The organism is Rathayibacter sp. RFBD1 (assembly GCF_002932915.1).
Taxonomy (GTDB): Bacteria; Actinomycetota; Actinomycetes; order Actinomycetales; family Microbacteriaceae; genus Rathayibacter.
On sequence record NZ_PSWQ01000015.1, the window covers coordinates 1 to 57,178 of the forward strand.

The following is a 57,178-nucleotide window of genomic DNA, read 5'->3' on the forward strand; positions in this document are numbered from 1 at the left end:
GGCCGAGGGCTACGGAGCCCGGGTGGTCGAGGGCGAGGCGGTCCGCGCCTCCGCGGGTGCCGAGGGCGTGACCGCGACCCTCGCCGACGGCACGGTCCTCCGCGCGCGCCGCCTCCTGCTCGCGACCGGCGTCCGCGACCTGCTGCCGGAGATCCCCGGGCTCGGCGCCCGCTGGGGACGGGACGTCCTGCACTGCCCCTACTGCCACGGCTTCGAGGTGCGCGGCCGGCGGATCGGCGTGCTCGGCAGCTCGTTCGCCGGGCACCAGGCGCAGATGTTCCGTCAGCTCAGCGACCGGACGTCGATCCTGCTCCACGGCGCACCCGTGCCCGCCGGCGACGAGGCGGCGGCGCTGGCCGCCCGCGGGATCGCTCTCGTGCCGGGCCGCGTCGAGAGGGTCCTCGTCGAGGACGACCGCCTGGTCGGCGTGGTGATCGACGGTCGGCGGCACGAGCTCGACGCGCTCGTCGTCGGCCCGCGGGTCGAGGGGCGGCTCCCCGAGGGGCTCGGCCTCGAGCTCGCCGACCACCCGTCGGGAGTCGCGCGGCACCTCGCCGTCGATCCGATGGGCCGGGCCGGCGTCGCCGGGGTCTTCGCCGCGGGCTCGCTGGTCGAGCCGATGGCGCAGGTCGTCGCCTCGTCCGCCGACGGGCTGCGCGTGGGCGCGGCGATCAACTACGACCTGATCGAGGAGGAGATCGCCGCAGCGCTGCGGGCCGCCTGACGCGCGCTCAGCGGCGGCGGTACTCCAGCTCCGGGCGGCCGGGGGAGCCGTAGCGGGGCGCGCGGTCCGCGACTCCGGAGTCGGCGAGGTGCTCGAGGTAGCGGCGGGCCGTCACCCGCGAGATGTCGAGGCGGGTGGCGAGCTCGGCCGCCGAGAGGCCGACGGGGCCCAGCAGCGCGGTGACGGCCTCGAGGGTCTGCGCCGAGAGCCCCTTGGCCAGACCCGGGGCGTTGGAGGTGCGGAGCGCCGCGAAGGCCCCGTCCACCTCGTGCTGGCTGGCGACGTCGGCGCCGTGCATCCGCTCGCGGTACGACCGGTAGCTGGCGAGCTTGGCGGCGAACGCGCTGAAGACGAACGGCTTGATCAGGTACTGCACGATGCCGGCGGCGACGGAGGCGCGCACGTTCGCGGCGTCGCGGACGGCGGTGATCGCGATGACGTCGACGTCCAGGCCCGCCGCCCGGACGGCCCGGCAGAGGTCGAGGCCGCCCATGTCCGGCAGGTTCATGTCGAGCAGGATCAGCGCGATGCCCGGGTCCGCGCGCAGGGCCCGGATCGCCTCCGCCCCGCTGCCGGCGACCGCGGCCACCTCGAAGCCGTCGACCCGTCGAACGTAGTCGGCGTGGGCGCTCGCGGTCAGCGGCTCGTCCTCGACGACGAGCACCCGGATCACGACGCCACCCGCGCGGGCAGCGGCAGCTGCACCGTGAACACCGCGCCGACGTGGCGCGAGACCTCGATCGAGCCGCCGAGGCGCTCCACCACCTGCTGCACCAGCGCCAGGCCGATGCCGCGGCCGAAGCCGTCCGACTCCTTCGTCGAGTAGCCGCGCGCGAAGACGTCGGCGGCGCTCGCGACTCCGGGGCCGCTGTCCGACACCTGCACCACCAGCTCGCCCTCCGCGAGGCCGAGGTAGACCTCCACCCACGGCTCGCGGTCCGGAGCGGACGAGGCGGCCGCGTCGAGGGCGTTGTCGATCAGGTTGCCCAGCACCGTCACGAGGTCCCCGGGCTCCAGCCCCTGCGTGCCGGGCTCGAGGTGCGTCTCGAAGTGCAGCTCGACGCCGCGCTCGCGGGCCTGTGCGGCCTTGCCCAGCAGCAGGGCGGCGATCACCGGCTCCTGCACGGAGCCGAGGACCCGGTCGGCCAGGCGCTGGCTGAGGTTCAGCTCGCCGGCGGCGAACGCGAGCGCCTCGTCGGGGCGGCCGAGCTCGATCAGCGACGCGATGGTGTGCAGGCGGTTCGAGAACTCGTGGGTCTGCGAGCGCAGCGCGTCCGAGAGGGTGCGCAGCGACTCCAGCTCGCCGCTCACCCGCTGCAGCTCGGTGCGGTCCCGGAGCGTGACGACCGTGCCCAGGGGGCGGGCTCCGGGGGAGGCGGCGGGCCGCTCGTTCACCACGAGGATCCGCTCGCGGGCCACGACCAGGCGGTCCGAGACGGGCTCGTCGTCCTGCAGCAGCTCGCGCAGGGCGACGGGGAGGTCGAGCTCGGCGACCGGCACCGGCGTCCGCACGCCCTCGAGCCCGAGCAGCTCCAGCGCGTGGTCGTTGGCGAGCACCAGTCGGCCGCGGTCGTCGACCAGCAGCAGCCCCTCCCGCACCGAGTGCAGGACGGACTCGTAGTAGGCGAAGACCTGGCTCATCTGCTCCGGGCCCCGCCCGCCCGTGACCCGCCGCAGGTAGCGGGCGAGGAGCCACGAGCCGAGCGCGCCGAGCGCGACCGCACCGAGCGCGCCCCACGCGACGACCTGCACGCGGGCGGCGAAGGAGGCGTCCACGGCCGAGAGCGTGACGCCCGCCGACACGAGCGCGACGACCGCGCCGTCGGCGTCCTCGATCGGTGCGACGGCGCGGACGGAGGGCCCGAGCGTGCCGGTGTACGTCTCGGTGAAGGTCCGCCCCTCCAGCGCGGGCTCGATCGTGCCCTGGAACGGCAGGCCGATCCGGTCGCGGTCGCGGTGGGTGTACCGGGTGCGGTCGGGGGCCATGATCGTGAGGAAGTCGACGCCGGTGTCCCGCATGACCTCCTCGGCGTACGGCTGCAGGCTCGCGGAGGGATCCGCGCCGGCCGTCGACTCGAGGACGAACGGATTGTCGGCCACCGTCCGCGCCACGACGAGGCTCCGCTGGGCGGCCTCGTCGCCCGCCCGGCTCCGGGCGTCGAGGGCCAGCACCGCGACGGCCGCCGCGGCGATCAGCAGGATGCTCAGCAGCTGCACGGCGAACAGGCGCGCGGCGATGCTGCCGCGCGGTCCGCGTGCGCTCGGCGTCCTGACCATGCCACTCCCTCGTGAGCGAGCGCTCGGGGCGCCCCGCCGTGAACAGTATGAACGCAACCGTGCCGGGCTCCGGAGGCGGGGCCACCATCGTCCTACCCCCTCACCTCGACGAAGAGAAGGACACCCCCATGGCGAAGACGCCTCAGACGCCGTCCGACCGGCTGATCCCCGCGGTCACCCCTCCGAAGACCCGGCGGCGCATCGACCGGAACCACTGGCTCTACATCGCCGTCATCATCGCCGTGGTCGCCGGCGTCGTGGTCGGACTCGTCGCTCCCGCCTTCGCGGCGACGCTCGAGCCCGTCGGCAAGGCCTTCGTCGGACTGATCAAGATGATGATCGCGCCGATCATCTTCTGCACCATCGTCATCGGCATCGGCTCCATCGCGAAGGCCGCCACGGTCGGCAAGGTCGGCGGACTCGCGCTGGGCTACTTCATCGTGATGTCGACCTTCGCCCTGGCGATCGGCCTCGTCGTCGGCAACATCCTGCACCCGGGCGAGGGCCTCGACATCTCGAGCGCCACCTACGACACCAGCGACCTCAAGGCCGAGAGCACCAGCGACTTCGTCCTCGGGATCATCCCCGTCTCGCTGTTCTCCTCGCTCGTGGACGGCAGCATCCTGCAGACCCTCTTCGTCGCGCTGCTCGTCGGCTTCGCGCTGCAGAAGATGGGCGCCAAGGGCCAGCCGATCCTCGGAGCGATCAAGCAGCTCCAGGTCCTGGTCTTCCGCATCCTCTCGATGGTGCTCTGGGTCGCCCCGATCGGCGCGTTCGGCGCCATCGCCGCGGTCGTCGGCAAGACCGGCTGGGGAGCGGTCGTCGCTCTCGCCACCCTGATGATCGGCTTCTACATCACCTGCGCGATCTTCGTGGTCGTCGTCCTCGGCCTGCTGCTGCGCCTGGTGACCGGCGTCAGCATCTTCTCGCTGATGAAGTACCTGGCCCGCGAGTACCTGCTGATCGTCGGCACCTCCTCCTCGGAGGCGGCGCTGCCCCGCCTGATCGCGAAGATGGAGCACCTCGGCGTCTCCAAGCCCGTCGTCGGCATCACCGTGCCCACCGGCTACTCCTTCAACCTCGACGGCACGGCGATCTACCTCACGATGGCGTCGCTGTTCATCGCCTCGGCCACCGGAGCGCCGATGTCGATCCCGGAGCAGATCGGCCTCCTCCTCTTCATGATGATCGCCTCGAAGGGCGCCGCGGGCGTCACCGGAGCGGGCCTGGCCACGCTGGCCGGCGGCCTCCAGTCCTTCCGTCCCGACCTGGTCAACGGCGTCGGCGTGATCGTCGGCATCGACCGCTTCATGTCCGAGGCCCGCGCGGTCACCAACTTCACCGGCAACGCGGTCGCCACCCTTCTCGTGGGCACCTGGACCAAGCAGATCGACATGGTGCAGGTCCGCGAGGTCCTCGGCGGGCGCTCGCCCTTCGACGAGACCACGCTCGGAGCGGACGAGCACGAGGCCCCCGCGTCGGGCACCTCGATCACCGAGGGGATCGCCTCGATCCAGGACTCCGACGAGGCGTCGCGGATGCGTGCGGAGATCGCGGCCAAGCGCTAGCCGATCCGATCGCGAAGGCCCCGCCTCCCGGAACCGGTCCGGGAGGCGGGGCCTCCGTCGTGCGCGGGTCAGTGCCTCCGCACCCCGAGCAGAGGCAGGGTCACCGAGCAGAGCGGCCCGATCAGCACCGCGAAGAGGAGGGTGCCGAGGCCGGCGTCGCCGCCGAGGGCCCAGCCGATGAGCAGCACCGTGAGCTCGACGCCCGAGCGCGCCACCCAGATCGGCAGGCCCGTGCGGGTGTGCAGGCCCAGCATCAGTCCGTCGCGGGGCCCCGGACCGAGGTGGGCGCCGATGTAGATCCCGCTCGCGACCGCCAGAAGCACGAGGCCTCCGGCGAAGAGCAGGCCGCGGGCCCACCACTCGTCCGGCGTCGCCAGCACGCGCAGCCCGACATCGATCATCGTGCCGACCACGAGCACGTTCAGCACGGTGCCGAGACCGGGCCGCTGTCGGAGGGGGATCCACAGCAGCAGGACGAGCAGGCCGATCACGTTCGTGAGCAGTCCGATCCCGAGCCCGGTCTGGTGCGCGACCCCCTGGGCGAAGACGGTCCACGGGTCCACGCCGATCGCCGCGCGGATCATCATCGCGTCGGCGAATCCGTAGAGGATCAGGCCCACCAGCAGGCGCGGCACGGGTCGGAGGCGCCACTGGCCCGCTGGGGGAGCGGCGGCGGCAACGGGAGCGGTGAGGGTCATGGACTCATCACAGCGCGACATTGGCCTTCTTCGCGCGGTCCAATCCGGCTACCTTGGACGCATGGCTGATGTCCACTTCGGCGCGCGCGCCCTGCAGACCCTCCTCGGCGACTGGCGCGAGCAGCGCGGCACCCGGCCCGCCTACCTCGCGCTGGCCGATCGGATCCGCCTCCTCGGGATCGACGGCCGCATTCCCGCGGGCAGCCGCCTGCCCGCCGAGCGCGAGCTCTCGGCCCGCCTCGGCGTCAGCCGCACGACCGTGGCCGCCGCGTACCGCGAGCTGCGCGACAGCGGCTACCTCGTCAGCGTGCGCGGCTCCGGCAGCGTCACCCGCCTGCCGGGAGCGGCCGTGCACGCGGTGCCCTCGCTCGCGCCGGACTTCCTCGACTTCACCAGGGCGGCCCTGCCCGCCGTCCCCGAGCTGGCCGAGGCGTACACCCGCGCGGCGCAGGCGGCCCCCGAGCACTTCGACTCCGGCTCCTACGACACGGTCGGCCTGCCGGTGCTGCGCCGCGCGATCGCCGAGCGCTACACCGCGCGGGGTCTGCGCACCGAGCCCGGCCAGATCATGGTGACCATCGGCGCGCAGCACGCGATCGCGCTCGTCGCCCGCACCCTGCTCGCGAGGGGCGACCGGGCGCTGATCGAGGCCCCGACCTACCCGCACGCCTACGAGGCCCTCCGGCTGGCCGGCGCGCGGCTCGTGCCGGTGAACGTCGACGGGGCGGACGGCTGGGACGGAGAGGGCCTGATCGCTGCGCTGCGCGGCACGAGCCCGAGTCTGGCCTACCTGATGCCCGACTTCCACAACCCGACCGGCCGCTCCATGGCCCCCGAGCTGCGGGAGCGGGCGATCGCCGCCGCGGCCCGGCAGGGCACGCTGATCATCGCCGACGAGACGACGGCCGAGCTCGACATCGACCGGCGGATGACGCCGCTGCCGTTCGCCGCCTACGGGCCCGAGGGGACGGTGCTCTCGATCGGCTCCGTCGGCAAGACGCTGTGGGGCGGCATCCGGATCGGCTGGATCCGCGCTGAGCGGGCGGTGATCCGCAAGCTGGCGCTGGCGCGCTCGGCGAGCGACCTCGGCACGCCGATCCTGGAGCAGCTCCTGGTCGCGGACATGCTCGGCCGGATGGACGGCGTGCTGGAGCTGCGGCGCTCGCAGCTGCGCGCGGGCCGCGACCACCTCGAGGCGGCCCTGGCGCGCGCGATCCCGGAGTGGAGCGTGCCGCGGGTCTCGGGCGGCCTCTCCACCTGGGTGGGCCTGGGCCGGCCGGCGAGCTCGCAGCTGGCGCTCGCCGCCCGGACGGCGGGCCTGCTGATCACCGCGGGCCCGCGCTTCGGGATCGACGGCGCCTTCGAGCGCTTCCTCCGCATCCCGATCGGCTACTCGCCCGAGGCGACCGACCGGGCCGTGGAGGCGCTCGCGACGGCGTGGGCGCAGGTCGCCCGGCACCCGGCGGCCGACCCGGGGTACCTCGCCGACGTGGTCTGAGGTGGAGTGCCCGCCGGGCGTGTGAGATCGTTCTCTCATGAGCGACGGGTACGGCTACCTGCTGGTCCACTTCGTGGAGGACCGGACCGGCCACAGCGAGAAGATCTTCCTCTCGCTCAGCCGGGGCGACGATCCGCTGCGCTGGCGAGCGCTCGGGCCGGTGCTGGAGTGGACCGGCGGCGCGGGCGGCGTCCGCGACCCCCACATCGTCCGCGGGCCGCGGGGCTTCCACCTCGTCGCCACCGACCTCCGCGTCTGGCGGCCCGAGGGCCCGGACTGGGACCTCTACCGGCACCGGGGGAGCCGCGACCTCGTGGTCTGGGACTCCCCGGACCTCCTCGAGTGGTCCGAGCCGCGCGCGGTCGCCGTCGCTCCCGAGGGCGCGGGCATGGCCTGGGCGCCGGAGTCGGTCTACGACCCGGTCTCGGGCGACTTCCTCGTGCACTGGTCCTCCGGCCTGGCCGAGGACGGCGACCCCGCCACCGGCGAGACGGGCGACAGCCGCATCCTGATGTCCCGCACGCGCGACTTCCGCACGTTCGCCGAGCCCGAGACCTACCTGCGGCTGCCCGGCGGAGTGATCGACATGACGCTGCTGATCGAGCGCACGGCCGTCCACCGCTTCGCCAAGCAGCACGACGAGGCCCCCGACACGATGCAGGTGTTCCAGCAGGTCGGCTCCTCCCTCCTCGCGGACGACTTCGCCACCGTCGCCCGGGGGATCGGGCAGGAGCTCGGCCCGAGCATCGAGGGGCCGCTGGTCTTCCGGCACCACCGCGAGGAGCGCTGGTCGCTCTGGGTCGACCAGTACGCCCTCCGCCCCTACGGCTACCGCGCCTACACGAGCACCGATCCGGCCTCGGGCCGCTGGGAGCTCGTGGAGGAGTTCGACCTGCCCGAGGACACCAAGCACGGAGCGGTCCTCCCGCTCACCCGATCCGAGTACACGGCGCTCGACGAGCGCCACCCCGCCTGAGAGGCCCCGCATGACCGACTTCAGCCCCCGTCTCGCCGACGCCCTCGTCACCGTCCTCGGTGCCGACGGCGCTCCGCTCGCCCACGCCGACGTGACGGTCGAGCAGCGCCGCCACGCCTTCGGCTTCGGCTGCACCCCTCCGAGCACCGACCCCGCGCGCGCTGAGGAGCGCCGGCTCTGGCTCGACCTGTTCGACACGGCGACGCTCCCCGTCTACTGGGGCCGCTTCGAGCCGGAGCGCGGCCGCACCGCGACGGAGGAGGTGCTCGCCGAGGCGCGCGCGCTCGCCGCGGACGGCGTCCGGCTGAAGGGGCACCCGCTGGTCTGGCACTACGTGAAGCCGGAGTGGCTCGACGCGCTGCCGCTGGACGAGGCCGAGCAGCTCCTCCGCGCGCGCATCCGCCGGGAGGTGGGCGCCTTCGCCGAGCTGATCGACACCTGGGACGCGATCAACGAGGTCGTCATCATGCCGCGCTTCGCGAACGAGCCGGACGGCGTGACGAACGCCGTCACCCGCCTCGCCCGCGAGAAGGGACGCGTCGGCATGGTCGAGCTGGCCTTCTCGGAGGCGCGCAGCCTCGGCACCGGACCGGTGCTCGTGCTGAACGACTTCGACCTCGGGCCCGAGTACGAGCGGCTGATCGAGGACGTGCTCGAGGCCGGGATCCGGCCCGACGCGATCGGCCTGCAGTCGCACATGCACCAGGGGTTCCGCGGGGAGGAGCAGATCACGGCGATCTGCGACAGGTTCGCGCGCTTCGGCCTGCCGCTGCACTGGACCGAGACCACCCTCGTCTCGGGCGAGCTGATGCCCGCCGAGATCGAGGACCTCAACGACCACGTGGTCGAGGACTGGCCGACCACTCCGGAGGGGGAGGCGCGGCAGGCGGACGAGATGGTGCGGCACTACGAGACGCTGGTCGCGCATCCGGCGGTCGAGGCGATCACCTACTGGGGCTTCGACGACGCCGGAGCCTGGCTCGGAGCGCCGGGCGGGTTCCTCCGCCGCGACGGGAGCCCGAAGCCGGCCTACGAGGCGCTGCGCTCGCGGATCCGCGGGGACTGGTGGCTCGAGCCGACGGTGCTCCGGACAGACGCCGAGGGGCGCGTCGGCGTCCGGGCCTTCGCCGGGGACTTCGCGCTCTCGAGCGCGGGGGCGGGCGCTGCAGTGAGCCTCCCTGTCGGGTCGTCGACGGCGGAGGTCCGCCTGGGCTGAGGGCGTCCGGGCCGGCCGGTGGCGCGGGTCGCCCCGTCGCGCGCCCCGGAACGCCGCGTCCCTCCCAACACTCAGTCGGCTGATGGAAGACTCGGAGGGTGCATCTCCTCGCGGTCCTCAGCATGAAGAACCGGGCGCTCATCGCGCTCGTCACCGTCGTCATCGCCGTCTTCGGCGGAGTCGCCCTGACCGGGCTCAAGCAGGAGCTCGCGCCGTCGATCTCCTTCCCGCAGCTCGCCGTCGTCACGTCCTACCCGGGCGCCGCTCCGGAGGTGGTCAACGACGACGTCTCGACGCCGATCGAGACCGCCGTCCAGGGGGTGCCGGGGCTCGAGACGACCAGCGCGACGTCCTCCACGGACTCCTCCCTCATCTCGGCGTCCTTCACCTACGGCACCGACCTCGCCACCGCCGAGCAGAAGATCCTGCAGGCGATCAACCGGATCAAGAGCACGCTCCCGGACGGCGTCGACCCGCAGGTGGTCACCGGCTCCCTCGACGACCTGCCGGTGCTGCAGCTCGCCGTGTCGAGCGACGGCGACGCGGACGCGCTGGCCGAGCGCCTGCGCACCACGGTCATCCCGGACCTGGAGAAGGTCGAGGGCGTGCGCGAGGCGGCGCTCGTCGGCGAGACCGCCCAGCGCGTCACGATCACCCCGGACGACGCGGCGCTCGCCGCGGCCGGCCTCTCGACCGGCGACATCCGCTCGGCCCTGCAGCAGAACGGCGTGCTCGTCGCGGGCGGACAGATCACCCAGGACGGCTCGACCTTCTCGGTGCAGTCGGGCGTCAAGCTCGACTCGACCGACGCGATCGCGGCGCTGCCCCTGCTGCCGTCCGCAGGTGCCTCCGCGGGTGCGGGCGGCGCCGGTACGTCAGCGGGCGCGGGTGCCTCCGCGGGTGCCGGGGCTTCCGCCGGCGGCTCCGACGCCGGAGCGGCGGCGGGAGGCGCGGCCGTGACCGCGGAGCCGACGGTCACCACCCTCGGCTCCGTCGCGACCGTCGCCGTCACCGACGCCCCCGTCACCTCGATCTCGCGCGTCAACGGCCAGCCCGCCCTGACCCTCTCGATCACGAAGCTCCCGGCCGCGAACACCGTCGATGTGTCGACCGGCGTGGCCGCGCTGCTCCCGGACCTCGAGGAGTCGATCGGCGACAACGCCGCCTTCACCCCGGTCTTCGACCAGGCGCCCTACATCCAGGAGTCGATCGCGTCGCTCGCGCAGGAGGGGGCGCTCGGCCTCGTCTTCGCCGTGCTGGTGATCCTGCTGTTCCTGCTGTCGGTGCGCTCGACCCTGGTCACGGCCATCTCGATCCCGACCTCGGTGCTGATCACCTTCATCGGCCTGCAGACGGCCGGCTACACCCTCAACATCCTGACCCTCGGCGCGCTCACCATCGCGATCGGGCGTGTGGTCGACGACTCCATCGTCGTGATCGAGAACATCAAGCGGCACCTCGACGCGGGCGAGGACCGGGCCCGGACCATCGCGGTCGCCGTCCGCGAGGTCGCCGGCGCGATCACCGCCTCCACGATCACCACGGTCGCGGTGTTCCTGCCGATCTCGTTCGTCGGCGGCACCACGGGCGAGCTGTTCCGGCCCTTCGCGCTGACCGTGTCGATCGCCCTGCTCGCCTCCCTCGTGGTGGCGCTGACGATCGTGCCGGTGCTCGCCTACTGGTTCCTCCGCCCCTCGAAGCGGCCGGCGGTGCGCCAGGCCGCGCAGGCGGCGCTCGCGGAGGAGCGCGCGGCGGCCGGAGGGGCACCCGCCTCGGCCGTCCCGGCCGACACCGCTGCGCCGGTCGAGGAGGTCCCGCACCACGGCGCCCACGCCGCTCCCCGGCGGGCGCGCGGGCTGCAGTCGGTGTACGGCCCGATCATCCACTGGACGCTGAAGCACTCGGTCGTCACCGTCCTCCTCGCGCTGCTCGTGCTCGTCGGGACCGGTGCGCTGTACCCGCTGATGAAGACGAACTTCCTCGGCTCCAGCGGGCAGGACACCTTCACCGTCACCCAGACGGTCCCCGTCGGCCAGAGCCTCGACGCGCAGGACGCGACGGCGCAGCAGGCGAGCACGGCGATCCTCGGCGTCGACGGCGTCGAGACCGTCCAGCTCACCGTCGGCTCCTCCGGCGGCCTGCAGAGCGCGTTCGGCGGGGGAGGCGGCGGCGGCACCTCGATCCGCTACTCCGTCACCACCGACGAATCGGCCGACCAGGAGGCCGTGCAGGCGGACGTCCGCGACGCGCTGGCGGGCGTCGCCTCAGCCGAGGACATCAGCGTCGCCGCCTCCTCCGGCTTCGGCGCCTCCTCGGACATCGAGGTCGACCTCTCGACCGCCTCGCAGAGCGACCTCCAGAGCGCGAGCGACCAGCTCCTCGAGGCCCTGCGCGGGACCGACGGGATCAGCCAGGCCGAGAGCAACCTCTCCTCCTCGCTGCCCTACATCGCGGTGCGGGTCGACCGCGACGCCGCGGCCCGGGCGGGTCTCAGCGAGGTCGCCGTGGGCACGATCGTCAGCCAGGCGCTCCAGCCCAGCCAGGTCGGCAGCGTCGTGATCGACGATCGCACCCTCTCGATCTACCTGGCCGACGGGCAGCCGCCGGCCACCGTGGACGAGCTGCGGAACCTCGAGGTGCCGACCCTCACCGGCGCCGTCGCGCTCTCCACCCTTGCGGCGGTCGAGCAGACGGACGGTCCGGCGAGCATCACCACCGAGCGCGGGCAGCGCACCGCGACCATCACCGTCACCCCCGAGGGCGACGACCTCGCCTCGGCCAACGTCGCCGTGCAGAACGCGATCGACGCGACGGCGCTTCCGGCCGGTGTCGACGCCTCCCTCGGCGGAGTGACCGCCGACCAGGCCGACGCGTTCTCGCAGCTGGGCATCGCGCTGCTGGTCGCGATCCTGATCGTCTACGTCGTGATGGTGGCGACGTTCCGCTCGCTCCTGCAGCCGCTGCTCCTGCTCGTGTCGGTGCCGTTCGCGGCGACCGGCGCGATCCTCCTGCAGGTGATCACCGGCGTGCCGCTGGGCGTGCCGTCCCTGATCGGAGTGCTGATGCTGATCGGCATCGTCGTCACGAACGCGATCGTGCTCGTGGACCTGGTGAACCAGTACCGCGACCGCGGGATGCCGGTGCGGGAGGCGTTGCTGCACGGCACCGAGCGGCGGCTCCGGCCCATCCTGATGACCGCCCTCGCGACGATCTTCGCCCTGCTGCCGATGGCGCTGGGGATCACGGGCCACGGCGGCTTCATCTCGCAGCCGCTGGCGATCGTCGTGATCGGCGGCCTGGTGTCCTCGACGGTGCTGACCCTCGTGGTCCTGCCCGTCGTCTACAACCTGGTCGAGGGGTATCGTGAGCGGCGGCGTGCCGCCCGCGCCGGGAAGGCGTCGGCATGACGGACATCAGGGATGCGGCCGAGACGGTCGGCTCGCGCTGGCGCAGCGGCCCGGAGCGCGCCACCGCGGTCCTCGACGAGATCGGTCCGGAGCGCTTCGTCGCCCGCGACTTCCGCCCGGGCACGCTCCGGCACCTCGTGCTGATCCGCTTCCGCCCGACAGCGCTGGTCGCCGAGGCGGACGAGGTCACCCGCCGCTTCCTCGCCCTGGCCGACGAGTGCGTCCGCGACGGACGGCCCTACATCGAGTCGATCGAGACGGGGCCGCAGCTGAGCATCGAGGGCGCGGGCGAGGGCTTCGACCGCGCGTTCCTGCTGACCTTCTCCTCCGAGGGCGACCTGCACTACTACCTGGGCCGGCCGGCCGTCGAGGACCCCGCGCACTGGGATCCGGCGCACGACGCGTTCAAGGAGTTCGTCGGGCCATTCGTCGACACGGCCGGCATCGTCGCGTTCGACTTCCGACCCGAAGAGCACTGATGGCGACTCCCGACTTCGTGCTGCGACTGCGCGAGCGGATCGGGACCGAGCTGCTCTGGCTCACCGGCGTGACCGCGGTGATCCTCCGCGAGGAGCCGGCGCTCGAGGTCCTGCTCGTCCGGCGCGCCGACACCGGAGCCTGGACGGCCGTCACCGGGATCATCGACCCGGGCGAGACCGTCGCCGGCACCGCCCGCCGCGAGGCGCAGGAGGAGGCGGGCGTCGAGATCGAGGTCGAGCGCCTCGTGCAGGTGCACACCCTCCCGCCGATGCAGTACCCCAACGGGGACCGCTCGCAGTACCTCGACCACGTGGTGCGCTGCCGCTGGATCTCGGGGGAGGCCCACGTCGCGGACGACGAGTCGACCGAGGTCGGCTGGTTCGCGCCCGACGCGCTGCCGCCGATGTCGGACGAGCACCGCGCCCGGATCCAGCGGGCGCTGTCGGACGAGCCGGGCTGCTCGATCGACTGACGGCGGGGGGGCGCGCCGGACGAGGGCGGGGCCTCCTCCTGGGAGCGGCACTCGGATCGGAGCGGGCGTCCTGCCGTGTCGGCCTCCGACCGGACGGGCCCTCGGGCCGGGCTCCTCGGACCAGGCTCGTCTCGGAGCGGGCGCTGCTCAGACCGGACGCGCGAAGCAGAGCACCGCGTCGTCGCCGACGTGGGCTCCGAAGCCGTCGATCGCCGTGAAGCCGAGCGCCCCGGCCGCTGGGGCGAGCTCCGGCGCGGCGGCCAGGCGCAGCGTGCGGATCCGCTGCACCCGCGCCCACGACTCCGCCGCCGCGACGAGCCGTCGGGCGACTCCCGTGCGCCGGTGGACGGAGGCGACCACGAGCTCCAGCACCTCGGCGAAGTCGTCCGGGCCGGGAGCGAGCACCAGCACGCCGGCCGCCGCCCCGTCGATCCGGGCGACCAGGACGCGGGCGTGCGGGGGTGGGACCGCGGCGAGGAGGCCCTCCGCTGCGGCTGCGTCCTCGAGGCGGACGACGACTCCGCTCACGAGCCCAGGTGGGCGCGGAGGAACTCGACGACCCGAGCACGCAGAGCGTCGTCGAGGAGTGCGATCGAGTGCAGCGAGCCGGGGAGGACGAGGAGGTCGACGCTCGAGCCCGCTCCGCGCAGCGCCTCGGCGAAGCGGGTCGACTGGCTGAGCGCGACCCGTTCGTGCGCCGCGTGCGCGATGAGGAACGGCGGCTCGGAGCCGTCCACCTGCGCGAGGGGCGAGGCGGCGGTCGCGGCCGGGCAGGAGGCGAGGTCCGCGCAGTCGAGGTAGCTGCGCACGGCGGCCGCGACTCCGACCACCGGGTCGTCGTCGGCGAGGCCGGCGGCGCTGAGATCGGAGGGGCCGCTCAGGTCGACCACGGCGGCCAGGCGCGACGAGGTCGCCGGCAGCGTGCCGAGCAGAGCAGCGAGGTTGCCGCCGGCCGAGCCGCCGAAGGCCGCCACCTGCTCCGGATCGATGCCGAAGCGCGCGGTCTGCTCCGGCTCGAGCAGCCAGTCGAGGGCGGCCGTCACGTCGTCGAGCTGCGCGGGGAACACGGCGGCGGGCGCGAGGCGGTAGTCGACCGAGACGGCGACGAACCCCTCCGATCCGAGCCACTGGCAGATCGGGCGCCAGTTCGCGTCGGCCTTGCCTCCACGGGCCCAGCTGCCGCCGTGCACGACGAGGACGGCGGGCCGCGGCTCCGCCGACGGGGCAGGGGAGGAGCAGACGTCGACGCTCTGCCCGGTGCTCGCGTCGTAGACGACGTCGGCCGTCACGCTCACGCCGGTCCAGTCGGGTGCAGGTGCCGCTCCGAGCGCCTGCGCCACCGGCTCCGAGACGGGAGTGGTGCTCGCGCAGCCCGAGAGGAGGAGTGCGAGGGCGGCCAGGACCGCGGCGACGCGTCGCGGGGATCGGGTGGGCTCGCGCATGAGTGCGATCAGCGTACGGGGTGCCCGGCGCCCCGGATGCGGCACCCCCGCGATCAGGGGGTGCCGGGCTCGCGCTGCAGACGGACCAGGACGACCCCCGCGAGGATCAGCGCGCCGCCGCCGAACTGGATCGGCGCGGGCAGCTCGCCGAGGATCAGCCACGCGGCCGCGATCGAGAACAGCACCTCCGTCAGGCCGACGAAGGAGGCGATCCGCGTGCCGAGACGGCGTCCGCCCTCGATCCCGAGCAGATACGCCAGCACCGTCGACATGCCGAGGATCACGCCCGCGGGGAGGAGCCAGCTGACCTCCGCTCCGACGAACACCACCTCTCCGAAGGTCGCGCGCAGCGGTGTGACGCCGAGCGCCCCGAGTGCCAGCAGGATCGCGGCGCCGACCGTCATCGCCCCCGCCGTGAGCGCGATCGGCGGCAGCTCCGGATCCACCCGGCCGGCGATGACGTAGTAGACGCACAGGCCGAGCGAGGCGGTCAGCGCCCAGGCGATGCCGACCAGCTCGGGGGTCGACTCGCCGGACAGGTCGAGCACGAGCACCAGGCCGCCGAGCGCGAGCGCGGAGCCGGCGAGGGTGAAGCGGCCGGGGTGCCGGCGCGTGCGCGCCCAGGCGAAGAGGACGAGGAACACCGGCGCGAGGTACTCGATCAGCAGGGCGACGCCGACCGACATGTGCTCGATCGCGCTGTAGAAGCAGAGCTGCGCGGCGATCACGGCGAAGACTCCGTAGAGGGCGATCGTGCCGAGGTTGCGGCGGAGCACGGGCCAGCGGCCGCGGAGGGACAGGACCGCCGGGATCGCGAGGATCAGTGCGGCGCCGCCCGCGCGCCAGAGGACCGCGGACGCCGGCGTCCAGCCCGCCTCGAGGAGCGGCTTCACGAACGGCCCGCCCAGACCGAACGCCGCCGACGCGGCCAGCGCCGCGACGAGGCCGGAGCCGAGGCGCCGTGCAGGCGCGGGCGCGCTCGCGGCGGGGAGGGTGACGGCAGCAGTGCTCTCGGCGGTCATGGCCGGCTCCTTCAGGAGTCAAAAGGATTACACTCGTGACAGCGAGCTGATCGCACACTACTGAGCCGCACTGTCAGGAGTCAACATGGTGTTCGCCTATGACGTCGAGGCGTCGCTCACCTCCACCGCCACCCTCGTCAACACGCTCCCCGAGCTGTCGCCGTCCGGCGAGGACGAGATGGCGACGATCGAGCAGCTGGACGACTTCCTCCTCGAGAACCGCTACACGGGCAGCCGCGACGGATCGGCCGAGGAGCTGGAGGCCGTGCGGGCGATCCGCTCCTCCCTCCGCACCCTCTGGCTCACGCGCGCCGAGGAGGACCTCGTCCCCGTCGTCAACGGGATGCTCGACTCCGGCCGCGCGCTCCCGCAGCTGGTCCGGCACGGACCCTACGGCTGGCACCTCCACGCGACGCGCGACGAGAGCCCGCTCGCCACCCGCATCCTGGTCGAGGCCGCCATGGCGTTCGTCGACGTGATCCGCGGCGACGAGCGCGAGCGGATCCGCGTCTGCGCGGCGGAGGACTGCGAGGCGGTGCTCGTGGACTTCTCCCGCAACCGCTCGAAGCGCTACTGCGACACGGGCAACTGCGGCAATCGCGCGAACGTGGCCGCGTACCGCGCTCGGCGGGCGTCGCAGTAGCGGACGGGTGGTCGTTGCGCGCGGGCGCGCGTCGATCGTGCTGCGGCTCGGGGCCGCGGGGCTGTATGCGGGGCGATTCCGCGGGGGACCGGTTGCGGAGGTGCGCGACTCCCGGGCTTCGCGGCTCGCGACCTGAGCGGCTCCTGGCCGCACGTCTCCCCGCCCTAGCCAGGCTCCGGGGCCGCGTGTAGACTCACTCGGTCGGCTCTTGACACCGTGCGTTCTCGTGCGGATGGGTTTGTTAGTCAAGTGGGCCGAGTCTCCGACAGTCGTCGTGAGACGAATCACATGTGTGAATCGGCCCCGGTCAATGACTCGCCCGGGTTCTCCCCCTGCTGCCCCGCAGCAGTCCAGCGCACGGACGCCCCTCACGACGGGGCTCCTCCGGCGTCGCCTCCTCGCGCACGACCTGAACCCAGGAAGAACTGCCATGCCCAAGAACAAGAAGCCCGCCGGCGGACGTCCGGCCAAGAACTTCGAGCCCAACCGCTTCGGCGCCTCGAGCGGCAAGTCCCAGCTCGGCGGCCGCTCGCGCTTCCCCGGCGCCAAGCCGGGCTCGCGCAGCGAGGGCCACCGCGGCTTCCGCGCCGTCGACGAGAACGCCCCCAAGAAGGCGCGCTGGAACGCCGACGAGCGCGCCGAGCGGGCCACCGAGCGCGCCGATCGGCCCGCCCGCGGGAACGACCGCGACGAGCGGCCCTCGCGCGGCTACGACCGCGACGCGCGTCCGGCCCGCTCGAACGACCGTGACGAGCGTCCGGCCCGCGGGTACGACCGCGACGCACGCCCGGCCCGCTCGAACGATCGCGACGAGCGTCCGGCGCGATCCTTCGATCGCAGTGACCGTCCGGCCCGTTCCTTCGACCGTGACGCGCGTCCGGCCCGCTCGAACGACCGCGACGACCGTCCGGCGCGTTCCTACGGGCGCGATGAGCGTCCTGCGCGTTCCTTCGACCGGAGCGACCGCCCGGCCCGTTCCTTCGACCGTGACGCGCGTCCGGCCCGCTCGAACGATCGCGACGATCGTCCGGCCCGTTCCTACGGGCGCGATGACCGTCCTGCGCGTTCCTTCGACCGGAGCGACCGCCCGGCCCGTTCCTTCGACCGTGACGCGCGTCCGGCCCGCTCGAACGACCGCGACGATCGTCCGGCCCGCTCCTACGGACGCGATGACCGTCCGGTCCGCACCGGCGACCGCGACGAGCGCCCCTCGCGCGGCTACGACCGCACCGAGCGTCCCGCCCGCTCGTTCGACCGCAGCGACCGCCCGGCCCGCTCCTTCGACCGGGATGCGCGTCCCTCGCGCGGCCACGACCGCGGCGACCGCCCGACCCGCTCGTTCGACCGCGACTCCCGGCCCTCGCGCCGCGACTCCGGCTCGGACTTCTACCCCAGCCGCGACGCCCGTGCGCCGCACCAGGCCGACGACGTCGTGCTCGAGCGCCTCGAGGCGACGGCCACTCTCGCCGTCGACGTCGAGGGCGTCACCTTCGGCGACCTCGGCCTGGGCGGGAACATCGTCCGGATGCTGACCGAGCTCGGAGCGGCCGCGCCGTTCCCGATCCAGGCCGCGACCATCCCCGAGGTGCTCGCCGGCAAGGACGTCCTCGGACGCGGCAAGACCGGCTCCGGCAAGACCATCGCCTTCGGCGCCCCCGTCGTCGAGCGGCTGATGGAGAACAACGGAGCGAAGGGCCGCAAGCCGGGCCGCGCTCCGCGGGCGCTCATCCTCGCGCCGACCCGCGAGCTCGCCATGCAGATCGACCGGACGATCCAGCCGATCGCCCGCTCCGTCGGCCTGTTCACGACGACCATCTACGGCGGCGTCCCCCAGTACAAGCAGGTCGGAGCCCTCCAGCGCGGAGTCGACATCGTCATCGCGACGCCGGGCCGCCTCGAGGACCTCGTCGAGCAGGGCCGCCTCGACCTCTCGAACATCACCATCACGGTCCTCGACGAGGCCGACCACATGTGCGACCTCGGCTTCCTCGAGCCCGTGCAGCGCATCCTCCGCCAGACCGCCGACGGCGGCCAGCGGCTGCTGTTCTCGGCCACGCTCGACAAGGGCGTCGCGACGCTCGTCGACGAGTTCCTGGTCGAGCCGAGCGTCCACGAGGTCGCCGGCGAGGATCAGGCGTCCTCGACCATCGACCACCGCGTGCTCCTGATCGAGCACCGCGACAAGGCCGAGATCATCGAGCAGCTCGCCGCCCGCCAGGGCAAGACGCTGATCTTCGCCCGGACCCGCGCGTTCGCGGAGCAGCTCGCGGAGCAGCTCGACCACGCGGACATCCCCGCGACGAGCCTCCACGGCGACCTCAACCAGTCGCGCCGCACCCGCAACCTCGCACTGCTCACCAGTGGACGCGTGGACGTGCTGGTCGCGACCGACGTGGCCGCGCGCGGCATCCACGTCGACGACATCGACCTGGTGATCCAGGCCGACGCTCCCGACGAGTACAAGACGTACCTCCACCGCTCCGGCCGCACCGGCCGCGCGGGCAAGACGGGCACGGTCGTGACGCTCATCACGCGCAACCGCCGCCGCCGCATGGAGGAGCTGCTCGACCGGGCCGAGATCGAGGCCGAGATGATCGAGGCCCGCCCCGGCGACCGCGTCCTGCGCGAGATCAGCGCCCCGGCCGAGTAGCCGCCGACCGCACGACGACGAGGCGCGGACCCCCTGCATCGGGGTCCGCGCCTCGTCGTCTTTCGTGGTGGGTGCTGTGGTGCGGCGTGACGGCGAGTGCCGGGTCGTGGTGACCCTCCGACTCCGCACTGCGCAGGGCTCCGCGTTGTGCGGCTTCCCGTGGGGCGGCGCTGCGTTGCGCGACTCTGTGCTGGACGGCTCTGTGCTGGACGACTCTGCAGTGCCCGGCTTCGCGGAGGGCTTCTGCACGCACGAACGCCGAAGGGCGGACACCGCGAGGTGCCCGCCCTTCGGCGTGTTCACCGGCCGGAGCCGGTGAGGGGAATTAGCTGGCCGGGGGGGTCAGCACGGTGTCGATGAGGTAGACGGTCGCGTTGGCGGTCTGGACGCCACCGCAGATGACGGACGCGTCGTTGACCTTCAGGTCGTCGCCGGAACCGGTGACGGTGAGGTTGCCACCCTGGACGGTGGCGTGGTCGCCGGCGATCGCGTCAGGGGCGATCTGGCCGGGGACGACGTGGTAGGTCAGGATCGAGGACAGCGTGGCGGCGCCCTCGGGGGTCTTGAGGGAGTCGACGGTCGCGGCGTCGAGCTTGGCGAACGCGTCGTCGACCGGGGCGAAGACGGTGAACTCGCCGCTGTTCAGCGTGTCGACGAGGTTGACGTCGGGGTTGAGGCCACCGGAGACCGCAGCGGTCAGGGTGGTGAGCAGCGGGTTGTTCGACGCGGCGGTCGCGACGGGGTCGAGCGACATGCCCTCGACCGAGCCGGCGCCGTCCGGGACCTGCTCGGCGTAGGCGGCACAGCCGGGACCGACGAGGTTCGCGGCCGGGTCCATGGTCGCCATGGGGGTCGAGGAGGCGGAAGCCGACGAGGTGGCCATCGGGGTCGACATCTCGGTCGCCGCGTCGCTGGCGGCGGTGGTCGAGCCGCTTCCGCTCGAGCAGGCGGTGAGGCCGAGGGCGGCGGTGCCCAGCAGGGCGAATGCGGCGAGGGCGGAACGCTTGGTGGATCGCATGGGATTACTCCTTCGTGAGACGGCCCCCACGTGATGCGGAGGACCTGTTCTGTGTGGACCGTTTCGCGGCCGTTGACATGTGTTCGGAGCCCTCCCTGCGGGGGTTTGGATTTCTTTCGGTGATCTAGGTAACGGCTTCGTAACGGCAGGGAACCGGGACGGCGGGGAGCTGCTCCGCCGCGTCGATTACCCTGGAGACGTCGCGCGCACGCGTCGACGCGACGACGAGAGGACGGGCGAGTGCAGACCCGAGGTGCACGAGTGGCTCGCGGCGTCGCCGCCGCTCTCGCCGCGACCGCCACGGCCGCCGCCTCCCACACGCTCGCGGGCGCCGAGACCCCCGCTCCTGCCGTGCTCGCCCTCGCCGCGGCGTTCGCCGTCGTCGTCTGCGTCCTCCTCTCGGGGCGCCGTCCGTCCCTTCCCCGGCTGACGCTCTCCGTGCTCCTCAGCCAGATCGCGTACCACGGCCTCTTCCTCATCACGGGCAGCGGTGGGGAGGTGAGCGTGGTCGGGACGACGGGCACCGGCGCGCACTTCCACGACGGGTCGACCATCGAGCTGATCGCCGGCGGAGGCGGACACGCGGCCCACGCTCCGCTGATGCTCGTCGCCCACCTCGCTGCGGCTGCCTTCACGATCGCGGCGTTCCGGTACGGCGAGCGCCTCTTCTGGACGCTGGGAGCAGGCCTCCAGCGCGTCGTCGTACGGATCGTCGCCCGCGCGTCCGCGGTCGCGCTCCCGTCGGTCCCCGGCGTCTCGATGACGGGTACCCACGAGCCGCGGGCGACTCGATCCCTCGACGCGGTCCTTTCGATCCTCCGGCACCGCGGGCCGCCGCTGCGGGTCCTCCGCGCCGCCTGACGCCCCTCCCGTGCGGGAGCGGCTCCGGTCGGCGCCCCGCACGCACCGCGAACCCGCGCTGCGTCCAGAACTCCCGGCCCCGCGCCGGATCTCCCCCGAGGACACGACCGTCATGACCCGTTCTTCTTCTTCTTCCTTCTCGCGGCTCCGCCTCGTCGGCAGCGGCGCACTCGTCGCCGCCGGATCGATCGCGCTCGCTGTCGCCGCGCCCACGGCGGCCAGCGCCCACGTGACCGCGGCGGCGAGCAGCACCGCCGCCGGCTCGTACACGGTGGTGACGTTCTCGCTGGCCCACGGCTGCGAGGGCTCGCCGACGACGGGACTCACGATCACGATGCCCGACGGCATCAACTCGGTCAGCCCGACGATCAACCCGAACTGGGACGTCGTGAAGAACGAGGTCGCGATCGCCGACCCGGTCACCGACTCCCACGGGAACACCGCGACCAAGCGGGTCTCGGACGTGGTCTACACGGCGAAGACGCCCCTCGCCGACGGCTACCGCGACACCGTCGCCCTCCAGCTGCAGCTCCCCGAGGACGCGGCGGGCTCCACGCTGGAGTTCCCCGTGCTGCAGACGTGCGAGACCGGCAGCACCGCCTGGGACCAGCCGACCGTCGACGGCCAGGACGAGCCCGAGCTGCCCGCTCCCACCGTCGCGGTGACCGCGGCGGAAGCGGGTTCCGGCCACGGGGGCGGACACGACGACGACGGCGACGGTGACGACGCGGTCGCGACCACCGCCTCGGCGACGACGGCCACGAGCGGCGACGACGTGCTCGCCCGCATCCTCGGAGTCGGCGGGCTCGTCGTCGGCGCGGTCGGCGTGGCCGTCGGGCTCGCCTCCCGCCGCCGCGGACCCCGGGCGTCGGCGTGACCCGTCGGAAGGCCCTCGTCGCCGCTACCGCGATCGGGCTGCTCGGTTCGATCGCGGTGGCGGCGCCCGCGAGCGCGCACAACTACCTCGTCTCGACGACTCCCGCTGCGGACTCGACCGTGACGGAGCAGCCGGGAACGCTGGTGCTGACGACGAACGACGACCTGCTCGTCCTCGGGACAGACGGAACGGCGGCGGCTCTGCGCGTCGTCGGGCCGGACGGGCTCTACTACGGCGACGGCTGCGTCAGCGTCGTCGGGCCGGAAGCGTCGATGCCGCTCGAGCTCGGCGCGGCGGGGGAGTACGAGGTGACCTGGCAGGTCGTGTCCACCGACGGGCACCCCGTGTCGGGCCAGTACGCGTTCGACTGGGCGCCGTCCGACGGGACCGCGCTCGCCGACGGGTCGGACTCGGTCCCGGACTGCAACGGCACCGTCGCGGTCTCAGGAGGACAGGCCGAGTCAGCCGACGAAGCGCAGGCGACGTCCGGATCGGACCCCGCACTCCTCGGGGACGTCCTGTGGATCGGCGGCGCTCTCGCCGCGGTCGCCGCCGCCATCGGAGTGACGCTCCTCGTGCTGCGACGGCGACCCCGCGACTGAGGCTCGTGAGCCTCCTGGGGTGGCGGTCGGTCAGTTCAGGAGGCTCGCGAGGGGCCCTTCACCGAGACCGGTCAGGACGGCCGCCGCGTCCTCGTAGACGGCGACGGCCCCAGCCTCGCGGAGTTCGTGCTCCGAGGTACCGCCGGAGAGGACTCCGACCGTTGCCAGGCCCGCGCGCTCGGCGGCCAGGACGTCCCAGGTCGCGTCGCCGACCATGACGGCGCGGTCGACGGAGACGCCCGCGCGGTCGAGCGCGATCGAGATCAGGTCGGGTGCTGGCTTGGCGGTCGAGACGTCTGCGCCGCTGGTGACAGCGTGGACGGAGCCGCCGAAGTCGAGGACGTCGAGAAGCACGTCCAGCTCGTTCTGCGGTGCCGAGGTGGCGAGGACGACGTGGACGCCTCGACCGACGAGCGTCGCGATGAGCTCGCGAGCTCCCGGGAGTGGAACGATGCGTGCTGTCGTCTCGGCGTAGTTCTTGGTGTGCAGCGACTTCACCAGTGCGCGCTGCTCCTCCTTCACGTCGTCCTCGAGGAGCATGTCGAGCAGCTCCGACGAGTCTGCGCCGATCGCTCGTTGGATGCGCCAGGCGGGGACGACGAGGTCGGCCTGCCAGAAGGCGCGCGACCACGCCTCGACGTGGAGGAAGTTCGTGTCGGCGAGGGTCCCGTCGATGTCGAAGAGCACCGCCGAGGTCCCCGTCGTCGCGTCTTTCCTGGCCTTCGTTCCTGCCATGTCGCTGCCCCTCTTGTCGCTTCCGCGCCGATCGGCCCGTGCCGTCCACGCTACGCGGGCGCGCCGAAGCGGGCCCGCCCCTTGACCTGCCGGTCCACGCCACCCGACCTGCCCCTTGTCACGGCCCGCCGGTCCCGGTCGGATCGTGTCCGCCCTCCGTCCCGTTCCCTGGCTCCCCGGGCCGGGTGACATGCTGCCGTCCCGTCGGGCTCGTCCAGCGCAGCGTGCCGTCCGGCTCCTGCCGGTGCGTCCACCCCGTGGTGTGGCGGAGCCGGTGGTGGTGTCGGCAGAGGTGCGCGAGGTTGTCGGCCGACGTGGTGCCTCCGTGCTGCCAGTCGTTCGTGTGGTCGACGTCCGCGCGGCGCGTGCTGCGGGTGCATCCCGGGAACCGGCAGGTCCCGTCGCGGTGCTGGAGGTGGCGACGCAGGTCCGCCGGCACTCGGTAGGAGTCGCGTCCGACGGAGAGGACCGCTCCGCTCTCCGGATGGGTGAGCAGCCGCGTGAACGAGGGAGCACCTGCTGCGAGACGCCGCGCGGTCTCCGGATCGACGGGTCCGTATCCGTCGAGGACGGCGGGCTGGTCGGAGCGCCCGAGGAGGGTCAGTGCAGGCACGGTCACCGCGACTTCGGCGCGCACTCCCGCAGGCATCGACGTGCCGTCTCCCTCGGCCGATGTCTCCCCGTCGATCAGCAGCGCAGCGGCGATGTCCGCGCGGAGCTGGCCCAGCGTCCGCTCCTCGTCCGGCAGATCCGCGAGGGAGCGGGCGGCCCGGTCGATCCTGTCCATCGCGCCGAGCACATCGGGAGCTGCGGTGTAGAGGTGCAGGATCGCCATCCCGTCGTCGAGGCCCTCCACCCAGAGCGCGCGACGACGGGCGCAGTCCCGATGACGTTCGCTGAGCGTCTGCGGGTGCAGCCGTTCCCGGAGCGACCGGAGGGCGCGTCGCAGCTGGGGCGGCGTGCAGGCGACCGCGATCGTCGCGGCCTCCTCGTCGAAGCGCCCACGGGCCTCAGCCGGGACGTCGATTGCTCCTCGCACCACGAGTCGCGCATGCTCGGGGGAGAGCGCTCCGTCCGCGAGTGCGCGCAACGTCGCCGGGAGGTCGTTCACCAGCAGGCGCGCCTCGTCGACCAGTGCAGAGGCGTGCGACTCCGAGACCCGGAGTCCCGTCGCGAGCTCCGCGATCAGCGCCCGGTGCGCCGCCTCCGCCCGATCCACCTGCACCTGGACGTGCTCGCCGACGAGCGCCGCCGGTGCCGCCATCGCGAGGCGGCGTACCTCCTCGATCGCCCGGTACCGGGATGCTTCGACGGCAGAGCGCTCGGCGTGCCGTGAGCTGGCGAGCGCGAGCGCCTCCGTGAGTGAGTCGTCTACTGTCGCCGATTCCTTCATGCCCTGATCTCAGCGGACGAAGTCTCGTCGTGGACCTCGGGACCGCCGTTCCATCGGACAGCATCGCGAAGAGCCGCATGTGGAGGAGCGTTCCCGCCCCCCTCACACCTTCCGCGGCACCGTGAACACGGTCTCCACTCCGGCCGAGTACAGCACCGAGTCCGGCGCGCGCGTCGCCAGCCCGGGGAAGCCCGCGGCGTCGAGCAGCCCGTCGTCGAGCGCCAGCAGCTCCGCGCGGCGCAGCGGCCACGGCCGGTGCAGGTTGCGGCCGTACCAGGTGGAGCCCAGGTGGCGCTCGTGGTAGGCCCAGCGTGCAGTGAGGAACGAGGCGAGCGGGTCCTCGCCGAGCGGGTCGCCCGGGCGGACGACGATCCGGGAGCGGGCGGCCGAGTCCGAGTGCCGGATCGTGTCGTAGATCACCGCGCCGTGGCGGTGCTCGATGCTCATCCGGGCCCAGCGGTAGGGGAGCCCGAACACCGCCTGCGCGGTGAGCGCGGGAAGGAGGTGGGAGGCGTCGAGCGAGACGAACACGACTCCGCGTCGTCCCTGCCCGTCGACGGAGTAGAGCCGGACGTTCACCTCGGGGAAGGTGCCGAGCCAGGGCACCCGCGGGCCGCCGAGGAAGGCCGTCCGCGAGAGCCGGAACGGGATCAGGCCCACCCAGGAGGAGCCGTCGTGCTCGTCGGGCCTCGTCCCGGCCGGGAGGTGGGGCGCCACCAGGGCGGGGTCGACCCGCCAGTGCAGGAACGTCGCCTCGGTCCAGCGCTGCTTCAGGATGCGCGGTCCGCCGAGCGCGGGCGCGGAACGGGTGACGGGTTCGACGGAGCTCACGCGCCCATCGTGCTCCGATGTGCTGCGAGCTCGCCCGTGCAGGCGCGCTCAGCGGCGCGCGACGAGGGCCTTCAGTGTCTCCAGCACCAGGGCCACCGGTGCGGAGGAGGCGGCGGAGTTGCGCACGACGGCCTCGAGGGAGCGGACGGGCCGGGGACGGACGACGGGCACGGCGCGGACGCCGTCCGGCAGGCGGTGGGCCGCGAGCTCCGGCAGGACCGTCACTCCCATGCCCGCGGCGACGAACGCGGCGGCGGTGATGTGGTCGTTCGCCTGGACGTGGAAGGGCGGCGCGAACCCGGCGGCGGCGCAGGCCTCCACGACGTTCCGGCGGCACCAGCCGGTGGGCAGGTCGTTGTCGACCCAGCGCTCGTTCGCGAGCTCGGCGAGGTCGATCTCGCTCCGGGAGGCGAGCGGATGACCGTCGGGCAGGACGACGAGGTAGGGGTCGTCGAGGAGGTGGTGCGCCGTGAATCCGGGGGCGGTCGGCTCGGAGGAGGCGACGAGGAGCTGCACGTCGGGGCGCGCGCCGAGGTCGTCGTCGAGCTCCTCTCCCAGGCGCAGATCGAGGGCGAGGCCGGGGAACGCGGCGGTCAGCCGGCGGGCGACCTCCGGCATCCAGGCGCTGCCGACGGAGGCGAAGTACGTCACCGAGAGGCGGCCGGAGCGGCCTTCGCGCAGCTCGTCCACCACGGCCTCCGCTTCGGCGAGGCGCTCGAGGACGCGGTCCGCCTGGGCGGCGAGGGCGCGTCCGGCTGGGGTCGGGCGGACGCCGCGGCCCACCCGCTCCAGCAGGGTCAGTCCGGTCTCGCGCTGCAGAGCGGAGAGGTGCTGGCTGACGGCGGACGGCGTGTAGCCGAGGCCGGAGGCGGCTCCCGCGATCGAGCCGGAGGCGACGACGGAGCGGAGGATGCGGAGCCGGTGCACGTCGAGCATGAGACGACCGTACAGTCCGGCTGAACGATCCGACAGTGAACGGAACTGGTGCTGAATCCCCGGCGGCGCCACGATGGCCTCATGACCGACGTCTCCTCCTCCGCCCCGCCCTCCACGAGGGACGCCCTCCTGCTGTGGGGCGCGATCGCGGTCACCGTCCTGCTCTGGGCGTCGGCCTTCGTCGGCATCCGCGCCACGACGGAGGACTTCGGCCCGGGCGCGCTGACCCTCGGCCGCATCGTGGTGGGGTCGCTCGCGCTCACGGTGGTGCGCGTCGTCCTCACCGCCCGGAGGCGCCGCTCGGAGGCGGCTCCGGATCCGCGCACGGCGGTCCCGCGCGGGCGCCTCCTCCTGCTCGTGCTGGGCTGGGGGGTCGCCTGGTTCGGGGTCTACAACCTGGCGTTGAACGCTGCGGAGCGGCATGTCGACGCGGGGACGGCGGCGCTGCTGGTGAACATCGCGCCGATGATCACCGCCGTGCTCGCCGGGCTGCTGCTGGGGGAGGGGTTCCCCCGCCGTCTCCTCGCCGGGATGCTCGTGGCGCTGACCGGCGTCGCGGTGATCGCGTTCTCCACCTCCACCGGGCAGTTCGACGTGATCGGCGTCGCCCTCGGCCTGGTCGCCGCCGTCGTCTACGGCAGCGCGGCGACCCTCCAGAAGCGCCTGCTAGGCCGGATCGACGCGCCGACGATGACCTGGCTCGGCTGCCTCGCCGGCACGGTCGCGTGCCTGCCCTTCGCACCGGAGCTCGTCGAGGCGCTCGCCGCCGCTCCGCTCTCCTCGATCCTGGCCGTGGTCTACCTCGGGATCTTCCCGACGGCCGTCGCCTTCACGACGTGGGGGTACGTCCTCGCGCGCTCCAGCGCGGGTCGTACCGCGGCGTCCACCTACGCGGTGCCCGCGGTGGTCGTGCTGCTGTCCTGGCTCGTCCTGGGCGAGACCCCGCCGCTCGCCGCGCTGCTCGGAGGCGCGCTCGCCCTGGCCGGAGTCGCGGTGGCGACGCTGCGGAGGCGCCCGAAGGTGGTCTGACCGGCGGCGGATGCTCCTCCACAGCCGCCCGATCGCGTCGAGTCCTCGGACGAGGCGGCTCGCGGGGATCCCGCGGGAGGGCCCGGGATATGCTGGGCGGACGTTCATCCCAGTCGGCGCCGAGCGCCAGGAACGGTGAGGATCCCGATGACCGAGGCCCTGCAGCCGCCCGTCCAGAACGCCCTCTCGCTCACGCCTCCGGAGCCGGTGGCAGCGGTGCCGACCACCTCGGCGCCGTCGATCGCGCCGAAGGTCCCGGAAGCCGCCCTGCCCGGCCTCGAGGCGAAGGTCGACGGCTACCTCGACACGCTCCTGGCGACGGAGTCCCGCAGCCCCGAGTTCGCGACGCGGGCCAACGACATCCGCACGATGGGCGACGCCGACATCCGCTCGGCCGCCGACTCGTCGAACCGGCTGCTGAGCACGCCGGTGCGCGCCCTCCAGGAGGGCGGGCTCTCCGAGGGGTCGACCATCGGCAAGACGCTGCTCGAGCTGCGCCGCACGGTGGAGGATCTGGACCCGTCCGAGGACAACCTGCAGAAGAAGATCCTGGGCTTCATCCCGTTCGGCAACAAGATCACCGACTACTTCCGCCGCTACGAGAGCGCCCAGTCGCACCTGAACGCAATCATCCAGGCCCTGTACGACGGGCAGGACGAGCTGCGGAAGGACAACGCGGCCCTGAATCTCGAGAAGCAGAACCTCTGGGAGACGATGACCCGTCTCAACGAGTACATCTACGTCGCCGAGCGGCTCGACGTGAAGCTCTCGGCGAAGATCGCCGAGCTCGACGCGACCGATCCGGAGCGGGCGAAGGCGCTGCGCGAGGACGTCCTCTTCTACGCGCGCCAGAAGCACCAGGACCTGCTGACCCAGCTGGCCGTGTCGATCCAGGGCTACCTCGCGATCGACGTCGTCATCAAGAACAACGTCGAGCTGATCAAGGGCGTCGACCGCGCGACGACCACGACCGTCTCGGCGCTGCGGACGGCGGTCATCGTCGCGCAGGCGCTCGCCAACCAGCGCCTCGTGCTCGATCAGATCACGGCGCTGAACACCACGACGTCCAACATGATCGAGGCCACCTCGCGCATGCTCGCCGACCAGTCCGCCTCGATCCAGTCGCAGGCCGCCTCGGCCACGGTCGGGCTGCCGCAGCTGCAGGCCGCGTTCGCGAACATCTACCAGACGATGGACTCGATCTCGGACTTCAAGATCAAGGCGCTCGACAGCATGGCCCAGACCGTCGGAGTCCTGCAGACCGAGACGGCGAAGGCCGGCGAGTACGTCGAGCGGGCCCGCCGCAGCAACTCGGACATCGACGCGACGTCCTCGCTCGATCTCGGCCGCTAGCCGATGGGCTGGTTCTCCCGACTGTTCACGGGTGCCCCCGCGGCGCCGGAGGAGACCGCGCCCGCTCTGCCGAGCGTCCCGACGAGCGAGGACATCCTCGCGGCGCTCGACCGGGTCGGCACGCGGACGGAGGGCCGAGTGCCCGGCTTCGTCGCGGCGCGCATCCAGCGGATCGACGAGACGGTCCGCGAGATGGTGCCCCGTCTCGACCGCCTCGGCGGGATGAGCCGTCAGGGCCACACCGTCGTCGCGACCGCGACCAGCTACCTCCCCGAGGCGGTGGAGGGCTACCTCCGCCTGCCGAGGGACTTCGCCGACCGCCGCGCCGTGCACAGGGGGAAGACCTCGCTGATGATCCTCTGCGACCAGCTCGACCTCCTCGGAGGCACGCTCGACCGCATCTCGGACGCCGTCTCGCGGCAGGACGCCTCGGCGCTGATCGCGCACGGGCAGTTCCTGGCCGAGAAGTTCACGGAGTCCTCGCTCTCCCCGAGCGGTCTCGACGCGCCTCCGCAGCCGGGAGCGCCGTCCGGATCCGGCTCGCTGACCCCGCCGAGCGCCTCGTGACCGCGCTCGCCCCGGCGCTGGACGCCCTCGTGCTCGCGGGGACGGCCGCCGGCCTCGACGCCGCGGCGGTCCGCGACGAGGGTGCGCGGCTGGCCGCCGCCGTCGCCGAGTCGATCCGCGGCGCCGGGCAGGACTGGCTCGCCGCGACCGGCGCGACCGGAGGTCTGGAGGCGTTCTTCACCGCCGCCTCGAGCGGCCGGCGCTGGCGGTCGGGGCCGACCGATCAGCTGGCCGCCCTGGTCGGCGCGGGCTCGCACCACGCCTCCGCCTACGCTCGCGCTCTGACCGAGGTCGTCTCGGCGGCCAGCGCTCTCGGCGACCCGGGCATCGGCGGCATCGCCTCCGCCTCCGCGACCGCCGCGGCCCAGCTCTCCGCCGTCCCGGGCGCCCGGGGCGCCGCTCCGACGACGAGCGGAGGAGTACCGCACACGACCGGCCGGACGCCGGACGGTGCCGCGAGCGCCGACCTGCCGACCGGTCTGCCCGCCGGCGTGCCCGGGGTCGACGAGATCCTCGAGCGCCTCCGCCGGACCGAGCACGACGGTCCGCAGGACGAGCCGGCGCCCGCCGCCGCTCCCGCCGCGGAGCCCGCCTCCGAGTCGGAGCCGCTCGACCCGCCGGAGTCCATCGACGACCTGCTCGCCGAGCTCGACGCGCTGATCGGCCTCGACCGGGTGAAGAGCGAGATCAAGCGGCAGACGCAGCTGCTCCGGATCGACACCCTGCGCCAGGCCGCCGGACTCAGCACGCCCACGCTCACCCGCCACCTCGTCTTCACGGGGAACCCCGGCACGGGCAAGACGACGGTGGCGCGGCTGGTTTCGCGGATCTACCGCTCGCTCGGCATCCTCTCGAAGGGCGTGCTCGTCGAGGTCGACCGATCGGAGCTGGTGGCCGGCTACCTCGGGCAGACCGCGACGAAGACCGCGGAGGTGATCGCCTCCGCGCGCGGCGGCGTCCTCTTCATCGACGAGGCCTACGCGCTCGCGCTCGACCAGTACGGCGCGGAGGCGGTCACCACCCTCGTGAAGGACATGGAGGACCACCGCGGCGACCTCGTCGTGATCGTCGCCGGCTACTCCGGGCCGATGCAGGGCTTCCTCGACACGAACCCGGGACTCGCCAGCCGCTTCTCGACCACGATCGACTTCGCCGACTACTCCGACGACGAGCTCTCGGCGATCTTCGGCCGCCTCGCCGCCTCCGCGGACTTCGAGCCGACGGAGGAGGCGCTCGCCGCGTTCGCGGGCCTCGCCTCGGCGCAGCAGCGCACGGAGGCGTTCGGCAACGGGCGCTGGGTCCGCAACGTCCTCGACGCGGCGATCGCCCGGCACGCCTGGCGGCTCCGCGACGTGGAGGAGCCGACGCTCGACGAGCTGCGCATCCTGCTCCCCGAGGACGTGGTGGAGAGTCCCGAAGCCTCGAGCAGCCCGGACGGGGACGGCGAGGACGACGAGGGCTCGGTCGCGGGCTCTGAGGAGGAAATCGGGCAGGCGGACGCCGCCCCGAGCGGCACGGCCGTCCCCGTCACCGACGACCCCGAGGAGGAGAGCCGTTGAGCACCGCACCCGCCGCGCCGCCCGCGCAGAGGATCCCCGAGCCGCCCCTCGTCCAGGTCGCCAACCGGCCGGCGCAGCGGAAGCCGTCGCTGCTGGCCCGCGCGACCGCGACCACTCCGGCCACCCTGCGCCTCCTGCTCGCCCTGACGGCGCTGGCGGCCGTGCTGTTCGGCGTGTTCGCGCAGCAGGCAGGAGCGATGCAGGCGCGCGCCGCGACCACGGCCCGGGAGCAGTCGGCGCAGCTGCTCGGCGTGCAGAACGTCCGCACGCTGCTGGTGGACGCCAACGCGATCGCGGCCAACACCTTCCTCGTCGGCGGACTGGAGCCGACCGAGCTGCGGGCGTCGTACGTCTCGAGCCTCACCGGCGCCGCCTCCGCGATCGCCGGGCTCTCGGCGGCCGACTCGGCGGACACCCGGGCCCTCGCCCGGGTCGCCAGCAGCATCACGACCTACAGCGGGCTGATCGAGCAGGCGCGGGCCAACAACCGGCAGGGCTTCCCCGTCGCCTCGGCGTATCTCGACCAGGCGTCGACGGCCCTCTCGGGAGACGGCGGCATCCTCGAGGACCTCGACGGACTCGTCGACTCCGGTGCCGACCGGGTCGCGGCCGCCTACGACGCCGTCCGCTGGAGTGTCCTGCTCATGATCGGCTCGCTCGTGATGCTGGTCCTCCTCCTGGCGGCGCAGCTCTGGCTCGCCCGCCGTACGCACCGCTACCTCAACCGCCCGCTCGCCACGGGGACCGCCCTCCTGCTGGTCGTCGGCGTCGGCGGGGCGCTCGCCTACGGATCGGTCGCGGCGGACGCGGGGACGGCGCGGGTCGAGTCCTACCGCGAGGCGCTCACCGTGTCGAACGCGCTCATCGCCGCGAGCGACGCCAAGTCGCTCGAGAGCTTCACGCTGATCAAGCGCGGCTCCGGCGCCGCCCTCGAGGAGCGCTACACCCAGGCAGTCGACTCCGCCCGGGAGAAGCTGTCGGGCGACCTGCAGGACGAGCTGGCGAGGACACGGCTCGTCGACGAGTTCGGGCAGTGGCAGTCGTTCCACGAGGAGATCCGGCAGGCGGACGACGCCGGGAACTGGGACCAGGCCGTCCGCGTCGCCACGATCACCGGGAACGGCACGCCGAACGACCTCTTCACCACCTTCTCCGACGACGCCCGCGACGTGGTGCAGGAGAAGGCACTGGCCGCCGCCACCACGCTCGACCGAGGCGCGGAGTTCGCGACCCTCGTCTCGTGGATCCTGCTGGCGGCCGGTCTCGCCGGAGCCGTGTTCGCCTGGCGCGGCATCGCCCAGCGACTGGAGGAGTACCGATGAACCGCCTGCGCGCCGCCGCCCTCGCCCTGGCCACCGCCGCGGCTCTCGCCCTCACCGGCTGCACGACGGGGGCGGACGACCTCGGCACGCCCCTCGCCGCGGCGACCCCGACTCCGACGGCGAGCGCGTCCGCTCCCGCCGCTCCTGCCGCGGCGGACTGCTCGCCCTCGGCGGTCACCTCCTACGCGCCGACCGGCGTGACCGACAGCACCAGGCTCGCGGAGATCCGCGGGCGCGGGACCCTGCGCGTCGGCGTCTCGGCCGACACCCTCCTGATGAGCGCCCGCAACCCGATCACGGGGGCGATCGAGGGCTTCGACGTCGACATCGCCCGCGAGGTCGCCCGGGCGATCCTCGGCAGCGACTCCATCGACTACGTCGTGATCACCTCCGCTCAGCGCCTCCCCGCGCTCACCGGCGGCGACGGCGCCCCGCAGGTCGACATGGTGGCCCGCACCCTCACGATGACCTGCGATCGCTGGAGCTCGATCGCCTTCTCGTCCGAGTACTACGACGCCGGCCTCAAGGTGCTCGTCTCCGACGACCCCGACGGCGTCCCGATCACGGGCATCGGCGACCTCGGCGGCGAGAGGGTCTGCGCGCCCAGCGGCACCACGACGCTCAGCCGCCTGCAGAACGACTACCCGGAGGTCGAGGCCGTCGAGGCCGCCACGCACTCGCAGTGCCTCGCCCTCTTCCAGGCCGGCGAGGTCGACGCCATCGCGGGCGACGACACGATCCTCGCGGGCTTCGTGGCGCAGGATCCGTACGCGAAGGTCGTCGGCGACGCCCTGAGCTCGGAGCCCTACGGCCTCGGCCTGCCCGCCGACGACCCCGACTTCGTGCGCTTCGTCAACGCCTCGCTCGAGAGCATCCGCAGCGACGGCCGCTGGCAGAGCATCTACGATCGCTGGCTCGGGGTCCTCGGCGAGGCCTCGCCGCCGGCCCCGGTGTACGGCCGATGAGCACCGGTCTCGCGGAGGGGACCCCCGTCGCTCCGGGCCGGCTGGGGGAGGCCGCGCCGCAGCGCGAGCTCTTCGAGTACCTCGCCGCTCTCACCCGCTGGCTCCAGCGGACCACGCGAGAGCTCTCGCGGCTGGACGCCGCTGCGCTGGCGTCGCCGCAGGCCGAGAACTACACGGCCGACGTGGTGCTCGCCCAGTCGCTCCGCGAGTCCGTCACCCGGCGCCTCGCCGAGCTCGAGGCGGTCTGGGACTCCGGCCGCGTCGACGTCGTGGCGCGCGAGCGGATGTCGCAGCTGATCTGGGGCCGTCTCGACGCCTCCGGGAGCGGCGCGGTCTCGCTGGTGGAGGCGGTGCGCCTCTGCGACGCGGTCGTCGGCCAGCTGCGCTCCCGGCTCGAGCTCGACCCCAGCGGCACCGACGTCGCCGGACGGATCGTGGGGGTGCGCGCCGAGATCGAGCGCTGCCGCGACCTCACCCGCGACGGGAGCGGCACGGTCGACCGCGAGCGGGCGGAGCGGGTCGCCGTGCTGCGGTCCCGCCTCGACGCGCTCGCCGAGCGGGCGGGCCGGGGAGCCGACGTGTCGGGGCCGCTCGGCCAGCTCGAGAGCGACTCCGCCCGGCTCGAGCGCGACCTGATCATCGCCGCGTCCGAGCGGCGCGGACTCGAGCGCGACCGCCGTCGGGCGCGCGAGCTGGCGGAGGCGGCCGAGCACCGCGAGGCGCCGCTGCGCGAGCTCGTGGCCCGCTGCCGCCGCGAGATCGCCGACCCGCCGCGGCTGGCCGTGCCCGACGTCTCCCGGCTGGGCGATCCTCCGTCCGACCGCGAGGCGCTCGACGCGCACCTCGCCCGGCTCACCGCCGTCGGCCGCGCGTTCGACGCGGTCGAGGCCGCCTACACCTCGCCGCTGCGCGAACGGGCCGCCCTGGGCTTCCGCCTCCGGGCGCTGCGGGAGCGGGCCGAGGGCAACGGCCGCGCTGCCACCGCCGTCGGCGTCGCGGCCGAGGAGGAGGTGCGCGCCGCCCTCGACGCGGTGCCCTGCTCCGTCCCGCTCGCCCGTCACCTGGTCGAGCAGTACGACGTCGTCACCCGCGACCTCCCGCACCCCGACCCCGCGCACCACCGGAAGGCCACCCCATGAACGGCGCCCCCTGCACCGCGACTCCCGGCTGCACCGGGACGATCGAGGACGGCTACTGCAACGTCTGCGGCCTCCCGCCCGAGGAGGGCGCCGCCGCCTCCGCGCCGACCGCGCGCCGCGCCGCTCCGGCCTCCACGCCCGCCACCGCCTCCGCCGCCTTCGGCACCGGCTTCGTCGAGGGCACCCCCGGCGCCACGGCACCCGGCCCCGCGGAGGAGTCGGCCACCGCGCGCAGCACGCGCACCTCCTCCGCCCGCCTCGCCACCGCCGCCCTCGGCTCCGCCCGCACGGCGCAGACCGGCTCGAAGGTCACCCGCCGCGTCGGCACCACCTCGACCCGACTGCGCGGCCCGAGGCTCGGCGCCGGGCTCACCACCGTCCCGTCCCGCCCGGCCGCCGACCCGATGGCCGCTCTGATGACCGAGGCGGTCCTCCCCGAGCGCAAGCGCTTCTGCTCGCACTGCGGCACCGCCGTCGGCCGCGGGCGCGACGGTCGGCCCGGCCGCACCGAGGGGTTCTGCCCCAACTGCCGCACGCCGTTCTCGTTCACCCCGCAGCTGGTGAAGGGCGACGTGGTCGGCGGCCAGTACGAGGTCGTCGGCTGCCTGGCCTACGGCGGCCTCGGCTGGATCTACCTCGCGCGCGACCGGAACGTCTCGGGGCGCTGGGTGGTGCTCAAGGGCCTGCTCAACTCCGGCGACCCCGACGCGTACGCGGCGGCCGTCACCGAGCGCCGGTTCCTGGCCGAGGTCGAGCACCCGCTGATCGTCGAGATCTACAACTTCGTCCTGCACGACGGCGCCGGCTACATCGTGATGGAGTACGTCGGCGGGCCGAGCCTCAAGCAGATCCTGAAGGAGCGGCTGGACGCCAACGGCGGCGCCGCGGATCCGCTGCCGGTGGACCAGGCGCTCGCCTTCGTGCTCGAGGTCATGCCCGCCTTCGCCTACCTGCACGACCACGGCCTGCTCTACTGCGACTTCAAGCCGGACAACATGATCCAGGTGGGCGACCAGGTCAAGCTGATCGACCTCGGCGGAGTGCGCCGGATCGACGACGAGGACTCCGCCATCTACGGCACCGTCGGCTACCAGGCTCCGGAGGTCGCCGACCTCGGTCCCTCGGTCGCCTCCGACGTCTACACGATCGGCCGCACGCTGGCCTCGCTGGTGCTCGACTTCCGCGGCAACCAGACGACCTTCGTCGCCTCGCTGCCGCCGGTGTCGGAGACGCCGCTGTTCCAGCGCTACGACTCCTTCTACCGCCTGATCGCGAAGGCGTGCGCTCCCGACCCGCAGGACCGCTTCGCCACGGTGGACGAGATGCGCGGCCAGCTGCTCGGGGTGCTGCGCGAGGTCGTCGCGACCGACCGCGGTCCCGGACACCCCGCGCTGCACTCGACGGAGTCGGCCCTGTTCGAGGCGCCCGTGGCCGACGTGGTCGACCGCGTCCCGCCGTGGGACGCGCTGCCGGCGCTCCGCCGCGACGAGTCCGATCCCGCCCGGTCGTGGCTCGCGGGCGTGAACGTCGCCGACCCGATCGTGCGCCTGCGCGCTCTCGCGCTCGCACCCACCGTGACGGTCGAGGTGCGGCTCGCCCGCGCCCGGGCGGCGATCGAGGCGCAGCGCTGGGAGGAGGCGGCCCGCGCGACGGGCGAGATCCTCACGGAGGACCCGTGGGAGTGGCGGGCGGTCTGGATGAGCGGTCTCGCGCAGCTCGCGCGCGGCGACGACATCGGGGCCCGCGCCTCCTTCAACACCGTCTACGGGCAGGTCCCCGGCGAGCTCGCCCCGAAGCTCGCGCTCGCCGCGGCGTGCGAGGCGAGCGGTGAGCCCGAGGTCGCCGAGTCCCTCTACGTGATCTGCGCCCGCGCCGACGCGAACTACACGGCACCCGCCGCCTTCGGTCTCGCACGGGTGCGGCAGCTGCGCTCCGACCTCGACGGGGCGCTCGACGCGCTCGACATCGTCGCGCCCACGCGCTCCTCCTACTCCGACGCGCGCCGCCGCCGGGCGGAGCTGCTGGCGGAGTCGGGCCGCGGGCTGCCCGCGCTCTCGGCCGCGCTCGCGAGCGTCGACTCCGTGTCGATCGACCAGCGGACCCGCCTCGAGCTCACGACCCAGGTCCTCGCCTCCGCCCTCGAGCTGGTGCGGCGCGACGGCCCGGCCGAGGGAGCGACCCTCGGCGGAGTCGAGGCGAACGAGGCCGCCATCCGCGACGGCCTCGAGGCCTCCTACCGCGCGCTCGCCGCCTCCACTCGCGAGCGCGACGAGCGCCTGCGCCTCGTCGACCGGGCCAACGAGGTCCGACGCTGGACGCTGACATGAGCGGCGCGCTGTCGACTCCCTGCCCGAACTGCGGCGAGCCGGTCACGACGGGCGACGCGTTCTGCGAGGCCTGCGGGACGCCGCTGATCGTCGCGGCCACCCCCTCCGCTCCGCCCGTCGCCGTCGGAGGATCCGCCGCCTGCGTCTACTGCGGGGGAGCGGTCGCCGAGGACGGCTACTGCGAGCAGTGCGGACGCCCCGCTCCGACCGAGCGCGAGCACTGGGCCGAAGCGCCGCACCCGCTGGTCGGCGGCGTCTGCGACCGCGGGCTCCGGCACCCGGCCAACGAGGACGCGATGGCGCTCGGGGCGGTCATTGGCGCCGACGGCTCTCTGAGGACGGCGCTGCTCGTGGTCTGCGACGGGGTCTCCTCGACCCCCGACTCCGACAAGGCGTCGCTCGCCGCGGCCCGTGCGGCACTCAGCGCGCTGCAGGCCGAGGTCGGCGGGGAGAGCGCGGGAGCGGACCGCTGGCGCGCGCTGCTGCAGATGGCCACCGCGCGCGCCTCCGGAGCGATCGACGCGGCCGTGCCCGAGAAGCGGTCGAATCCGCCCTCGTGCACCTTCACCGCGGCGGTGCTGGACGGCGCACTGCTCGTCACGGGCAACGTGGGCGACAGCCGCAGCTACTGGCTACCGGACGGGGGCGAGCCGCGGCAGCTCACGGTCGACGATTCGTGGGCGCAGGAGCAGATCGCCTCGGGAGTGCCGCGGGAGCAGGCCGAGACGGCGCCCGACGCTCACGCCATCACCCGCTGGCTCGGCGCCGACGCGCACGACGAGGAGCCGCGGGTCGCCTCCGAGGAGCTGACCGAGCCGGGCTGGGTTCTGGTCTGCTCCGACGGGCTGTGGAACTACGCGTCCGCCGCCGAGGACCTCGCGCGCGTGCTGCGCGAGGCGCAGGAGCGGGTGGGCGCCGATCCGGTCACGCTCGCGGAGGCGCTGGTCGCCTGGGCGAACGAGCGCGGCGGGCACGACAACATCACGGCCGCGCTGGCGCGGTTCGACCCGGCGGGTGCGGCGGAGACTGCGGCTGAAGCGTCCGCTGCCGAGGTGAACGGTGAGGAGACCGGTACAGCCGAGCAGGATGCCGCCGACGCCGGCGCCGCCGACCTCGGCGCTGCGGATCCCGGCGCTGCGGATCCGAGCGCGGCCGACCCCGCCGCCTCGAGCCCCGACGCGGCCACCCCCTCGCCCGACGCCGACGCCTCCCGTCCCACCGACTGAGCGCGCCGATCCGTCCAGACCACCCCTCCACCGCTGGACGGATCGGCACCCCCGCGGCCGTGGTCACGCCCCTACAGTCGTCGCCATGAGCATCGCCGAGCCCGCCACCGCCCTGTCCGTCGTCGGCCACTGGATCGACGGGGCTCCCTCGGCCTCCTCGTCCGGCCGCACCGCTCCCGTCTACGACCCGGCGCTGGGAGTCGCGACCAAGGAGGTCGCGCTCGCCGACTCCGCCGAGGTGGACGCGGCCGTCGCCTCCGCGAAGGCCGCCTTCCCCGCCTGGCGCGACACGTCGCTCGCGAAGCGGCAGCAGATCGTCTTCCGCTTCCGCGAGCTCCTCGAGGCGAAGAAGCAGGAGCTCGCCGAGCTGATCACGTCGGAGCACGGCAAGGTCGTCTCGGACGCGCTGGGCGAGATCACCCGCGGGCAGGAGGTCGTGGAGTTCGCGACGGGGCTCGCGCACCACCTCAAGGGCGAATACTCGGAGCAGGTCTCCACCGGCGTCGACGTCTACTCGACCAAGCAGCCGCTGGGCGTGGTCGGGATCATCTCCCCCTTCAACTTCCCGGCGATGGTGCCGATGTGGTTCTTCCCCATCGCCATCGCAGCCGGCAACACCGTCGTGGTGAAGCCCTCCGAGAAGGACCCGTCCCCGGCGATCTGGCTCGGCGCCCTCTGGAAGGAGGCCGGCCTCCCCGACGGCGTCTACACCGTCCTGAACGGCGACAAGCAGGCCGTCGACGGGCTGCTCGAGCACCCCGACGTCCGCTCGATCTCCTTCGTCGGCTCCACACCGATCGCGCAGTACGTCTACGAGACGGGCACGAAGCACGGCAAGCGGGTGCAGGCGCTGGGCGGCGCGAAGAACCACATGCTGGTGCTCCCCGACGCGGACCTGGACCTCGTCGCCGACTCCGCCATCAACGCCGGCTTCGGCTCGGCGGGCGAGCGGTGCATGGCGATCTCGGTCGTCGTCGCGGTGGAGCCCGTCGCCGACGAGCTCATCACCAGGATCCAGGAGCGGGCCGCGACCCTGCGCATCGGCGACGGACGCCGCGGCTGCGACATGGGCCCGCTCATCACCGAGGCGCACCGTGACAAGGTCGCCTCCTACATCGCGATCGCGGAGGAGGACGGCGCGGAGGTCGTCATCGACGGGCGCGGGATCGAGGTGGACGGCGACGCGAACGGGTTCTGGCTCGGCCCGACCCTGCTCGACAAGGTCCCCACCACCTCCCGCGCCTACACGGAGGAGATCTTCGGACCGGTGCTCTCCATCGTCCGCGTCGCCTCCTACGAGGAGGGCGTCGCACTCATCAACAACGGCGCGTTCGGCAACGGCACGGCCATCTTCACCAACGACGGAGGAGCGGCCCGCCGCTTCCAGAACGAGGTCGAGGTCGGCATGATCGGCATCAACGTCCCCATCCCCGTCCCCGTCGCCACGTTCTCCTTCGGCGGCTGGAAAGCGTCCCTCTTCGGCGACACCAAGGCCCACGGAGCCGAAGGCGTCCGCTTCTTCACCCAGCAGAAGGCCATCACCAGCCGCTGGCTCGACCCCTCCCACGGCGGCATCAACCTCGGGTTCCCGCAGCATTCCTAGGCTCTCTCCTCCTTCGTCGTCGATCGCCCGCAGTCGGCTCGGGAGGGTGGTCGGGTATTGCAGAGCGTCGTGCGTTCCGCGCACGTCGATCCGCTGGGACGCGGATCACCGGTTGCGCTCCGCGGCGCTTGTGAGGCTCTCTCCTCCTGGCGTCGTCGATCGCCCGCAGCCGCCGTACGCGACCCGCTCTTCCCAGCGCGACCACCCTCCCCGGTCGACCGCGGCCGATCGACGACGCAGGAGGAGAGAGGCTCTTGAGCACCGCGCAACCGGCGATCCGCGTGTGAGCGGATCGTCGTGCGCGGTACGCGACCCGCTCTTCCCAGCGTCCCCACCTCCTGAGGCCGACCGCGGCCGATCGACGACGCAGGAGGAGAGAGGCTCTTGAGCACCGCGCAACCGGCGATCCGCGTGTGAGCGGATCGTCGTGCGCGGTACGCGACCCGCTCTTCCCAGCGCGACCACTCTCCCCGGCCGACCGCGGCCGATCGACGACGAAGGAGGAGAGAGGCTATGAGTGCAGCCGCAGCGCCGTCCAGAGCTCGGTGCGGGCGGAGACGTCGTCGAGGTCGAGGCCGAGGGCGCGCTCGACGGCGGTGATGCGGTTGCGGAGGGTGTGGCGGTGCACGCCGAGGTCGCGGGCGGCGGGCTCCCAGGCGCCGTTGCGGCGGAGCCAGACGCGGGCGCTCTCGAGCAGCACGGCTCCCTCGGGGGTCAGCAGCGGTGCGAGCATCCGGCGGGCGAGCGGTGCTGCTCCGGCGGCGGCGAGGAGCCCGATCATCCCCTCGGCGGCGACGTCCTCGAACCGGACCACCGGCCCGTCTCCTGTCCGCTCGGCGGCGCGCCGCGCCTCCTCGAGGCCCCGGTCCAGGTCCGACCAGCCGATCGGGGCGGAGGCGCCGGCGCTCGCGCCGTGCCGCTCCAGCACGGCGGTCAGCGGCTCGAGTCCGTCGGCGGCGGCGATGGTGACGAGCGAGCCGTCCCTCTCGGCGAAGAACAGGCGCGCGCCGTCCTCCTCCGCCACGACCTCCAGCTCGTCGAGGAGCGAGTCGCCGTGCACGGGCGCGCTCAGCACGACCACCCGCACGGGCTCGGCGGGCAGCGGGCTCCCCAGGCGCCGTGCGGTGCTCTCGGCGACGTCGAAGGCTCCCGCGGCCAGCAGCTCGAGCAGTCCGGAGCGCAGCTGCCGACGGGAGGAGTCCAGCGCGCGCCGCTGCTCCAGCGCGATGCTCGCCAGCGCGATGACGCTCGCGACGAGGTCGCTGCCCGCCGGGTCCAGGGGCGTGCCGGTGCCCACGGCGAGCACCCCGCGCAGGTGGTCGCGGCGCCCGATCGTCTGCAGCGTCACACCGCCGCCGTCGTCGAGTCGGAGTCCCGCTCGGCTGCCGCGGGTCAGGGCGTGCCTCGCGGCCGCGGCGACCGCCTCCTCCGCCGGCACGTCGAGCCGGGTGGGTAGGTGCACCCTCTGCCCGGCGGCGTCGTAGAGGGCGACCCAGCAGTCCAGCTGCCGCTCCAGCTCGGTGAGGATCGCCGCGAGCCCGTCCGGCCGCAGCGCCGCGCGGGCGACCCGCCGCTGCGCCTCGAGCGACCACTCCAGCCGCTCACGCTGCTCCCGCGAGATCACGTCGGCGACGAACCGGATGATCCCCATGAACGGAGTCAGGTCCGCCACCTCCAGCAGCGGCAGGCCCTGACGCTCGCACGCCGTGACGAGAGCGGCGGGCACCTCGTCGTGCACGATGCGGGTGGCGAAGCCGAGCGCGCGGATGCCGCGGCCGCGCAGCCGGGCGACGTACTCCTCCGAGAACTCGGCGCTGTCGTACCCGGTGAAGTGGACGCCGTCGGTCAGCAGCAGCTGGCCCGACTCGAGCCAGGGCGTCGGATCGACGAGGTCCGAGGAGTGCGCCCACACCAGAGGGGCGTCGAGGTCGGCCTCGTCGTGGACGCCGGCGAGCACGCGGAGGCGGAAGGCCGGTTCGGCCAGCAGATCGCGGACGGTCGCGGACATGCGCGGCTCCCTTCGACGTTCCGTCCATCGTAGGGTCCGCGGATCGACGGATCCGCACGCCCGCTTCCGAGGCGCGCGCGGCACGATGGGGAGCATGACGTCCTCGATCGCCCCCACCGTCCGCGACAACGCCTCGGTCACCGCCGCCGACCGGTCCCGCGTGTTCCACTCCTGGTCGGCGCAGGGCGCGCTGAACCCGCTGCCGATCGCGGGCGGTCTCGGCGCCGAGGTCTGGGACGTCGACGGCACCCGCTACCTCGACTTCTCGAGCCAGCTCGTGAACGTCACCATCGGCTACCAGCACCCGAAGGTCGTCGCCGCGATCCAGGAGCAGGCGGGCGTCCTCACCACCGTCGGCCCCGCCTACGCGAACGAGACCCGCGCCGAGGCGGCCCGCCTGATCACCGAGCGGGCACCCGAGGGCATGGAGAAGGTCTTCTTCACCAACGGCGGCGCGGATGCGAACGAGAACGCGATACGCATGGCGCGGCTGTTCACCGGCCGCGACAAGGTCGTCTCGCTGTACCGCTCGTACCACGGCAACACGGGAGCGGCGATCGTCTCGACCGGCGACTGGCGCCGCATCCCGAACGAGTACTCCCGCGGGCACGTGCACGCCTTCGGGCCCTACCTGTACCGCAGCGAGTTCTGGGCCGAGACCCTCGAGCAGGAGTGCGAGCGCGCCCTCCACCACCTCGAGCGCGTCGTGCAGGCGGAGGGGCCGGAGTCGATCGCCGCGTTCCTCCTCGAGACCATCCCCGGCACCGCCGGCGTGCTCACCCCGCCGCCCGGCTACCTCGCGGGTGTGCGCGAGATCGCCGACCGGTACGGCATCCAGCTGATCCTCGACGAGGTCATGGCGGGCTTCGGGCGCACGGGGGAGTGGTTCGCCTTCGACGCCTTCGACGTGCGCCCCGACCTGATCACCTTCGCGAAGGGCGTCAACTCCGGCTACGTCCCGATCGGCGGTGTCGTCATCTCGGATCCGATCGCCCACCATTTCGACGAGCGCGTCTTCCCCGGCGGTCTCACCTACTCGGGCCACCCGCTCGCCGCGGCCAGCGTCGTCGCGACGCTCGAGGCGATGGAGGAGGAGGGGATCGTCGACAACGCGCGCACCATCGGCTCGGAGCACCTGGCCCCCGGCCTGGCGGCGCTCGAGGCGAAGCACGACCTGATCGGCGAGGTCCGGGGCTCCGGAGTGTTCTGGGCCCTGGAGCTGGTCACCGACCGGGCCGCGCGCACCCCGCTGCCGGCGGCCTCCGTCGCCCGCCTCAAGACCGACCTGCTGTCCCGCGGTCTCCTGCCCTTCACCGCCGACAACCGGATCCACGTGGTCCCGCCGGCCGTCATCACCCCCGCCGAGGTCGCCCGCGGCCTCGGCATCCTCGACGACGCCCTCACCGCCTTCAGCGGCTGACCGCACTCCGTTCCGCGGGGAGCGGCGTCTTCGCGAGGCGTATCCGGGGATCCGCGTTCCAGCGGATCCGCGTCGCCGTGCGCGACCCGCTCCTCGGGACCCGGCCCCGCGCTGGAGCCGACTGCGGGACGCCGCGCGGGGAGCGGCGTCCTCGCGAGGCGTATCCGGGGATCCGCGTTCCAGCGGATCCGCGTCGCCGTGCGCGACCCGCTCCTCGGGACCCGGCCCCGCGCTGGAGCCGACTGCGGGACGCCGCGCGGGGAGCGGCGTCCTCGCGAGGCGTATCCGGGGATCCGCGTTCCAGCGGACCCGCGTCGCCGTGCGCGACCCGCTCCTCGGGACCCGGCCCCGCGCTGGAGCCGACTGCGGGACGCCGCGCGGGGAGCGGCGTCCTCGCGAGGCGTATCCGGGGATCCGCGTTCCAGCGGATCCGCGTCGCCGTGCGCGACCCGCTCCTCGGGACCCGGCCATGCGCTCGAGCCGACTGCGGGACGCCGCGCGGGGAGCGGCGTCCTAACCAGCACTGTGCAAGGCGAACGCCGTCACGAACCCGAGCACCGCGTACAGCCCGGTGAGCACGTCGTCGCGGTCGAACGCCTCGGGGATCATCGTGTTCGAGATCATGGCGAGGATCGCGCCGGCGGCGACGGTCGTCACGAAGGCCACGACCGCGCCCGGTGCGGTGGCGAAGACCAGGAAGCCGACCAGCGCCGCGGCGGCCGAGATCGCGGCGATCCCGCCCCAGACGGTGAAGACGTAGCGGGCGGAGCGGCCGTCGGCCTTCATGCCGACCGTCGAGGACAGGCCCTCGGGGAGGTTCGAGATCGCGACCGCGGCGACGATGGGCACGCTGATCGCCGCTCCCGCGCCGCCCTGGGCGACCGAGAGGCCGAGCACGATCGATTCGGGGACCCCGTCGATCAGGGCGCCGGCCGCGATGGCCGCGCCTCCTCCTCCACCCGACCCCTTCGCGCTCTTGCGGTTCCCCGCGCCGGCGCGGGTGAGCAGCGCGTCCGCGCCGACGAAGACGACGGCTCCCGCGAGCGTGCCGAGGATCGTCGGGAGCAGTCCTCCGTCGTCCGCCGCCTCCTGCACGAGCTCGTAGGCGAGCGCCGAGATCAGCACCCCTGCTCCGAAGGCGGAGATCGCGGCGGTGAGCTTCGGGGGCACGCGCACGAACCAGGCGAGCGCGGCGCCGATCAGGAGGGTGGCGCCGCCGATGGCGCCGCTGGCGAGGGCGAGGGTCCAGGGAGGCACGGCTCCACCCTGGCATCGGCGGCGTCCGGTCGCGGCGGGCTTGACGGGGGCGCTCCGGCGGCGCTCGACCCGCCTCCGCCGGCCTCGACAGCTGTCGTGCAGGCGTCGGGCCGCGATGCCCGGCCGATCCTCGGCGATGGAGGGCCGCTCGGGCCGGGCGTCCCCGTAAACTGCCGGAATGGCGGAGTTCAGCGCGAGTGTTTTCCAGAACGAGTTCCTCTCGGACGGCGCCACCGACGTGCACGCCATCGTCACGGTGACCGCGTCCGGCACGGGGGTCGCCGGGTCCGACGGGGCCGCGGCCGAGATCATCATCGTGGACTGCTCCGGATCGATGACCGGCGAGAACATGACGGCCGCCAAGCGCGCCGCCGCCGTGGCGGTCGACCAGATCCTGGACGGCACCTTCTTCGCCGTCGTGGCCGGGTCCGAGCGCGCCGACCGCGCCTTCCCGTACCCCAACGCCACCGTCTCGATGGTGCGGATGGAGCCGGGGGCGCGAGCCGCGGCGAAGGAGGCGATCGGCTACCTCCAGGCCGACGGCGGCACCGCGATGGGCACCTGGCTGACCCTCGCCCGCCAGCTGTTCGCGACCGTGCCGGAGGCGACACAGAGGCACGCGATCCTCCTCACCGACGGCAAGAACGAGCACGAGTCGCGGATGCAGCTGGACGCGGCGATCCGCGCGGCGTCGGGCGACTTCCAGTGCGACGTGCGCGGCGTCGGCTCCCGCTGGATCGTCGAGGAGGCGCGCACCATCGCGAGCGCCCTGCTGGGCACCGTGGGCCTGATCGCGAACCCGGCCGACATGGCCGCCGACTTCGAGTCGCTGATGCGGGCGTCGATGGGCCGGGGAGTCGCCAACGGCGAGCTCCGCGTCTGGACTCCGCAGGGCGCGCAGCTGCTGTTCGTCCGTCAGGTCGCGCCGAACCTCGAGGACCTCAGCTCCCGGCGGAACGCCGTGAACCCGCTCACCGGCGCCTACCCGACCGGCGCCTGGGGCGACGAGTCGCGGGAGTACCACGTGGCGGTCCGGGTCGCGTCGAAGCCGGTCGGCTCGGAGCAGCTCGCCGCGCGGGTGCAGCTCAGCGTGCGCGACGAGGTGGTCGCCTCCGCCCTGGTGAAGGCGCGCTGGACGGACGACTCCGCCCTGACCGCCCGCATCGACCCCGCCGTCGCCCACTACACCGGCCAGACCGAGCTCGCCTCGGCGATCCAGGACGGGCTCGCAGCCAAGGCGCGGGGCGACGAGGCGACCGCCACGGTCAAGCTCGGGCGCGCGGTGCAGCTCGCCTCCGTCACCGGGAACGACGAGGCGACCGCGAAGCTGCGGAAGGTCGTCGAGATCGACAACCCGAACGAGGGCACCGTGCGGCTCAAGCGCGGCGTGGACCGCCTCGACGAGATGGCGCTGGACACCGCGTCGACCAAGACCACGCGGGTGCGCAAGTGAGCTTCCGCTGTCCCGAGGGGCACACCTCCCAGTCCGGCGACTACTGCGACGTCTGCGGGGCGCCCATCGGTGCCGCTGCGGCCCCGTCGCCCGCTCCCGCCGCGCCGACCACCGCGATCCCGACCGGCCCCTCGGTCTGCCCGCACTGCTCGTTCCCGAACGAGCCCGGCGCCCTGTTCTGCGAGAACTGCGGCTACGACTTCACGACCGGCTCCCTCCCCGAGGCCGATCCGTTCACCTCCTCCGGTGCCGTCCGCGCTCCGGGCGAGGTCGGCGGCTCCGCGACGCCGTCGGGGGACCCGGCCCAGCACCTGGGCGAGGCGCCCGCGCCGCAGGCCGATCCCGCGGCTCCCACCGAGCTGGTCCCGGAGCAGGAGGCCGGCTTCGACACCCCCGTCGCGACCGCGCCGCCCGCCGCTCCGCCGACCGAGGTGATCCCGGAGGCCCCTGCACCCGAGGCCGCAGCCCCCGACGCGGCACCCGGGGCCTCAGCGTCGGAGGAGGAGGCCGCGTCCGCGCCGGCCACCGGCTCCGCCCACCCCGCCGCCGCCTCCGCGGACCCGGACCGCCCGTGGATCGCCGAGCTCTGGGTCGACCCGGAGTGGTACGCCGAGCAGCGCGCCGACGACCCCATGCCCTCGCCCGGCCCGCCCGCGACCGTCGTCCTCCGCGAGCGCACCCTGCTCGTCGGCCGCCCGTCCGTCTCCCGCGGCATCTCGCCGCAGGTGGACTGCGGCTCCGACTCCGGTGTCTCGCGGCGCCACTGCCAGCTGAGCACCGACGGCTACCGCTGGTGGGTCGAGGATCTGCAGTCGGCGAACGGCACGTACCTCGCCCCGGCCGGGGCTGCGCTCCCGCAGTCGCCGATCGCCGCCGGTCAGCGCCGCGAGGTCGAGGAGGGCGACCGGATCTACGTGGGCGCCTGGACGAGGATCGTGCTCCGTCCCGCGTTCCCCGGCGAGGCCTAGGGCCCCGCGCCCGAACGGTCAGCGACCGGCGAGCGCTCCGAGCATCCACGACAGCGCCGCGATCGCGCCGACGCCGACCACGCTCGAGCCGATGATCACGGAGCGCCGGATCCGTGCCGCGCGCGAGTCCGAGGCGGTCGGCGTGCCCGAAGCCGAGCCCGTCGTCATCCCGCTTCGGAGCCGGTGCGCGACCTCGTCGGCGGTCGGCCGCTTCTCCGGGTCCCGCTGCGTCATCGAGGTCAGCAGCGCCCGCCACTCCGCCGGCAGCGTGTCGGGCACGGAGGGGCTGCGGTGGAGGCGGGCGATCGCCGCCTCGAGGACCGTGCCCGAGTACTCGCGGTGACCGGTGATCGCCTCGAGGAGGACCAGGCCGAGGGAGAAGACGTCGCTCGCTCCGCTGATCGGCTCGCCCGCGACCTGCTCCGGGCTGACGAAGCTCGCGGTGCCGATCACGACGCCGTCGCTGGTGAGGCGGGAGCCGTCCATGAAGTGGGCCACGCCGAAGTCGGTGAGCTTGGCGGTGCGGGCGTAGCCGCTGGAGGCGACCTCGCTGACCAGGATGTTCGCGGGCTTCACGTCGCGGTGCACGACGCCGCGCTCGTGCAGGTAGGCCAGGGCCTCGGCGAGCTGCGTGCCGATCGCCGCGACCTCCGCCGCCGGGAGGGGGCCGGACTCGAGCCGCGCCTCCATCGTGGGGTCGGCGACGAGCTCCATCACGACGTAGCGGCGGACCTCGCCGCCGAAGTTGTGCAGCCCCGCGTCGAAGAGGTTGACGATGCCGGGGTGGGCGAAGGAGCTCAGCATCCGCACCTCGCGCTCCTGGCGGGCCACGTCCTCGGGGTTCGAGGCCTCCGCGCGGAACACCTTCACGGCGACCTCGCGCTGCACGGTCTCGTCGCGGGCCCGGTAGACCGAGCCCATCCCGCCGGAGCCGATTCGCTCGATCAGGTAGTAGCGGCCGGCCACCTTCTGCTGGGCGGCGTTCGCGGCGACGGTACTCATGGCGATCCCGCCTTCCGCTCGAACGGTGCGCTCCGGAGCGCACGAGGTGGGCGCCTGCGACGACGGTACCCCGGGGCGGCGCCGGCCGGGTCGGCGGAACGGGGGGATTGACACTCCCGGCCCCGGACGGGGGGACGAATGGCCGCTCAGCGCACCGATCCGCACCCCCCGCCGCGGGGTCAGCGGAGGCCGCTGCGCGCGAAGCCCTGCACGAAGTAGCGCTGGAACACCAGGAACAGCACCACCATCGGCACGACGTTCACCAGGGCGAACGCCATGGTCGCTCCGTAGTCGCTGCCGAACTGCCCCTGGAGGAAGAGCAGCCCGATCGGGAGCGTGAACAGCGCGTTCTCCTTCAGGGCGATGAGCGGCCAGGCGAAGTCGTTCCAGGAGCCGAGCAGCGACATGAAGAAGAGCACGGCGATGAGCGGCTTCGAGAGGGGGAGGACGATGGCCGTGAACACGCGGAAGTGCCCGGCGCCGTCGATCCGGGCCGCCTCGATCAGGTCCCGCGGGATCGCGAGGATGAACTGCCGCGCCAGGAACAGCCCGAACGCCGATGCCGCCGTCGGCAGGATCACCGCCCAGTAGCTCCCGTAGAGGCCGAGGTCGGTGACGAGCCGGAACAGCGCCACCATGATCACCTGCACGGGCAGGGTGAGCGTCGACAGGGCCAGGAGGAAGAGCACTCCGGATCCGCGGAACCGCAGCTGCGCGAAGGCGTAGCCGCCGAGCAGGTTGATCGTCACGGTGATCAGCGCGGTGACCAGGCTGATCGCGAGGGAGTTGCCGAACCAGGTCGCCACGGGGAACGACGAGAACACCCGCTCGAAGTTCACCAGCGTCAGCTCGCGCGGCCAGAGGCGGAGGGTGCCGCCGAGCAGCTCGGACCGCGAGGAGAACGCGACGACGACCATCCAGTACAGCGGGAAGACGATGACCACCGAGACACCGAGGGCGAGGGCGAGGCGGAGCAGGCGCGAGGTGCGCGACGTGCGGATCATTCGACGAGGTCCCTCGAGCGGTTGGTGCGCCACTGCACCGCGGTGAAGATCATGGTCAGGATCAGCAGCACGATGCCGATGGCCGCGGCGTAGCCCTGGTCGCGGGTGACGAACCCGGTGTCGTAGGCGTAGGTCACGAGCACCGAGGTCGCGTTCTGCGGTCCGCCGCCGGTGAGCACGAAGACGATGTCGAACACCTGGAACGAGTAGATGACGTTGAGGATGAGCAGGAAGAACGACGACGGGCCGACCAGCGGCAGCGTCACGTGGCGGAACTGCTGCCACGCGTTCGCTCCGTCGAGCCGGGCCGCCTCGTAGAGCGCCGGGTTCACCCCCTGCAGCCCCGCCAGGTAGATCAGCATGTTGAAGCCGGTGCGCCACCACAGGGTGACGAGCACCACGGAGGCGAAGGCCGCCGCTCCGCCGGACTGCCAGGCGATGCGGGGGAGGCCGATCGTCTGGAGCATGCCGTCGAGCACGCCGCTGTTCTCGTCGAAGATCAGCACGCCCATCAGCGCCGTCGCCACGCCGGAGACCGCCATCGGCAGGATGAGGATGCTGCGGAACACCGGACGCGCGGGCAGCACCGAGTTCATCAGCACCGCCGCGCCGAGGCCCAGCGCCATCGAGAGCGGGGTCACGATCAGGGTGAACAGCGCCGTGTTCAGCGTCGAGCGCCAGAAGAGGCCGTCGCCGAGCAGCCGCGCGTAGTTGTCGAGCCCGACGAAGACGCCGTCGCCGAAGCCGTTCGTGCGCTGGAAGCCGATCAGGAACGCGCCGCCCAGGGGGACGAACACGAACAGGCCGAGCATCAGCAGGTTCGGCGCGAGGAACGCGTAGGCGGCCGCCGTCTCGCGTGCGGGGGCGCGGGAGGTGCGCCGGGGGCGGGCGGTCACCGCCTCCGGCGCGAGGACCGACCGGCTCACTGCGTCGCGGCCGCGATGCCGGAGGTGAGGCCGGCGATGGTGTCCTCGGTGCTGCGCCCGCCGACGAAGGCCTGCTCCAGCTGCTCCTTGAGCACCGTGATGATCGCGGCCATGTCGGGCGAGGCGACCTGCGCCGAGTCGGACGCCTGGACGGTGCCCGCCTGGCCGAGGAACACCTCGGCGAGCTCGGGGCGCACGGCGAACTCGATGCCCGACTCCGTGAGGTCGCGACGGGTGGGGAGGAGGGAGGCGCCGGCGCAGAAGTCGCGCATCGCCTCCTCCTCCGTCACGAACGCGAGGAAGGAGGCGGCCAGCTCCGGGTTCTTCGCGGCCTTGGTCGCGACGAGGGCGTTGCCGCCGAAGTCGCCGCCTCCGCGCACGTTGCGCGGGGAGTAGGTGGCGCCCCACTCGAAGTCGAGGGTGGAGTCGGCGTCGGGGATGAGGAACGCGCCGGCGAAGGTCATCGCGGTGGTCTGCGAGTACCAGAGGTCGCTGGCGTAGGTGGTCGCCTGCACGGAGCTGCTCGGCGGCACGAGGCCGTCGGTGAAGAAGCTGCGGCTGAAGTCGATCGCGGCGCGGCCGGCGGCGGAGTCGATCGCGGGCCCGGACAGGTCCTCGGTGAGGAAGCGGCCGTCGGCCTGGAAGAGCAGGCTGAGCCAGCGCGTGACGCCGTTGCCCTGCCAGTTGTAGGCGAAGGGGTAGCGCTCGGCGGGGAGCGAGGCGCGCAGCTTCCGCCCGACCTCGGTGAACTCCTCCCAGGTCCACGCCTCCTCGGGCGAGGAGGGGAAGGAGGTGACGCCCGCGTCGGCCAGCACCTGGGTGTTGTAGAGGATCAGCGAGGTGTCGGTGTGGTGGGGGACGCCGAAGGGGCTCCCGCCGCTCTGCACCGCGGCCCAGGCCGGATCGGTGAACCGCTCGGCGACGTCGGAGTCGAGGAAGCCCGACAGGTCCAGGAGCTGGTCACGGCCGGCGTAGCTGCCGAACGTGTAGTACGGGACCCGGAAGACGTCCGGCGGGTTGCCCGCCTGCAGCTGCGCGTCGATGTTGGTGAACATCTGCTCGTACGGGACCGCGTTGAGGGTCACGGTGGCGCCGGCGTTCGCCGACTGGAACGCGTCGATCGCGCGCTGGAAGCCGGCCAGCTCGGCGTCGGTGCCCCAGGTGGTGAAGGTGAGGGTGTCGCTGCCGGCGCTCGCCGCGGGGCCCGCGGGGGCGAAGCCGCAGCCGGAGAGGACCGGGACGGAGGCGGCGACGCCGAGCGCTCCGAGGAAGCGGCGGCGGTCGAGGACCGCGCGTCCGAGCTGCGAGAGGTCGAGAGCCCCCGAGGGGAGCCCCTTGCTGGTCAGGCCCATGACGGCCTCCTTCCGGGGGCCAGCGGCAGGCTCCCGGGGGCAGGCTATTCCGGCAGGGCCGCGGGTATCGCGGCTGGACGGATCGGCCGATCCATGAGAGGAGCGGCCGATCCGCCCGGCGGGCGTTCAGCCGCGGCGGCCGAGCATCCCCTCGAACGAGCCGTCGAGCGCCCACGGGTCGGGCGTGGAGCCCGAGCGGGAGGAGCGGGCGGCTTGATCGGCCAGCTCGCGTCCGGCGCGCTCGATGCGCGAGGGCAGCGCCCGTCCGTCCTCGGTCGCGCCGCCCCAGTCGTCCGTCGCCGCGAACACGGTGGTCGCGAGGGGCGCCGCGTGCAGGTAGGTGAAGAGCGGGCGCATCGCGTAGTCGACGGCCAGGGAGTGGCGGGGGGACCCGCCCGTGGCCGCCAGCAGCACGGGCAGGCCGCGCAGCGCCTCCGTGTCGAGCACGTCGACGAACGACTTGAAGAGCCCGCTGTAGCTGGTGGTGAAGATCGGCGTCACGGCGATCAGGCCGTCGGCGCCGGCGACCGCGTCGAGCGCGGTCTGCAGAGCGGGGCTCGCGAAGCCGGTGAGGAGGTTGTTCGTGACGTCGTGCGCGAGGTCGCGCAGCTCCACGACGCTCCGCTCGACGGCGAAGCCCTGCTCGGTGAGGGAGGACTCGGCGGCGTCGGCCAGGCGGTCGGCGAGCAGCCGGGTCGAGGACGGCTGGCTGAGGCCGGCCGAGAGGACGGTGATCCTGCGGGTGTCCATGGAGAGCTCCTGACTAGACGGTGACGGGCTCGGCCGCGGGCTGCGCGTCGCGCGCGGCCACGAGGGAGGCGTGGGTGGGGGCGTCGGGCACGTGCGAGGGGCGGCCCTCGGCGAAGCCGGCGCGGAGGGCGGGGAGGATCTCGCCGAGCATGTCCATCTGCTCCAGGACGGTCTTCAGCGGGAGTCCCGCGTGGTCCATCAGGAAGAGCTGGCGCTGGTAGTCGCCGACGTACTCGCGGAAGCCGAGGGTGCGGTCGATGATCTGCTGCGGGGAGCCGACGGTGAGCGGGGTCTGCTCCGTGAAGTCCTCGAGCGAGGGGCCGTGGCCGTAGACGGGGGCGTTGTCGAAGTAGGGGCGGAACTGCGAGACCGCGTCCTGCGAGTTCTTCGCCAGGAAGATCTGCCCGCCGAGGCCGACGATCGCCTGATCGGCGGTCCCGTGGCCGTAGTGCTCGAAGCGCTGGCGGTAGAGCTGCACCATCTTCTGGGTGTGCGAGGCGGGCCAGAAGATGTGGTTCGCGAAGAAGCCGTCGCCGTAGTAGGCGGCCTGCTCGGCGATCTGCGGCGAGCGGATCGATCCGTGCCACACGAACGGCGCGACGCCGTCGAGGGGGCGCGGGGTCGACTGGAAGCCCTGGAGGGGCGTGCGGAACTGGCCCTCCCAGTCGACGAAGTCCTCGGTCCACAGGCGGTGCAGCAGGTCGTAGTTCTCGATCGTCAGCTCGATGCCGCGGCGGATGTCCTTGCCGAACCACGGGTAGACGGGGCCGGTGTTGCCGCGGCCGAGCATCAGGTCGACGCGGCCGCCGGCGAGGTGCTGGAGCATCGCGTAGTCCTCGGCGAGCTTCACGGGGTCGTTCGTGGTGATGAGGGCCATCGCGGTGGAGAGCGTGATCCTCTCGGTCTTCGCCGCGAGGTAGCCGAGCGTGGTGGTGGGGGAGGAGGACCAGAACGGCGGGTTGTGGTGCTCGCCCAGGGCGAAGACGTCGAGGCCGATCTCCTCCGCCTTCAGCGCGATCGCGAGGGTCGCCTGGATCTTCTCGGACTCGGACGGGGTCCGTCCGGTCGTGGGGTCGGTCGTGATGTCGCTGACCGTGAAGATGCCGAACTGCATCAGGCGCTCCTTCTGTCCTCCGGCCCGGTGGGGCCTGGTCCATGCGTTTGCATGTACATCCTCATTCAACCACGTGCGGCCGGATCCATTCCCGAGGATCCCCGGGCCTCCGCCGGGCTGTCGCAGGACGGCGGAGGCGCCGTGCCCGGACGTCGCCGACCCGCCCCGCTCGCCCCGCGGCCGCCCGAAACATCCCCGCAATACGCCCCGCACTAGAGTCGTGCCATGGGTGACCTCTTCGACGGATACGGGTCCCAGAAGGTCGAGCGGCCCGACACGGGCGCCACCCCCTGGGACGAGATGTTCGCCGACGTGGCGTCGACCGGAGGCCCCGACGGGGTCCGCGGCGCCTACCGCGACATCTACTCCTCGCTCGCGCGGATGACCCAGGAGGAGCTGCGCGGCCGCACCGACGCGCTCGCCTCCTCCTACCTCGCGCAGGGCGTCACCTTCGACTTCGCGGGGGAGGAGCGGCCGTTCCCCCTCGACGCCGTCCCCCGGGTGATCGAGCGCGCCGAGTGGAACGAGGTGCAGACCGGCATCAAGCAGCGGGTCCGTGCTCTCGAGGCGTTCCTCGCCGACGTCTACGGCCCGCAGAACGCCGTGGCCGACGGCGTCATCCCCGCCGGGCTGATCTCGAGCTCCAGCCACTTCCACCGGCAGGCCGCGGGCATCGTCCCCGCGAACGGCGTGCGGATCCAGGTGTCCGGGATCGACCTGATCCGCGATGAGAAGGGCGGCTGGCGGGTCCTCGAGGACAACGTCCGCGTGCCCTCCGGCGTCTCCTACGTCATCTCGAACCGCCGGGTGATGGCGCAGACGCTGCCCGAGCTGTTCGTCTCGATGCGGGTGCGCCCGGTCGGCGACTACCCGAACAAGCTGCTGCAGGCCCTCCGCGCCTCCGCCCCCGAGGGCGTCGACGACCCGACCGTGGTCGTGCTCACCCCGGGCGTCTACAACTCCGCCTACTTCGAGCACACCCTCCTCGCCCGCCTCATGGGCGTCGAGCTGGTCGAGGGCCGCGACCTGTTCTGCACGGGCGGCAAGGTGTTCATGCGCACCACCTCCGGCCCGACCCGGGTCGACGTGATCTACCGCCGCGTGGACGACGAGTTCCTCGATCCGCTGCAGTTCCGCGCCGACTCGATGCTCGGCTCGCCCGGGCTGATGCTCGCGGCCCGGCTCGGGAACGTCACGATCGCCAACGCGGTCGGCAACGGCGTCGCCGACGACAAGCTCGTCTACACCTACCTGCCCGACCTCATCCGCTACTACCTCTCGGAGGAGCCGGTGATCAAGAACGTCGACACGTGGCGGCTCGAGGACCCGGGAGCGCTCGAGGAGGTGCTCGACCGCCTCGACGAGCTCGTCGTGAAGCCGGTCGACGGCTCCGGCGGCAAGGGCCTGGTCGTCGGGCCGGCCGCCTCGGCGAAGGAGCTCGCGGAGCTGCGCTCCCGCCTCCAGGCCGACCCGCGCGGCTGGATCGCGCAGCCGGTCGTGCAGCTCTCCACCATCCCCACCCTCGTCGACGACGGCATGCGCCCCCGGCACGCCGACCTGCGGCCCTTCGCCGTGAACGACGGCACCGACGTCTGGGTGCTGCCCGGCGGCCTGACCCGCGTCGCGCTCCCCGAGGGGCAGCTCGTCGTCAACTCGTCGCAGGGCGGCGGATCGAAGGACACCTGGGTGGTCGGCCTCGAGGAGGCGCGCAGCGCCGATCCCGAGGCGCGCGACATCCAGGCGCTCGTCGCCGAGCAGGCCGCGGTCACCAGCTCCATCCCGATCGTCTACCCGCTCAACCACACGCCCGACCACTCGCCGCAGGACGCGCCGAACACCGACCAGGACCAGCAGCAGCAGCAGACGCTCGCGGCGGGGGAGGACGACTGATGCTCTCCCGGATCGCCGAGTCGCTGTTCTGGATCGGCCGCTACATCGAGCGGTCCGACGGCACCGCCCGCATCCTCGACGTCCACCTCCAGCTCCTGCTCGAGGACCCGTGGATCGACGAGGACACGGCCTGCCGCTCGCTCCTGTCGGTGATGGGCTCGACCCCGCCCGACGACATGCGCGAGATCACCCGTGCCGACGTACTGGCGATCCTCGCGATCGACCGCACGAACCCCGCCTCGATCGCCTACTCGCTCGGCGCGGCCCGCGAGAACGCCCGCCGGGCGCGCGAGATCGTCTCGACCGAGCTCTGGGAGTGCCTCAACACCACGCGCACCCGCATGCCGCGCCGCGTCTCGGGCGAGCGGGTGTCGGAGTTCTTCAGCTGGGTGCGCGAGCGCTCCGCCCTCGCCGTCGGCATCATCGAGTCGGCGACCTCGCGCGACGAGGCCTGGCAGTTCTTCACGCTCGGCCGCTCGATCGAGCGCGCCGACATGACCGCCCGCCTGCTCGCCACCCGCTCGCTGACCGAGGCGAGCGGCCCCTCCTGGACCACGATCCTCCGCTCCTGCGGCGCCTACGAGGCGTACCTGCGCACCTACCGGGGCGTGCCGAGCGCGCGGAACGCGGCCGAGTTCCTCCTCCTGGACCGGCTGTTCCCGCGCTCGATCCTCTTCTCGGTCTCGCGGGCGGAGGCGTGCATGCGCGACATCGAGCCGCGCACCGGCCGCATCGGCCACTCCGGCGACGCGCAGCGCGTCCTCGGGCGGATCCGCAGCGAGCTGGAGTTCCGGCCGATCACCGACATCCTCGAGGACCTCCCGCGGCACATGGACAGCGTGCAGGAGGCGACCTCGGCCGCGTCCGAGGCGATCCGCCAGCGGTACTTCCCCACCAACGTCATGCCGAGCTGGATCGGGGAGGCGCTGTGAGCAGGCTGCGCATCAGGCACACCACGGGCTTCACCTACGCGGGGGACGTGGTCGCGTCCTACAACGAGGCGCGGATGCTTCCCGCTTCCTCGGACGGGCAGCTGGTGCTGTTCTCGAACCTCGACATCCGGCCGGTGACCTCGGTGCACGCCTACACCGACTACTGGGGCACCCGCGTCTCGTCGTTCGACGTGCTCGACGCCCACCGCGAGCTCTCGCTGACGGCGACCTCGCTCGTCGAGATCCGGCCGAAGCAGCACCCCGACCACCCGACCGGGTGGGATCAGCTGTCCGAGCAGGTCGAGACGCGCACCGAGTACGTGGAGCAGTCGAAGCAGACCCACCGCACCGCGCCGCCGGAGGACCTCGCGGCGATGGCGCGCTCGCTCGCGGACGAGGCGGCCGGGCCGTGCGAGGCTGCGCTCACGATCGCCGAGACGATCGGCCGGGCGATGACCTACCGGCAGGGCGTCACCGGCGTGCACTCCACCGCGACGGAGTCGTGGACCGCGCGCGAGGGCGTCTGCCAGGACATCACGCACATCGTGCTCGGGGCTCTGCGCTCGGTGGGCATCCCGGCGCGCTACGTCTCGGGCTACCTGCACCCCAAGCCGCACGCGGAGATCGGCGAGACCGTGGTGGGGGAGTCGCACGCGTGGGTCGAGTGGTTCTGCGGAGGAGCCTGGCGCGGCTACGACCCGACGAACCTGATCGACATCGGCGACCGCCACGTCATCGTCGGCCGCGGCCGCGACTACAACGACATCGCGCCGTTGCGCGGGGTGTTCGCCGGGCCCCGCTCGTCGAAGCTCTTCGTCCGCGTCGAGATCACCCGCGAGGCCTGAGGGCGGGTGGCGGACGCGCCCGGCGTCGGGGGCGACCCGTCGAGCGGGCTGTCCGCGGAGCCGCCCCGGCGCGCGGACCGGCTGACGGAGCCTAGGCGCGGGGGCGCAGCAGGGGGACACCGCCGGTCGCCGGCAGAGCCTCCGGCTCGGGGGCCGCGAGCCGGGAGGCGCGGCGCAGACGGAGGTGGAAGGCGAGTCCGATGGCGGCCGCCGCGATCCCGGAGGCGGCGCCGACCAGCATCGCCTGGCGCGGACCGTAGGCGTTCGCGACCCAGCCGATCAGTGGCGCGCCGATCGGAGTGCCGCCGACGAAGATCGCCATGTACAGCGCCATGACCCGGCCCCGCATCTCGGGGGCGGTCGAGAGCTGCACGTAGCCGTTGGCCGAGGTCATCAGCGTCTGCGCCGCGATGCCGACGAAGGGGAGCAGGATCGCGAACGCCCAGACCGTCGGCATGACGCCGGCCAGCGCGAGCGCGACGCCGAACGCCGCGGAGGCGCCGACGATGAGCCGGAGCCTCGGGCGGTCGCGGCGAGCCGAGAGGAGCGCTCCCAGCACCGAGCCGACGGCGATGGCGGAGGAGAGCAGGCCGAACTCGCTCGCCCCCATGTCGAACTCGACGGTCGCCATCGTCGAGGCGAAGATCGGGAAGTTCAGGCCGAAGGTGCCGATCAGGAACACGATCGCGAGCACCACGAGGATGTCCGGCCGCTTCGAGACGTAGCGGAACCCCTCCAGCAGCGCACCCGGGCCGCGGGTGGCGCGCGGGGCGCTGCGGAGCTGGTCGCGGTGGAGCGCGCGCAGCGAGAGCAGGACGGCGAGGAAGCTCGCGGCGTTGAG

At 73.3% G+C, this 57,178-nt stretch carries 49 protein-coding genes (1 of these 49 cut by a window edge); 29 read left to right on the forward strand and 20 right to left on the reverse strand.

Going from position 1 to position 57,178, the window contains the following annotated elements:
• A partial coding sequence (locus C5D50_RS07260; RefSeq protein WP_104288976.1) for an NAD(P)/FAD-dependent oxidoreductase occupies positions 1-724 on the forward strand: 724 nt, incomplete at its 5' end.
• A gap of 7 nt (positions 725-731) precedes the next feature.
• On the opposite strand, the gene C5D50_RS07265 is transcribed toward C5D50_RS07260, so the two are convergent.
• Positions 732-1,397 (reverse strand): response regulator, encoded by a 666-nt coding sequence (locus C5D50_RS07265; RefSeq protein ID WP_104223809.1) that lies wholly within the window; start codon positions 1,395-1,397, stop codon positions 732-734.
• Complete coding sequence (locus C5D50_RS07270; protein WP_104260395.1) at positions 1,394-3,001, reverse strand: sensor histidine kinase; 1,608 nt, start codon at positions 2,999-3,001, stop codon at positions 1,394-1,396. Before C5D50_RS07270 ends, C5D50_RS07265 begins: the two co-directional genes overlap by 4 nt.
• 128 nt (positions 3,002-3,129) lie before the next feature.
• Between C5D50_RS07270 and C5D50_RS07275 the strand changes: the two genes are divergently transcribed.
• Positions 3,130-4,569, forward strand: coding sequence for a cation:dicarboxylate symporter family transporter (locus C5D50_RS07275; RefSeq protein WP_104223811.1), 1,440 nt, complete (start codon positions 3,130-3,132; stop codon positions 4,567-4,569).
• Between the two features lie 68 nt (positions 4,570-4,637).
• On the opposite strand, the gene C5D50_RS07280 is transcribed toward C5D50_RS07275, so the two are convergent.
• A complete protein-coding gene (locus C5D50_RS07280) occupies positions 4,638-5,267 on the reverse strand; it encodes a YitT family protein (RefSeq protein ID WP_374952930.1) in 630 nt (209 codons plus the stop codon).
• A gap of 61 nt (positions 5,268-5,328) precedes the next feature.
• Here C5D50_RS07280 and C5D50_RS07285 point away from each other — a divergent pair, with 61 nt between their 5' ends.
• The 6 genes from C5D50_RS07285 (at position 5,329) to C5D50_RS07310 (ending at position 13,316) form a co-directional block, all read left to right on the forward strand.
• Complete coding sequence (locus C5D50_RS07285; protein ID WP_104233115.1) at positions 5,329-6,765, forward strand: PLP-dependent aminotransferase family protein; 1,437 nt, start codon at positions 5,329-5,331, stop codon at positions 6,763-6,765.
• A gap of 37 nt (positions 6,766-6,802) precedes the next feature.
• Entirely contained in the window at positions 6,803-7,741 is a 939-nt protein-coding gene (locus C5D50_RS07290) for a glycoside hydrolase family 43 protein (protein WP_104283169.1), read from the forward strand.
• 10 nt (positions 7,742-7,751) lie between these two features.
• Entirely contained in the window at positions 7,752-8,957 is a 1,206-nt protein-coding gene (locus C5D50_RS07295; protein WP_104283170.1) for an endo-1,4-beta-xylanase, read from the forward strand.
• A gap of 98 nt (positions 8,958-9,055) precedes the next feature.
• Positions 9,056-12,364 (forward strand): efflux RND transporter permease subunit, encoded by a 3,309-nt coding sequence (locus C5D50_RS07300; RefSeq protein ID WP_104283171.1) that lies wholly within the window; start codon positions 9,056-9,058, stop codon positions 12,362-12,364.
• A complete protein-coding gene (locus tag C5D50_RS07305; RefSeq protein ID WP_104249875.1) occupies positions 12,361-12,843 on the forward strand; it encodes a Dabb family protein in 483 nt (160 codons plus the stop codon). Before C5D50_RS07300 ends, C5D50_RS07305 begins: the two co-directional genes overlap by 4 nt.
• The gene (locus C5D50_RS07310; RefSeq protein WP_104246894.1) at positions 12,843-13,316 is read left to right on the forward strand and encodes an NUDIX domain-containing protein; all 474 of its coding nucleotides are present in this window, start codon (positions 12,843-12,845) and stop codon (positions 13,314-13,316) included. Before C5D50_RS07305 ends, C5D50_RS07310 begins: the two co-directional genes overlap by 1 nt.
• A gap of 147 nt (positions 13,317-13,463) precedes the next feature.
• Here the strand turns inward: C5D50_RS07310 and C5D50_RS07315 are convergent, their stop codons facing one another.
• From C5D50_RS07315 to C5D50_RS07325, 3 genes are read right to left on the reverse strand one after another with little or no spacing between them, the layout of a single operon-like run.
• Entirely contained in the window at positions 13,464-13,844 is a 381-nt protein-coding gene (locus C5D50_RS07315; protein ID WP_104283172.1) for a GNAT family N-acetyltransferase, read from the reverse strand.
• Positions 13,841-14,758: an alpha/beta hydrolase gene (locus tag C5D50_RS07320; protein WP_104283173.1), complete on the reverse strand. Its 918-nt coding sequence runs from the start codon at positions 14,756-14,758 to the stop codon at positions 13,841-13,843. Before C5D50_RS07320 ends, C5D50_RS07315 begins: the two co-directional genes overlap by 4 nt.
• 53 nt (positions 14,759-14,811) lie before the next feature.
• Entirely contained in the window at positions 14,812-15,780 is a 969-nt protein-coding gene (locus C5D50_RS07325) for a DMT family transporter (protein WP_104249871.1), read from the reverse strand.
• An 85-nt stretch (positions 15,781-15,865) separates the two neighbouring features.
• On the opposite strand from C5D50_RS07325, the gene C5D50_RS07330 reads away from it, so the two are divergent.
• The gene (locus tag C5D50_RS07330) at positions 15,866-16,423 is read left to right on the forward strand and encodes a CGNR zinc finger domain-containing protein (RefSeq protein WP_104226176.1); all 558 of its coding nucleotides are present in this window, start codon (positions 15,866-15,868) and stop codon (positions 16,421-16,423) included.
• 430 nt (positions 16,424-16,853) lie between these two features.
• Positions 16,854-19,073 (forward strand): DEAD/DEAH box helicase, encoded by a 2,220-nt coding sequence (locus tag C5D50_RS07335; protein ID WP_104288977.1) that lies wholly within the window; start codon positions 16,854-16,856, stop codon positions 19,071-19,073.
• 325 nt (positions 19,074-19,398) lie between these two features.
• Here the strand turns inward: C5D50_RS07335 and C5D50_RS07345 are convergent, their stop codons facing one another.
• Complete coding sequence (locus C5D50_RS07345; protein ID WP_104223824.1) at positions 19,399-20,091, reverse strand: fasciclin domain-containing protein; 693 nt, start codon at positions 20,089-20,091, stop codon at positions 19,399-19,401.
• 261 nt (positions 20,092-20,352) lie between these two features.
• On the opposite strand from C5D50_RS07345, the gene C5D50_RS07350 reads away from it, so the two are divergent.
• From C5D50_RS07350 to C5D50_RS07360, 3 genes are all read left to right on the forward strand, one after another.
• Entirely contained in the window at positions 20,353-20,952 is a 600-nt protein-coding gene (locus C5D50_RS07350; RefSeq protein WP_104267144.1) for a hypothetical protein, read from the forward strand.
• A 112-nt stretch (positions 20,953-21,064) separates the two neighbouring features.
• Entirely contained in the window at positions 21,065-21,829 is a 765-nt protein-coding gene (locus C5D50_RS07355; RefSeq protein ID WP_104283176.1) for a YcnI family protein, read from the forward strand.
• A complete protein-coding gene (locus C5D50_RS07360) occupies positions 21,826-22,431 on the forward strand; it encodes a copper resistance CopC family protein (RefSeq protein WP_104283177.1) in 606 nt (201 codons plus the stop codon). Before C5D50_RS07355 ends, C5D50_RS07360 begins: the two co-directional genes overlap by 4 nt.
• A 30-nt stretch (positions 22,432-22,461) precedes the next feature.
• Here C5D50_RS07360 and C5D50_RS07365 read toward each other — a convergent pair whose 3' ends face one another.
• The 4 genes from C5D50_RS07365 to C5D50_RS07380 all read right to left on the reverse strand — a co-directional run bounded on the left by C5D50_RS07365 (position 22,462) and on the right by C5D50_RS07380 (position 26,326).
• Positions 22,462-23,166, reverse strand: a complete 705-nt coding sequence (locus C5D50_RS07365) for an HAD family hydrolase (protein ID WP_104283178.1) — start codon at positions 23,164-23,166, stop codon at positions 22,462-22,464.
• 118 nt (positions 23,167-23,284) lie between these two features.
• On the reverse strand, positions 23,285-24,559 hold the full coding sequence (locus tag C5D50_RS07370) for an HNH endonuclease signature motif containing protein (RefSeq protein WP_104283179.1): 1,275 nt from the start codon (positions 24,557-24,559) through the stop codon (positions 23,285-23,287).
• Between the two features lie 102 nt (positions 24,560-24,661).
• Entirely contained in the window at positions 24,662-25,390 is a 729-nt protein-coding gene (locus C5D50_RS07375) for a YqjF family protein (RefSeq protein ID WP_104283180.1), read from the reverse strand.
• A 48-nt stretch (positions 25,391-25,438) separates the two neighbouring features.
• Complete coding sequence (locus C5D50_RS07380) at positions 25,439-26,326, reverse strand: LysR family transcriptional regulator (protein ID WP_104283181.1); 888 nt, start codon at positions 26,324-26,326, stop codon at positions 25,439-25,441.
• 81 nt (positions 26,327-26,407) lie between these two features.
• Here C5D50_RS07380 and C5D50_RS07385 point away from each other — a divergent pair, with 81 nt between their 5' ends.
• From C5D50_RS07385 to C5D50_RS07430, 10 genes are all read left to right on the forward strand, one after another.
• Positions 26,408-27,355, forward strand: a complete 948-nt coding sequence (locus C5D50_RS07385; RefSeq protein WP_104283182.1) for a DMT family transporter — start codon at positions 26,408-26,410, stop codon at positions 27,353-27,355.
• Between the two features lie 147 nt (positions 27,356-27,502).
• Positions 27,503-28,708 (forward strand): toxic anion resistance protein, encoded by a 1,206-nt coding sequence (locus C5D50_RS07390; protein ID WP_104223833.1) that lies wholly within the window; start codon positions 27,503-27,505, stop codon positions 28,706-28,708.
• A gap of 3 nt (positions 28,709-28,711) precedes the next feature.
• Positions 28,712-29,275, forward strand: a complete 564-nt coding sequence (locus C5D50_RS07395) for a hypothetical protein (RefSeq protein WP_104283183.1) — start codon at positions 28,712-28,714, stop codon at positions 29,273-29,275.
• On the forward strand, positions 29,272-30,834 hold the full coding sequence (locus tag C5D50_RS07400) for an AAA family ATPase (protein WP_104283184.1): 1,563 nt from the start codon (positions 29,272-29,274) through the stop codon (positions 30,832-30,834). Before C5D50_RS07395 ends, C5D50_RS07400 begins: the two co-directional genes overlap by 4 nt.
• Positions 30,831-32,156 carry a hypothetical protein gene (locus C5D50_RS07405; RefSeq protein ID WP_104262736.1) on the forward strand — a complete coding sequence of 442 codons (1,326 nt, stop codon included), beginning with the start codon at positions 30,831-30,833 and terminating at the stop codon, positions 32,154-32,156. Before C5D50_RS07400 ends, C5D50_RS07405 begins: the two co-directional genes overlap by 4 nt.
• Positions 32,153-33,121: a glutamate ABC transporter substrate-binding protein gene (locus C5D50_RS07410; RefSeq protein WP_104283185.1), complete on the forward strand. Its 969-nt coding sequence runs from the start codon at positions 32,153-32,155 to the stop codon at positions 33,119-33,121. The genes C5D50_RS07405 and C5D50_RS07410 overlap by 4 nt, the downstream gene beginning before the upstream one ends.
• Complete coding sequence (locus tag C5D50_RS07415; RefSeq protein ID WP_104288979.1) at positions 33,118-34,260, forward strand: hypothetical protein; 1,143 nt, start codon at positions 33,118-33,120, stop codon at positions 34,258-34,260. The genes C5D50_RS07410 and C5D50_RS07415 overlap by 4 nt, the downstream gene beginning before the upstream one ends.
• Entirely contained in the window at positions 34,257-36,587 is a 2,331-nt protein-coding gene (locus C5D50_RS07420) for a serine/threonine-protein kinase (protein ID WP_104283187.1), read from the forward strand. The genes C5D50_RS07415 and C5D50_RS07420 overlap by 4 nt, the downstream gene beginning before the upstream one ends.
• Positions 36,584-37,813: a PP2C family serine/threonine-protein phosphatase gene (locus C5D50_RS07425; protein ID WP_181137320.1), complete on the forward strand. Its 1,230-nt coding sequence runs from the start codon at positions 36,584-36,586 to the stop codon at positions 37,811-37,813. The genes C5D50_RS07420 and C5D50_RS07425 overlap by 4 nt, the downstream gene beginning before the upstream one ends.
• Before the next feature lie 85 nt (positions 37,814-37,898).
• Positions 37,899-39,416: a CoA-acylating methylmalonate-semialdehyde dehydrogenase gene (locus C5D50_RS07430; RefSeq protein WP_104283188.1), complete on the forward strand. Its 1,518-nt coding sequence runs from the start codon at positions 37,899-37,901 to the stop codon at positions 39,414-39,416.
• A 511-nt stretch (positions 39,417-39,927) separates the two neighbouring features.
• Here the strand turns inward: C5D50_RS07430 and C5D50_RS07435 are convergent.
• Positions 39,928-41,424 (reverse strand): PucR family transcriptional regulator, encoded by a 1,497-nt coding sequence (locus tag C5D50_RS07435; RefSeq protein WP_181137321.1) that lies wholly within the window; start codon positions 41,422-41,424, stop codon positions 39,928-39,930.
• A 94-nt stretch (positions 41,425-41,518) separates the two neighbouring features.
• Here C5D50_RS07435 and C5D50_RS07440 point away from each other — a divergent pair, with 94 nt between their 5' ends.
• Entirely contained in the window at positions 41,519-42,844 is a 1,326-nt protein-coding gene (locus C5D50_RS07440; protein ID WP_104283190.1) for an aspartate aminotransferase family protein, read from the forward strand.
• A 513-nt stretch (positions 42,845-43,357) separates the two neighbouring features.
• On the opposite strand, the gene C5D50_RS07445 is transcribed toward C5D50_RS07440, so the two are convergent.
• The gene (locus C5D50_RS07445; RefSeq protein WP_104223842.1) at positions 43,358-44,101 is read right to left on the reverse strand and encodes a ZIP family metal transporter; all 744 of its coding nucleotides are present in this window, start codon (positions 44,099-44,101) and stop codon (positions 43,358-43,360) included.
• A 178-nt stretch (positions 44,102-44,279) separates the two neighbouring features.
• On the opposite strand from C5D50_RS07445, the gene C5D50_RS07450 reads away from it, so the two are divergent.
• Positions 44,280-45,554 (forward strand): VWA domain-containing protein, encoded by a 1,275-nt coding sequence (locus tag C5D50_RS07450; RefSeq protein WP_104238603.1) that lies wholly within the window; start codon positions 44,280-44,282, stop codon positions 45,552-45,554.
• Positions 45,551-46,522 (forward strand): FHA domain-containing protein, encoded by a 972-nt coding sequence (locus C5D50_RS07455; RefSeq protein WP_104283191.1) that lies wholly within the window; start codon positions 45,551-45,553, stop codon positions 46,520-46,522. The genes C5D50_RS07450 and C5D50_RS07455 overlap by 4 nt, the downstream gene beginning before the upstream one ends.
• Positions 46,523-46,540: 18 nt before the next feature.
• Here the strand turns inward: C5D50_RS07455 and C5D50_RS07460 are convergent, their stop codons facing one another.
• The 6 genes from C5D50_RS07460 to C5D50_RS07485 form a co-directional block, all read right to left on the reverse strand.
• Positions 46,541-47,524 carry a serine/threonine-protein kinase gene (locus C5D50_RS07460; protein ID WP_104283192.1) on the reverse strand — a complete coding sequence of 328 codons (984 nt, stop codon included), beginning with the start codon at positions 47,522-47,524 and terminating at the stop codon, positions 46,541-46,543.
• Positions 47,525-47,703: 179 nt separating this feature from the next.
• Positions 47,704-48,528: a carbohydrate ABC transporter permease gene (locus C5D50_RS07465; RefSeq protein ID WP_104223846.1), complete on the reverse strand. Its 825-nt coding sequence runs from the start codon at positions 48,526-48,528 to the stop codon at positions 47,704-47,706.
• Positions 48,525-49,424: a carbohydrate ABC transporter permease gene (locus C5D50_RS07470; protein ID WP_244229482.1), complete on the reverse strand. Its 900-nt coding sequence runs from the start codon at positions 49,422-49,424 to the stop codon at positions 48,525-48,527. The genes C5D50_RS07465 and C5D50_RS07470 overlap by 4 nt, the downstream gene beginning before the upstream one ends.
• 26 nt (positions 49,425-49,450) lie before the next feature.
• Entirely contained in the window at positions 49,451-50,806 is a 1,356-nt protein-coding gene (locus C5D50_RS07475) for a sugar ABC transporter substrate-binding protein (protein ID WP_104223847.1), read from the reverse strand.
• 126 nt (positions 50,807-50,932) lie between these two features.
• Positions 50,933-51,556, reverse strand: a complete 624-nt coding sequence (locus tag C5D50_RS07480; RefSeq protein WP_104249848.1) for an FMN reductase — start codon at positions 51,554-51,556, stop codon at positions 50,933-50,935.
• Positions 51,557-51,569: 13 nt separating this feature from the next.
• Positions 51,570-52,670 (reverse strand): LLM class flavin-dependent oxidoreductase, encoded by a 1,101-nt coding sequence (locus C5D50_RS07485; protein WP_104223849.1) that lies wholly within the window; start codon positions 52,668-52,670, stop codon positions 51,570-51,572.
• Between the two features lie 225 nt (positions 52,671-52,895).
• On the opposite strand from C5D50_RS07485, the gene C5D50_RS07490 reads away from it, so the two are divergent.
• The 3 genes from C5D50_RS07490 to C5D50_RS07500 are packed head-to-tail and all read left to right on the forward strand — an operon-like array spanning position 52,896 to position 56,337.
• Positions 52,896-54,560, forward strand: a complete 1,665-nt coding sequence (locus C5D50_RS07490) for a circularly permuted type 2 ATP-grasp protein (RefSeq protein WP_104258103.1) — start codon at positions 52,896-52,898, stop codon at positions 54,558-54,560.
• On the forward strand, positions 54,560-55,492 hold the full coding sequence (locus C5D50_RS07495; RefSeq protein WP_104223851.1) for an alpha-E domain-containing protein: 933 nt from the start codon (positions 54,560-54,562) through the stop codon (positions 55,490-55,492). The genes C5D50_RS07490 and C5D50_RS07495 overlap by 1 nt, the downstream gene beginning before the upstream one ends.
• The gene (locus C5D50_RS07500; RefSeq protein WP_104223852.1) at positions 55,489-56,337 is read left to right on the forward strand and encodes a transglutaminase family protein; all 849 of its coding nucleotides are present in this window, start codon (positions 55,489-55,491) and stop codon (positions 56,335-56,337) included. Before C5D50_RS07495 ends, C5D50_RS07500 begins: the two co-directional genes overlap by 4 nt.
• A gap of 91 nt (positions 56,338-56,428) precedes the next feature.
• Here the strand turns inward: C5D50_RS07500 and C5D50_RS07505 are convergent, their stop codons facing one another.
• Positions 56,429-57,178, reverse strand: partial view of an MFS transporter gene (locus C5D50_RS07505; protein WP_104283193.1) — the 3' portion only. The gene runs 528 nt beyond the window's last position; only the last 750 of its 1,278 coding nucleotides appear in the window; its start codon lies off the right edge, out of view; it ends in the stop codon at positions 56,429-56,431.

Excerpts from the sequence above, each read along its gene's own strand:
- C5D50_RS07380 (WP_104283181.1), bottom strand. The coding sequence starts at position 26,326 with ATGCTCGACGTGCACCGGCTCCGCATCCTCCGCTCCGTCGTCGCCTCC.
- C5D50_RS07370 (WP_104283179.1), bottom strand. The coding sequence starts at position 24,559 with ATGAAGGAATCGGCGACAGTAGACGACTCACTCACGGAGGCGCTCGCG.
- C5D50_RS07290 (WP_104283169.1), top strand. The coding sequence starts at position 6,803 with ATGAGCGACGGGTACGGCTACCTGCTGGTCCACTTCGTGGAGGACCGG.
- C5D50_RS07410 (WP_104283185.1), top strand. The coding sequence starts at position 32,153 with ATGAACCGCCTGCGCGCCGCCGCCCTCGCCCTGGCCACCGCCGCGGCT.
- C5D50_RS07495 (WP_104223851.1), top strand. The coding sequence starts at position 54,560 with ATGCTCTCCCGGATCGCCGAGTCGCTGTTCTGGATCGGCCGCTACATC.
- C5D50_RS07390 (WP_104223833.1), top strand. The coding sequence starts at position 27,503 with ATGACCGAGGCCCTGCAGCCGCCCGTCCAGAACGCCCTCTCGCTCACG.
- C5D50_RS07385 (WP_104283182.1), top strand. The coding sequence starts at position 26,408 with ATGACCGACGTCTCCTCCTCCGCCCCGCCCTCCACGAGGGACGCCCTC.
- C5D50_RS07440 (WP_104283190.1), top strand. The coding sequence starts at position 41,519 with ATGACGTCCTCGATCGCCCCCACCGTCCGCGACAACGCCTCGGTCACC.
- C5D50_RS07320 (WP_104283173.1), bottom strand. The coding sequence starts at position 14,758 with ATGCGCGAGCCCACCCGATCCCCGCGACGCGTCGCCGCGGTCCTGGCC.
- C5D50_RS07330 (WP_104226176.1), top strand. The coding sequence starts at position 15,866 with ATGGTGTTCGCCTATGACGTCGAGGCGTCGCTCACCTCCACCGCCACC.
- C5D50_RS07475 (WP_104223847.1), bottom strand. The coding sequence starts at position 50,806 with ATGGGCCTGACCAGCAAGGGGCTCCCCTCGGGGGCTCTCGACCTCTCG.
- C5D50_RS07430 (WP_104283188.1), top strand. The coding sequence starts at position 37,899 with ATGAGCATCGCCGAGCCCGCCACCGCCCTGTCCGTCGTCGGCCACTGG.
- C5D50_RS07460 (WP_104283192.1), bottom strand. The coding sequence starts at position 47,524 with ATGAGTACCGTCGCCGCGAACGCCGCCCAGCAGAAGGTGGCCGGCCGC.
- C5D50_RS07270 (WP_104260395.1), bottom strand. The coding sequence starts at position 3,001 with ATGGTCAGGACGCCGAGCGCACGCGGACCGCGCGGCAGCATCGCCGCG.
- C5D50_RS07435 (WP_181137321.1), bottom strand. The coding sequence starts at position 41,424 with ATGTCCGCGACCGTCCGCGATCTGCTGGCCGAACCGGCCTTCCGCCTC.
- C5D50_RS07420 (WP_104283187.1), top strand. The coding sequence starts at position 34,257 with ATGAACGGCGCCCCCTGCACCGCGACTCCCGGCTGCACCGGGACGATC.
- C5D50_RS07425 (WP_181137320.1), top strand. The coding sequence starts at position 36,584 with ATGAGCGGCGCGCTGTCGACTCCCTGCCCGAACTGCGGCGAGCCGGTC.
- C5D50_RS07485 (WP_104223849.1), bottom strand. The coding sequence starts at position 52,670 with ATGCAGTTCGGCATCTTCACGGTCAGCGACATCACGACCGACCCCACG.
- C5D50_RS07465 (WP_104223846.1), bottom strand. The coding sequence starts at position 48,528 with ATGATCCGCACGTCGCGCACCTCGCGCCTGCTCCGCCTCGCCCTCGCC.
- C5D50_RS07325 (WP_104249871.1), bottom strand. The coding sequence starts at position 15,780 with ATGACCGCCGAGAGCACTGCTGCCGTCACCCTCCCCGCCGCGAGCGCG.
- C5D50_RS07355 (WP_104283176.1), top strand. The coding sequence starts at position 21,065 with ATGACCCGTTCTTCTTCTTCTTCCTTCTCGCGGCTCCGCCTCGTCGGC.
- C5D50_RS07395 (WP_104283183.1), top strand. The coding sequence starts at position 28,712 with ATGGGCTGGTTCTCCCGACTGTTCACGGGTGCCCCCGCGGCGCCGGAG.
- C5D50_RS07335 (WP_104288977.1), top strand. The coding sequence starts at position 16,854 with ATGCCCAAGAACAAGAAGCCCGCCGGCGGACGTCCGGCCAAGAACTTC.
- C5D50_RS07275 (WP_104223811.1), top strand. The coding sequence starts at position 3,130 with ATGGCGAAGACGCCTCAGACGCCGTCCGACCGGCTGATCCCCGCGGTC.
- C5D50_RS07310 (WP_104246894.1), top strand. The coding sequence starts at position 12,843 with ATGGCGACTCCCGACTTCGTGCTGCGACTGCGCGAGCGGATCGGGACC.
- C5D50_RS07490 (WP_104258103.1), top strand. The coding sequence starts at position 52,896 with ATGGGTGACCTCTTCGACGGATACGGGTCCCAGAAGGTCGAGCGGCCC.
- C5D50_RS07305 (WP_104249875.1), top strand. The coding sequence starts at position 12,361 with ATGACGGACATCAGGGATGCGGCCGAGACGGTCGGCTCGCGCTGGCGC.
- C5D50_RS07480 (WP_104249848.1), bottom strand. The coding sequence starts at position 51,556 with ATGGACACCCGCAGGATCACCGTCCTCTCGGCCGGCCTCAGCCAGCCG.
- C5D50_RS07450 (WP_104238603.1), top strand. The coding sequence starts at position 44,280 with ATGGCGGAGTTCAGCGCGAGTGTTTTCCAGAACGAGTTCCTCTCGGAC.
- C5D50_RS07285 (WP_104233115.1), top strand. The coding sequence starts at position 5,329 with ATGGCTGATGTCCACTTCGGCGCGCGCGCCCTGCAGACCCTCCTCGGC.
- C5D50_RS07365 (WP_104283178.1), bottom strand. The coding sequence starts at position 23,166 with ATGGCAGGAACGAAGGCCAGGAAAGACGCGACGACGGGGACCTCGGCG.
- C5D50_RS07415 (WP_104288979.1), top strand. The coding sequence starts at position 33,118 with ATGAGCACCGGTCTCGCGGAGGGGACCCCCGTCGCTCCGGGCCGGCTG.
- C5D50_RS07345 (WP_104223824.1), bottom strand. The coding sequence starts at position 20,091 with ATGCGATCCACCAAGCGTTCCGCCCTCGCCGCATTCGCCCTGCTGGGC.
- C5D50_RS07295 (WP_104283170.1), top strand. The coding sequence starts at position 7,752 with ATGACCGACTTCAGCCCCCGTCTCGCCGACGCCCTCGTCACCGTCCTC.
- C5D50_RS07280 (WP_374952930.1), bottom strand. The coding sequence starts at position 5,267 with ATGACCCTCACCGCTCCCGTTGCCGCCGCCGCTCCCCCAGCGGGCCAG.